Origin of the sequence: Pseudomonas capsici (assembly GCF_017165765.1) — a bacterium.
GTDB lineage: Bacteria > Pseudomonadota > Gammaproteobacteria > Pseudomonadales > Pseudomonadaceae > Aquipseudomonas > Aquipseudomonas capsici.
In genome coordinates this window covers 1-53100 of record NZ_JAFGZD010000029.1, presented here as the reverse complement: position 1 = coordinate 53100, position 53100 = coordinate 1, and the positions used below count along the sequence as shown (strand labels likewise).

Below are 53100 nucleotides of genomic sequence, written 5' to 3'. Positions count from 1 at the left end.
GGAGCCCATGGTTTCCCCCCTTTGCCGAAACAAAGGGGGCCGCCGTAAAGGCGGAACCGGTAGAACAGCACATACCGATAATGGATATGTACGCCGGGAACGGTTTTATCCCAGGAAAATACGTTTCAACTCATGCTCTTGTGTATTTTTTGATGAGAGCGAATTCATTCGCGAAGCAATTTCGCGTATGAATCCGCTCCCACGGTCAGGCCGCTATCAGAACAGCACGCGGCTGCGGATGGTGCCTTTGACCTGTTGCAGCTTCTCTTGCGCCAGGTCCGAGTACTCGGCGTCTACGTCGATAACCACATAGCCGACTTTCTCGTTGGTCTGCAGGAACTGGCCCGAAATGTTGATGCCGTTTTCCGCGAATACCTTGTTGATTTCGCTCAGCACGCCCGGAATGTTTTCGTGGATGTGCAGCAGGCGGTGCTTGCCAGGGTGAGCAGGCAATGCCACTTCCGGGAAGTTGACCGAGGAAACCGAAGTACCGTTGTCGCTGTACTTGACCAGTTTTTCCGCGACTTCCAGACCGATGTTGGCCTGGGCTTCGGCAGTGGAACCACCGATGTGCGGAGTCAGGATCACGTTGTCCAGGCCACGCAGCGGGCTTTCGAAGATATCGTCGTTGGAGCGAGGCTCCACCGGGAACACGTCGATGGCCGCGCCGATCAGGTGCTTGTCCTTGATCGCGTCTGCCAGGGCATCCAGTTCTACCACAGTACCGCGAGCGGCGTTGATCAGGATGCTGCCCTTTTTCATGGCGCGGATTTCTTTCTCGCCGATCATCCACTGGGTTTCAGCGGTTTCCGGAACGTGCAGGGTCACGATGTCGGACAGGCCCAGCAGCTCGGTCAGGCTGGCCACCTGAGTGGCGTTGCCCAGTGGCAGCTTGGTCAGGGTGTCGTAGAAGTAGACCTGCATGCCCAGGCCTTCGGCCAGAACCGACAGCTGAGTACCGATCGAGCCGTAGCCAATGATGCCCAGTTTCTTGCCGCGGATCTCGAAGGAGTTGGCCGCGCTCTTGATCCAGCCGCCACGGTGGCAGGAAGCATTCTTCTCGGGGATACCGCGCAGCAGCAGGATGGCCTCGGCCAGAACCAGCTCGGCTACGGAGCGGGTGTTGGAGTACGGGGCGTTGAACACGGCGATGCCGCGCTCACGGGCTGCATCGAGGTCCACCTGGTTGGTGCCGATGCAGAAGCAGCCGACCGCAACCAGTTTCTTGGCGCTGTCGAACAGTTCTTCGGTCAGTTGGGTGCGCGAGCGGATACCGATGAAATGGGCGTCGGCAATCTTTTCCTTGAGCTCGGCTTCCGGCAGAGACTTGGTGTGATACTCGATGCTGGTGTAGCCGGCGGCCTTCAGGACGTCAACGGCGGATTGGTGGACGCCTTCGAGAAGAAGGAACTTGATCTTGCTCTTGTCGAGGGAAGTCTTGCTCATCTGCGTAAACCTGTGTCCCGGAGAAAAATGGCAGGAGGGGGCCGGATCGGCCATGGGCACGATTCGCGGGGGGCGTATGCTAGCATATGCACCCCGCGAAACCCCATTCCCGAACGTGAACCGTTCTCAGGATGCCCATGAATTGTTCGAGAGTTGCGTCCATGACCAATCCCGCTTTGATTGATGAGCTCAAGACCCTGGTCGAACCAGGCAAGGTACTGACCGATGCCGGTTCTCTCGAGGCTTACGGCAAGGACTGGACCAAGCAATTCACCCCCGCTCCCACCGCTATCGTGTTTCCCAAGAGCATCGAGCAGGTTCAGGCCATCGTGCGCTGGGCCAACGAGCGTCTGGTGGCGCTGGTGCCTTCGGGCGGACGGACGGGGCTTTCCGCCGCTGCCGTGGCTGCCAATGGCGAAGTGGTGGTTTCGTTCGATTACATGAACCGGATTCTGGAACTCAACCTAACCGAGCGCACGGCCGTCTGTCAGCCCGGTGTGATAACCCGCCAGTTGCAGACCGCAGCGCAAGATAACGGGCTGTATTACCCGGTTGATTTCGCTTCCTCGGGTTCCAGCCAGATTGGCGGCAATATCGGCACCAATGCTGGCGGAATCAAGGTCATTCGCTACGGAATGACCCGTAACTGGGTTGCTGGGCTCAAGGTCGTTACCGGCAAGGGCGAGCTGCTGGAACTGAACAAGGACCTGATCAAGAACGCCACCGGTTACGACATGCGTCAGTTGTTCATCGGTGCCGAGGGCACGCTGGGCTTTGTGGTCGAGGCCACCATGCGTCTGGATCGTGCGCCCCGCAACCTCACCGCCATGGTGTTGGGAACCACTGACTTCAATTCGATCATGCCGGTGCTGCATGCCTTTCACGGCAAGCTGGACCTGACGGCCTTCGAGTTCTTCTCCGACAAGTCGTTTGCCCGGGTCATGGCCCGTGGCGACGTGCCTTCGCCATTCGACACGCCTTGCCCGTTTTATGTGCTGCTGGAATTCGAGGCGACCACGGAAGACGTGGCCAACGATGCCCTGGCGCTCTTCGAACATTGTGTCGAGCAGGGCTGGGTGCTCGATGGCGTGATGAGCCAGAGCGAACAGCAATTGCAGAACCTGTGGAAGCTGCGTGAGTACATTTCCGAAACCATCTCCCACTTCACGCCCTACAAGAACGATATTTCGGTCACGGTTTCAAAGGTTCCGGCCTTTCTGGGCGAGATCGATGCCATCGTTGCCGAGCACTACCCAGACTTCGAAGTGCTCTGGTACGGCCATATCGGCGATGGCAACCTGCACTTGAACATCCTCAAGCCCGAGAATATGGACAAGGATGAGTTCTTCCGGACCTGCGCCAAGGTCAACAAGTGGGTGTTCGAGACGGTGGAGAAATACAACGGTTCGATTTCCGCCGAGCATGGGGTGGGGATGACCAAACGCGACTATCTGACGTACAGTCGCTCACCTGTCGAAATCGAATACATGAAAGCGTTGAAAGCGGTCTTCGACCCTAACGGCATCATGAACCCGGGCAAGATATTTGCTGTTTGATCAGCCGACACACCTTATTCAACCAAGCCAGAATTATCAGACCCAGGAGACGTCATGAGCTACCAGCACAAATATGTCGATGGAACGAACATCCACTTCCCGCTGGGCAAGGTGGTCTGTATCGGTCGCAACTATGCCGAACACGCCAAGGAACTGGGCAATCCGGTCCCGACCGAGCCTCTGCTGTTCATGAAACCCGGCAGTTCCGTGGTGGCTCTGGAAGGCGGTTTCAGCATTCCGGCTGACCGTGGCTCCGTGCATTACGAAGCCGAAATCGTCGTGCTGATCGGCAAGCCGCTGAGCAAGAACCCGTCCCGTGAAGAAGTGCTCGATGCCATCAGCGGCTTCGCTCCGGGCCTGGACCTGACCTTGCGTGACGTGCAGTCGCGTCTGCGCGAGAAAGGCCTGCCATGGGAACTGGCCAAGTGCTTCGACGGCGCTGCGGTTGTCGCACCTTTCGTGCCGGCAGAAACCTATCCGGACCTGACCGACATCGGCATTCGCCTGACCATCAACGGCAAGGTCGTGCAGGACGGCAACAGCAGCCTGATGCTCAACCCCATCGTGCCGATGATCCAGCACATGGCTGCCAACTTCTCCCTGCAGGCCGGTGACATCATCATGACGGGCACCCCGGCAGGCGTTGGCCCGTTCGAGGCCGGTGACGAGATCGTGCTGGAACTGACCGGCCAGACCCGCTTCGAAAGCGTTGTGCGTTAAATATCCGGTTGTTGCTATGAAAAACGCCTGAGATGACCTCTCGGGCGTTTTTTTTGGGCTCTGTCTGCGGTGGCACTGTCGCCAGCAAACTGCCTTCCACAATCACCGAACCACCTGGCAATACATATCCGTTCAATTAGCGTTTTTTTCACACTTGATCTGGATAATCCGGCTGCCTCTCACCTGAAGGCTCTACGTCATATCTGCTCAGGAACTCTTGAATGGCCAGACTCCCCGCGTCTCAAAATCCCCGTTTCCGTCTGCTGGGCATGCGCTGGTATGCCTGGTTGCTGCTGGTTCTGGTCATGGGGTATGGCTTGGCGTTTGCGATGCATTGGGATGATCGGGCACGGCTCTGGGTTCAGGAGCGATTCGAGAGCAAGGCTTCCCGCAAGGCCAGTATCTGGCTGCCGGACTATCACGTGGACATCGACGCCAAGCTGCTGCCCGGTATGGAGAAGGATGAAGCGTCCGATCTGTCCTACAACCCGGTCACCAAGACGCTGTTCTCGGTCATGGGCAAGAACCCGTTTCTGGTCGAGTTAACCCTCAAGGGCGATGTGCTGCGCAAGATTCCCCTGCTGGGCTGGAGCAATCCCGAAGGGGTGGCGGTCCTGGAGAACGGTCTGATTGCGATTACCGATGAGCGCAAGCATATGCTGAGTATCGTCAAGGTCACGGCCGACACCACGACGCTGAACTATGCCGATTACCCGACCTACGATCTTGGTCCATCCAAAAATCAGAACAAGGGCTTCGAGGGCATTGCCTGGGACCCGACTCGCCAGCAGTTGCTGCTGGGCGAAGAACGTCCGCCGGCCCTGTTCACCTGGAAGAGTGATGGCAGTGAGGTATTGAAAGGCGATAAACAGCGAGTGCCCGACGTTTCGCTGGATGCGCGCAACCTCTCTTCGTTGAGTGTCGACCCGCGCACCGGACATACCCTGATGCTTTCCGCCGATTCGCACCTGCTGCTGGAACTGGACGAAAATAACCAGCAAGTCAGTTTCATGACCTTGCTGGGCGGCATGAACGGCCTGAAGGACACCATTCCTCGCGCCGAGGGCGTTGCGCTGGATGAGGAGGGAACCTTGTACATGGTCAGTGAGCCGAATCTGTTCTACGTATTTCGTAAACATTGAGCCCGGCAATGTCATTGCGCTATTAAGCAAGAATTCAGATTCCCGTGATATCTATGCGGCCCCGACCACTATTTGAGTTGCCTTGATGCGTCGCCCTGTCCGTTCTGCCCTGTTGTTTTCGTTGATGATCGCTCTGGCTGCCTTGTTGTTTTTTGCGGATCGGGAGTATCGCTTTGTAAAGCGCGCTTCGTTTGCCTGGCAGATGCTCTGGCAATCGGACTCGCAGCAGACCGTCGGGCTTGATCGCTACAAGGTCGATATCGAAGGACAGGTAATCGAAGGCCTCGAGGATGATGTCTCGGCCCTGAGTTACGACCCGGATCGCAAAAGCCTGTTTACGGTGACCAACCAGAAGAACGAAATGGTCGAGCTGAGCCTCGATGGCCGCATCCTGCGACGTATTCCCTTGACCGGTTTCGGCGATTCGGAAGCCATCGAGTACATCAGCCCTGGCGTTTATGTGATCAGCGACGAGCGTCAGCAGCGTTTGCTCAGGGTCCATGTCGACGACAACACCCGCGCCCTGGATGCCGCCGATGCAGTACAACTGACATTGAGTATCGATGTGGGCCGCAACAAGGGGTTCGAAGGCCTGGCCTACGATATCAAGGGCAAGCGGCTGTTCATCGCCAAGGAAAGCGAGCCGGTGCAGATCGTCGAAATACGCGGTTTCCCCCAGAGCGATAACAGTCTGGGTGTGATCTTCGACAGGAAGCGCGATGCAGGTCTGTTCGTGCGCGACATGTCGAGCCTGTACTTCGATGCACCGACGGGCCACTTGCTGCTGATGTCCGATGAGTCGAAAAAGATTCTGGAGCTCAATGACGAAGGCCGCCCGATCGCCAGTGCCTCCTTGAAAAAGGGCAAGTTGGGTTTGAGCAAGGACGTGCCGCAGGCCGAGGGTTTTACCCTGGATGATGAAGGGACGCTCTACGTGGTGAGCGAACCGAATCTGTTCTACAGGTTTCGCAAGCCATAAGGCTGGTCAGGCCAGAGTTCCGCGACGGGAGCTCTGGCCACGCTGACCGCTGCTTAGCGAGTCAGGGTTTTCACGCCTTCGGCAGTACCCAGCAACAGCAGGTCTGCACCACGCTCTGCGAACAGACCGTTGGTGACCACGCCCACGATGGCGTTGATAGCGGTTTCCAGCTCCACCGGGTTGGTGATGCTCATGTTGTGCACGTCGAGAATGATATTGCCGTTGTCGGTCAATACACCTTCACGATAAACCGGATCGCCGCCCAGCTTGACCAGTTGGCGGGCAACATGGCTGCGCGCCATCGGGATCACTTCGACCGGCAGCGGGAATGCGCCCAGTACCGGCACCAGCTTGCTGCCGTCGGCGATGCAGATGAAGGTCTTGGCCACGGCGGCCACGATCTTCTCGCGAGTCAGTGCCGCGCCGCCGCCCTTGATCAGGTTCAGGTGCTCGTCGCTTTCGTCGGCGCCATCGATGTAGAACTCCAGATCGCTGACCGTATTGAGTTCATAGACCGGAATGCCATGGCTCTTGAGGCGGGCTGCGGTGGCTTCGGAGCTGGCAACCGCACCGTCGAAGGCCGTCTTGTGTCTGGCCAGCGCATCGATGAAGCAGTTGGCCGTGGAGCCGGTGCCGACACCGATGATGCTCTTGTCGTCGATCTTGGGAAGAATGAAATCGACAGCGGCTTGAGCCACGGCCTGTTTGAGTTGATCCTGGGTCATGCTGGCTCCACGGTGCCAAAGGTGCAAAAAGGGGCCGCATTATAGCGATGACTGCGCCGCAAAGCCCCGTCATTCGTATGGTCGTTCATCGGAGTGCAGAGTAGACTTCTCGGCCTTGCTCCCTTCGTCAGTGATAACGCCCCGATGCTCGAACAGTACGTCAAGAAAATCCTCACTTCCCGCGTCTATGACGTCGCTGTCGAAACCCCGTTGCAGGGTGCCCGTCAGCTTTCCGAGCGGCTGTCCAACCAGATACTGCTCAAGCGCGAAGACCTGCAACCGGTGTTCTCCTTCAAGATCCGCGGTGCCTACAACAAGCTGGCGCAACTGAGCCCTGAAGAACTGGCTCGCGGCGTGGTGACGGCTTCGGCGGGCAACCATGCCCAGGGCCTGGCGCTGGCGGCCAGAAAAATGGGCATCAAGGCCACCATCGTCATGCCCAAGACCACCCCCGAGATCAAGGTCGAAGGCGTGCGCTCCCGGGGCGCTCAGGTGGTGCTGCATGGCGATTCCTTCCCGGAAGCCCTGGCCTACTCCCTCAAACTGGTGGACGAGCAGGGCTTCGTCTACATCCACCCTTACGATGACCCTGACACCATCGCTGGACAAGGCACAGTGGCCATGGAAATCCTGCGCCAGCAACCGGGGCAACTGGATGCCATTTTCGTCCCGGTGGGCGGTGGCGGGCTGATTGCGGGCATCGCGGCCTATGTCAAATACCTGCGCCCGGACATCAAGGTCATCGGTGTCGAGCCGGACGACTCCAACTGCCTGCAAGTCGCCATGGCCGCGGGTGAGCGAGTGGTGCTGAATCAGGTCGGGCTGTTTGCCGATGGCGTGGCCGTGGCGCAGATCGGCCATCACACCTTCGAGGTCTGCCGCCAGTACGTCGATGAAGTCATCACCGTCAGCACCGACGAGATCTGCGCGGCCATCAAGGACATCTACGACGACACCCGCTCCATCACCGAGCCTGCCGGCGCGCTGGGCGTGGCCGGAATCAAGAAGTATGTGGAGCAACGCGGTATCAGCGGTCAGACCCTGGTGGCCATCGATTCCGGTGCCAACGTCAACTTCGACCGCCTGCGCCATGTGGCCGAGCGTGCCGAGCTGGGCGAAGGTCGCGAAGCCATCATTGCCGTGACCATTCCCGAGCAGCCGGGCAGCTTCAAGGCGTTCTGCCAGGCCATCGGCAAGCGGCAGATCACCGAATTCAACTACCGCTATCACACTGACCGCGAGGCGCATATCTTCGTCGGCGTGCAGACCCACCCGGACAACGATCCGCGCAGCGCCCTGATCGCCAGCCTGACGGACCAGGGTTTCCCGGTGCTGGACCTGACCGACAACGAACTGGCCAAGCTGCATATCCGGCACATGGTCGGTGGCCATGCCGAGCGGGTCAGCGATGAAGTGGTGCTGCGCTTCGAGTTCCCGGAGCGGCCGGGGGCGCTGTTCAACTTCCTGAACAAGCTGGGCGGACGCTGGACCATCTCGATGTTCCACTACCGCAACCACGGTGCCGCCGATGGCCGCGTGGTGGCCGGGCTGGTGGTGCCGGAAGAGGAGCGGCATCTAGTGGGCGCGGCGCTGGACGAGATTGGCTATCCGTACTGGGACGAGAGCCAGAATCCGGCGTACAGGCTGTTTCTGGGCTAACCACCCCGCAGGAGCTACGCTCTATGAAGCTTTGCTTGCGAGGAAGGCTATAAAGTGGAATACATCACTGCGCTGAAAACCCTGCATATAGCTGCAATCACGCTATGGCTGCTAAGCGCTCTGGGGCTGGCTTTGCGGGTCATCAAGACGCGGGCTCATGACAGACTGCTGCAACGCCCGGCTCTGTTCGCCTGGCTACTGATGGCTGTCTGTCTGGCAGTTCTGCCTTTCAGCGGTTGGTGGCTGGTTCATCTGCTCGGCCTGTCACTGGGCCAGACCTGGGTGCTGGCCAGTAGCGTGCTTTATGTCCTGGGGCTTTTCAGCTGGGTCTGGCTGGTGAGCCGGTTGGTCGGCAAGGCGGGCCGTCTGCGGTTCACGCTGGTTCTGGCAATCATCAGTGCCGCATGTTTCATGGCGATTGCCGGTCTGATGGTCTTCAAACCGGCTTGATGGCCCTATCAGCCGCGCAGTGAAATCACCTGCCAGCCGCGCTTTTCGGCTTCTGCACGCAATTTCGGGTCCGGGTCCACGGCCACTGGATGGGCAACCTGCTCCAGCAGCGGCAGGTCGTTCATGGAGTCACTGTAGAAATAGCTGTCTTCCAGACTGAATGCATGCTCTTCAAGCCAATGATTGAGCCGGGTCACCTTGCCTTCACGGAAGCAGGGTATACCTGTCGTGCGTCCGGTATAGCGCCCGTCGACCAGCTCGCATTCGGTGGCCAGCAGGGTGTCGATCCCCAGGCGGGCGACGATCGGAGCGGTAACGAAACGGTTGGTGGCGGTTATGACCACCAGTTTGTCGCCTGCGTCACGGTGTTTGGCGATCAGTTCCAGCGCTTTGGGCAGTACGATGGGTTCGATGCAGTCACGCATGAAATCCCGGTGCCATTCATCGAGCTGAGCCATTTCGGTCCGGCCCAGAATCTCAAGGGTGAAATTCAGGTAGTCGGTCAGGTTGAGCGTGCCGGCCAGATAGTCTTCATAGAATGCGTCGTTGCGCGTCTTGTAGGTGGCTGCATCGAGGATGCCGCGTTCGCACAGGTAATCGCCCCAAGCGTGATCGCTGTCACCGCCCAGAAGTGTGTTGTCGAGGTCGAATAAAGCCAGGCGCATGTGGTTACTCGCTGAAATAACTGAAAAAAGAGCACAAGAATACGAGGTTTTCACAAGACTTCACATAAGGTGCTTAGGCTCGTTGCTGCTTTGAGCGCCTTTGTGGAACAATGCGGCGACATGCGTTTGCGAGGTTGTTGCCGTGATCGACCCCGATGGTTTCCGTCCTAATGTCGGGATTATTCTGACAAACGATGCTGGTCAGGTCCTATGGGCTCGGCGTATTAACCAAGATGCCTGGCAGTTTCCCCAGGGTGGAATAAACCCGCAGGAGACGCCGGAAGACGCGCTGTATCGCGAATTGAATGAAGAAGTCGGGCTGGAACGACAGGATGTGCAGATTCTGGCCTGTACCCGCGGCTGGTTGCGTTATCGTCTGCCGCAACGACTGGTCCGTACCCATAGCCAACCGCTATGCATCGGCCAGAAACAGAAGTGGTTTCTCCTGCGCCTGATCTCCAACGAGCAGCGGGTGCGGATGGATTTGACCGGTAAACCGGAGTTCGATGGCTGGCGTTGGGTCAGCTATTGGTATCCGTTAGGCCAGGTGGTGACATTCAAGCGCGAGGTGTATCGACGCGCACTCAAAGAGCTTGCCCCGCGCCTTTTATCGCGCGACTGACACGGAGTTCGACCCCGAGCCATGCTCAATACGCTGCGCAAGATCGTCCAGGAAGTTAACTCCGCCAAGGATCTCAAGGCGGCGTTGGGCATTATTGTGTTACGCGTCAAGGAGGCCATGGGTAGCCAGGTCTGCTCGGTCTATCTGCTTGACCCCGAAACCAACCGCTTCGTGCTGATGGCTTCCGAGGGTCTGAACAAGCGCTCCATCGGCAAGGTGAGCATGGCGCCGAACGAGGGCCTTGTGGGTCTGGTCGGTACTCGCGAAGAGCCGCTGAACCTCGAAAACGCCGCCGATCACCCCCGTTATCGCTACTTTGCCGAAACCGGTGAAGAGCGTTATGCCTCTTTCCTTGGCACGCCGATCATCCACCACCGTCGTGTGGTGGGCGTGTTGGTGATCCAGCAAAAGGAGCGGCGTCAGTTCGACGAAGGGGAAGAAGCCTTCCTCGTCACCATGAGTGCCCAACTGGCAGGCGTAATCGCCCATGCCGAAGCCACTGGCTCGATCCGCGGTCTGGGTCGTCAGGGCAAGGGTATCCAGGAAGCCAAGTTTGTCGGTGTGGCCGGTTCGCCCGGTGCAGCGGTGGGTGTGGCGGTGGTCATGCTGCCACCCGCCGACCTGGAAGTGGTCCCGGATAAGGTCGTCACCGATATCGATGCCGAACTGGCCCTGTTCCAGAATGCGCTGGAAGGCGTGCGCAATGACATGCGGACCCTGTCGGCCAAGCTTGCGACCCAGTTGCGTCCCGAAGAGCTGGCGCTGTTCGATGTCTACCTGATGATGCTCGATGACGCTTCGCTGGGCAGCGAAGTGACCAACATCATCAAGACCGGCCAATGGGCGCAGGGTGCCTTGCGTTCGGTGGTAAACGAGCACGTGAACCGTTTCGAACTGATGGACGACGCCTACCTGCGCGAGCGTGCATCGGACGTCAAGGATCTGGGCCGCCGCTTGCTGGGTTACTTGCAGGAAGCCCGGCAACAGGCGCTGGTCTACCCCGACAACACCATTCTGGTCAGTGAAGAGCTGTCCCCGGCCATGCTCGGTGAAGTGCCGGAAGGCAAGCTGGTCGGTCTGGTCTCGGTACAGGGTTCGGGTAACTCCCATGTGGCGATTCTGGCGCGGGCCATGGGTATTCCCACGGTCATGGGCCTTGTGGATTTCCCTTATTCCAAGGTGGATGGCATCGATCTGATCGTCGATGGCTATCACGGTGAAGTCTTCACCAACCCCAGTGACATCATGCGCCAGCAATTCACCAAGGTGGTGGAAGAAGAGCGCCAGCTGTCTCAAGGGCTCGATGCCCTGCGCGAACTGCCTTGCGTGACGCTGGATGGCCATCGCATGCCGCTGTGGGTCAACACCGGTCTACTGGCCGACGTCGCCCGCGCCCAGCAGCGTGGCGCCGAAGGTGTCGGTCTGTATCGCACCGAAGTACCGTTCATGATCAACCAGCGTTTCCCGAGCGAAAAGGAACAGCTGGCTATTTATCGTGAGCAACTGGCGGCCTTCCATCCGCTGCCGGTGACCATGCGCAGCCTGGATATTGGTGGCGACAAGGCGCTGTCCTACTTCCCGATCAAGGAAGAGAACCCGTTCCTGGGCTGGCGTGGCATTCGCGTGACCCTCGACCACCCGGAAATCTTCCTGGTGCAGACCCGCGCCATGCTCAAGGCCAGCGAAGGCCTGAACAACCTGCGCATTCTGCTGCCGATGATTTCCAGTACCCATGAAGTGGAAGAGGCCTTGCACCTTATCCACCGGGCCTGGGGCGAGGTCCGCGACGAAGGCACCGATGTGCCGATGCCGCCTGTGGGCGTCATGATCGAAATTCCGGCTGCGGTCTATCAGACCCGCGACCTGGCCCGTCAGGTGGACTTCCTGTCCGTGGGCTCCAACGACCTGACCCAATACCTGCTGGCGGTGGACCGCAACAACCCTCGCGTGGCCGATCTTTACGACTACCTGCACCCGGCGGTGCTGCAGGCGCTGCAAAGCGTGGTGCGTGACGCCCATGCCGAAGGCAAGCCGGTGAGCATCTGCGGCGAGATGGCGGGCGATCCTGCTGCTGCGGTGCTGTTGATGGCGATGGGTTTCGACAGCCTGTCGATGAACGCCACCAACCTGCCGAAAGTGAAGTGGATGCTGCGTCAGATCAACCTGAGCAAGGCCAAGGAACTGCTGGCCCAGTTGATGACCAACGACAACCCGCAAGTGATCAGCAGCTCCCTGCAACTGGCACTGCGCAATCTGGGGCTATCGCGAATGATCAATCCAGGATCCGTCAAAGGCCACTGACGTCCCTGTAGGAGCCAGTTCATTCGCGAAAGCATCATTTCGCGAATGAATTCGTTCCTGCACACAGTTCTACCTCTCCCAATCTTGCGCCATACGGCCCGAAGCTGCGTTCGATCAACTGCCGGCTGCCATCGGCATTGACGATCAGCACAGTGCTGGCCCGCGTGCCGTAGTTGGGGCTGGCAATGAAAATACTGGAAAGCAGTGTTTCGGTTTGCAGTCCGACACCGGTATCGGGCAGATCGGCCTCGGCAGCCGGTTCGGCATCCTCTAACAGGCGCAGCAACGCGGCAGGCTGCGGGTCATCCAGTTGCGCCTGCAACGCGGCCCTGGCCTTGAGCAGCTTGGGCCAGGGCGTGTCCAGGCCGGCATTGGAGAGACCGTAGACACCTTCGCCCAGTTGCAGCGGCTGCGGTTGCAGTGCATTGAGGTAGTAAAGCTGTCCGGCATTACCCACTAGCAGGTTGAAACCGGTGTATTCGCTCGCCCGGCTGGCCGTTTCATCCAGATAATCTTCCAGCGACTGTTCGCCCATGAGAAAGCGTGTAACCAGTTCGCCTCTGGAGCGCAGGCCCAACGGTTGATTCGGGTCACGGATATTGGTCAGGGCCGCAAAGCGTCCATCTGCGCCGATCCCCATCCAGGTTCCACCGGCTTCCAGGTCACGTCCGGCATGCACGTCCGGATGGTCCGGCCATTGCGCCAGCGGCAGGGTGGGGCGAGCGTAGAATTCGTCGCGATTGGCGGCCACTATCAGCGGCTGCGGCGTGGAAGGGCGCCAAGCGAACACGATCAGACACATGCGGTACTCCTTTTTCGGACACTCTACGATTCATCCATCGCCCACCGCTAGAGCAACAAGCCATGCTCCGGTAACATGCCGGACTGATTTTGGGGGCTCCCATGGAATTTGTGCTCTATCTGGCCCTGGGGGCCTGTGCGGGTGTGCTGGCCGGCCTGTTCGGCGTCGGTGGCGGCATCATTATCGTGCCGGTGCTGGTGCTCAGCTTCGGCCTGCAGGGTTTCGATGCGTCGGTGCTGACTCACCTGGCGGTCGGCACCTCTCTGGCGACTATCGTCTTCACGTCGATCAATTCCGTTCGCGCCCATCACAGCCTGGGCGCGGTGCGCTGGCCGATCTTTGCATGGCTGACCGTGGGGATTCTGTTTGGTGCGGGTCTGGGTTCGTTGACGGCCAGTTACATTGCCGGGCCTTACCTGCAAAAGATCATCGGAGTCTTCGCGCTGCTGGTTGCCCTGCAGATGGCGCTGGATCTCCGGCCCAGGGCCAGCCGTGGCGTGCCCGGCAAGTCCGGTTTGACCGCGGCGGGCGTGGTGATCGGCTGGGCCTCGGCGATCTTCGGGATCGGCGGCGGCTCGCTGACTGTGCCGTTCCTGACCTGGCGCAGCCTTTCCATGCAGCAGGCCGTGGCCACTTCGGCGGCCTGTGGTTTTCCGATTGCCCTGGCAAGTGCGATAAGTTTCATGATTCTGGGCTGGCACGATCCCCTGCTGCCCCCGCATAGTCTGGGCTTCGTTTATCTGCCTGCACTGCTCGGAATTGCGGTCACCAGTATGTTTTTTGCGCGCTTCGGTGCCCGGCTGGCGCATAAACTGTCGCCACGCCTGTTGAAACGACTGTTCGCTACGTTGCTGTTGTGCGTGGGTATCAGTTTCCTGATTTAGCTGTCTTTCGGATTCAGTCGCTCGCAAGAGCGTTCCAATTGAGGAGTTGCAATGCTGCCTTACCCGCAGATTGACCCGGTAGCCGTATCCCTCGGCCCGTTGCAGATTCACTGGTACGGACTGATGTATCTGGTCGGCATAGGTGGCGCGTGGCTGCTTGCGTCGCGCCGCTTGAATGCTTTCGACCCGACCTGGACCAAGGAAAAACTGTCCGACCTGATTTTCTGGCTGGCCATGGGGGTCATTGTCGGCGGACGTCTGGGTTATGTGTTGTTCTACGATCTGTCGGCCTACCTCGCCAATCCGTTGCTGATCTTCGAGGTCTGGAAGGGCGGCATGGCCTTCCACGGTGGGTTTGTCGGCGTAATGCTGGCGGCCTGGTGGTTCGGAAGACGCAATGGCAAGACCTTCTTCCAGTTGATGGACTTCGTTGCACCCCTGGTGCCGATCGGCCTGGGTGCCGGGCGTATCGGCAACTTCATCAATGCCGAACTGTGGGGCAAGCCAAGCGATGTGCCATGGGCCATGGTCTTCCCGCCGTTCAGCGACCCTGCGCAACTGGCGCGTCATCCGTCGCAGTTGTATCAGTTCGCCCTTGAAGGCGTGGCGTTGTTCATCATCCTCAATCTCTATGCACGCAAGCCGCGCCCGACCATGGCCATTTCCGGCATGTTTGCCCTGTTTTACGGGATCTTCCGCTTCATCGTCGAGTTCGTCCGGGTGCCGGACGCGCAACTGGGCTATCTGGCGTGGGGTTGGGTCACCATGGGCCAGATCCTGAGTCTGCCGATGATCATCGCCGGTCTGGTCATGATCTGGCTGGCCTACAAGCGCGAGCCTGCCGTCAAGGCAACGGTTTAATACTGAAACGCCGGGTGAGACTGCCCGGCGGATTCAAGGAAGCAGGTAATTTATGAAGCAATATCTCGAACTAGTCGCCCATGTGATCAAGCACGGGACCTTGCAGTCCAACCGCACCGGTGTGAATACCATCAGTTTTCCCGGCGCGATGCTGCGTTATGACCTTCAGGAAGGTTTCCCGGCGATCACGACCCGGCGCATGGCTTTCAAATCGGCCATCGGTGAAATGGTCGGTTTCCTGCGCGGTGCCAACAGCGCGGCCGAGTTCCGTGAGCTGGGCTGCAAGGTCTGGGATCAGAACGCCAACGAGAATACCCAGTGGCTGAACAACCCGTTCCGCAAGGGCGAGGATGACCTGGGCGAGATCTACGGCGTGCAGTGGCGCAAATGGCCGGCCTACAAGCGCATTGCAACCGGCAATGCCGCGGCGATCGAGCTGGCGGTCAGTCAGGGCTACAAGCAGATTGCCGAGTCCGAAGAGGATGGCGAAAGCTTTGTGGTGCTGTACAAGGCCATCGACCAGATTCGCCAGTGCGTCGACACCATCATCAAGGACCCGGGCAGCCGCCGCATCCTGTTCCACGGCTGGAACTGCGCGCAACTCGACGAGATGGCTTTGCCGCCTTGCCACCTGCTTTATCAGTTGCATCCGAACCCGCAGACCCGCGAGATCTCGCTGACGCTGTACATCCGTTCGAACGATCTGGGTCTCGGGACACCGTTCAACCTCACCGAAGGTGCTGCGCTGCTGAGCCTGATCGGTCGCCTGACCGGCTACACGCCGCGCTGGTTCACCTATTTCATCGGTGATGCCCACGTCTACGAAAACCATCTGGACATGCTTAACGAACAGCTCACCCGTGAGCCGTTCCCGATGCCGAAACTGGTGATCTCGGACCGCGTGCCCGAGTTCGCCAAGACCGGTGTCTACCAGCCTGAATGGCTGGAACTGATCGAACCTTCGGACTTCTCGCTGGAAGGTTACGAACACCACCCGGCGATGACGGCACCGATGGCGGTATAGGGGTGAGCTGCAAGCGGCAAGTTTCAAGCTACAAGCTGCTTGAGGCTTTCAGCTTGAAGCTTGCAGCTGCTTCAATGCCCATGACTCTTGCCCACATGTGACGGCTCGCCTTCGGCAGCCGCCACGGCACCGGTCACTTCCAGCCGTTCCAGAATCCCGCAATGGTCCGACTTGCCATCGCCGCAGCGACGACGCAGGTCCAGTAGCTGTTCCTGCAGGGCTTGCAGGCTGGCGATGCGGGCGTTGACGTGTTCGATGTGTTCGTCGATCAATGCATTGACGCTTTCACACTGGTCCTGCGGGCTGTCACGCAGGCTGAGCAGGCTGCGGATTTCTTCCAGCGTCATGTCCAGGCTTCGACAGTTGCGTATGAACGACAGCCGTTCTACATGCGCCTGGGTGTACAAACGGTAATTGCCGTCGCTGCGGGCCGGCGCAGGCAACAGGCCTTCGCGCTCGTAATAACGAATGGTTTCGACTTGAGAATCCGTCAGCTTGGCCAGTTCACCGATTTTCATGTGTTTCATCTCGTTTGAGCGCTTGACCCTATAGTGGCTACAGGGTGTTCACTTGGCAACAGGTAGATCCCCGGAGCCGACCATGGGCCAGATTACAAAGATTTCTCCACCGCACGACGATCACCAGCACGCTCACTCCTGCTGTTCCGGCGCAACTGCGCCTGCCTCTGTCACTTTTGATGAAGCACCTGCAGCCGGTGGCCGTTTGAGCAGTTTTCGCATCGAGCAGATGGACTGCCCGACCGAGCAGACGCTGATCCAGAACAAGCTGGGCAAGTTGCCCGGTGTGCAGAAGCTGGAGTTCAACCTGATCAATCGCATCCTTGGCGTCTGGCATGACCTGCCGACGACCGAGCCGATTCGTGAAGCCATCGGTTCGCTGGGCATGCAGGCCGAGCCCAACGAGGAGGGCGCGAGCCAGGATGCCCCGGCAGTACCTGCACCGAAAAAGCATTGGTGGCCTCTGGCATTGTCCGGTGTGATGGCGCTGGGCGCGGAAATCGTCCATTTCGCCCAGCTTGGCCCAACCTGGGTCGTTGCGTTGCTGGCTCTTGTTTCGATCCTCAGTTGCGGCCTGACCACCTATAAGAAGGGCTGGATCGCGCTCAAGAACTTCAACCTCAATATCAATGCCCTGATGAGTATCGCGGTGACTGGTGCGGTTCTGATCGGTCAGTGGCCTGAAGCGGCGATGGTGATGTTCCTGTTTACCGTAGCCGAACTGATTGAAGCCAAGTCTCTGGATCGTGCCCGTAATGCCATCAGCAGCCTGTTGCAGCTGACGCCAGATGTGGCGACCGTCAGGCAGAGTGATGGAAGCTGGATTGAAAAAGACGTTAAGAGCGTCGAACTGGATGCGATTGTCCGGGTTCGACCGGGTGAGCGGATTGGTCTGGATGGCGAGGTAGTGTCGGGTCAATCGACCATCGATCAGGCACCGATTACCGGTGAAAGCCTGCCTGTGGAAAAAACCGTGGGTGACAAGGTATTTGCGGGCACCATCAACCAGTCCGGATCCTTGGAATACCGGGTGACAGCCGCGGCGAGCCATTCCACGCTGGCGCGGATCATCCATGCGGTGGAAGCGGCTCAGGGCGCACGCGCGCCGACCCAGAGTTTCGTCGACAGCTTTTCGCGGATCTACACCCCGGTGGTTTTCCTGACGGCACTGGCCGTGGCGCTGATTGCGCCGCTGTTCTTCGGTGGAGCCTGGTTCGACTGGATCTACCGGGCGCTGGTACTGCTGGTCGTTGCCTGCCCGTGTGCACTGGTGATTTCCACCCCTGTGACCATCGTCAGCGGTCTGGCCGCTGCGGCGCGCAAGGGGATTCTGATCAAGGGCGGCGTCTATCTGGAAATGGGCCGCAAGCTCGATTACCTGGCTCTGGACAAGACAGGCACCGTCACCCACGGCAAGCCGGTGCAGACCGACTACCTGCCGCTGAATACGACCTTGGCCGACAGCGCGCAGGCTCTCGCTGCCAGTCTGGCCGGTCGCTCCGATCATCCCGTTTCCCAGGCCATCGCCAAGGCGGCTGTGCAAGGGCAGGGCTTGCATGAGGTCAATGCTTTCGAGGCGTTGCCGGGGCGTGGTGTGAAAGGCGAGATCGGTGGCCAGCTTTATCACTTGGGCAACCATCGTCTGGTCGAAGAGCTGGGGTTGTGTTCGCCCGAGCTGGAAGCCCGGCTCGATGCGCTGGAAATACAGGGCAAGACCGTGGTTCTGCTGCTGGATGCCTCAGGCCCGCTGGCGCTGTTCGCGGTGGCCGATACGGTCAAGGACAGCAGCCGTGAGGCCATCGCCCAGTTGCACGAGTTGGGTATCAAGACCCTGATGCTGACCGGCGACAACCCGCACACCGCCAAGGCCATCGCGGCACAGGTGGGGATCGATCAGGCCCGGGGCAATCTGCTGCCTGTGGATAAGTTGCAGGCCATCGAAGACCTGTATGCACGCAAGCATCGCGTCGGCATGGTGGGTGACGGTATCAACGATGCGCCTGCGCTGGCACGTTCGGAAATCGGTTTTGCCATGGCTGCGGCAGGCACCGACACGGCGATTGAAACGGCAGATGTCGCCCTGATGGACGACGATCTTCGCAAGATCCCGGCGTTTATTCGGCTGTCACGCGATACCTCGGCGATACTCAGGCAGAACATCGCCTTGGCGATTGTCACCAAGGTGTTCTTCCTGGGGATTACCTTTGCGGGGATGGCGACCATGTGGATGGCCGTGTTTGCCGACATGGGCGTGAGTCTGTTGGTGGTGTTCAACGGGTTGCGATTGCTCAGAAAGTGAGCAGGGTCGAGGCGCTGGCGTACGGCAGGTAATGATATGGGAGACGGCCTGCTGGCGAGAGGGTGAAAGTCGCCAGCAAGCTGCCTCTAAAAACCATCAATCAAACCTCTCCTGCCCCCACGCAATAAAGGTTTCCAGCAACGCCTTCAATACCTTTTGGGTCGGTGCCGCAAGGTCAGGGCGGTAATGGAACGGCGCAAACTCTTCCATGTAGGTGCTCTGCGCCAGTTCCAGTTGGACGGCGTGGATATGGTTGGCCGGATCGCCGTAATGGCGAGTGATATGCCCGCCTTTGAAACGACCGTTGAGCACATGGCTGTAGTCCCTGGCCGCTGCACATACGCTTTCCAGCCGGCCTGCCAGTTGCGGATCACAACTGGCACCGTTGAAGGTGCCGAGGTTGAAGTCCGGCAGGCGACCGTCGAACAGGTGCGGGACGTGACCACGAATGGAGTGGGCATCGAACAGCAGCGCATAACCGAACTCATCGCGCAGACGTTGCAGTTCCTGCTCCAGCGTCTGGTGGTAAGGCATCCAGATCTGTTGCAGGTAACGCTCCCGCTCTTCGGCGTCAGGCGCCAGGCCTTCCTTGAACAGCGGCACGCCATCGAACAGGATCGAAGGAAACAATCCGGTAGTCGCACCGGCATACAACGGTTTGTCGTCGGACGGGCGATTGAGGTCGATGACGAAGCGCGAGTATTCGGCAGCCAGGGTGCTGGCCCCCAGCTCGGCGGCAAAGTCGTAAAGGCGCGGGATATGCCAGTCGGTATCGGGCAGGCTCAAGGCTTCGTCCACCAGTCCGGCTTCGACTGCCGGCGTCAGCTTCAGGCCCGCATGAGGCATGCTGATCAGCAGCGGGACGCGACCACGCTTGAATGTCAGAACGTTATCCACAGGGCTCTCCTTCAGATCGATGATTCGACGCCGTGGCGCACGATGCGTTTATCCAGGTCGCCGCCCAGCCAGTAGGCCAGATCGGCAGGACGTTCGATGTTCCAGGCGACGAAGTCCGCCACCTTGCCGGTTTCCAGCGAGCCATGGGTCTTGTCCAGACCCAGTGCCTTGGCGGCATTGAGGGTGACGCCCGCCAGTGCTTCTTCGGGTGTCATGCGAAACAGCGTGCAGGCCATGTTCAGCATCAGCCGCAGCGACAGGCCGGGCGAGGTGCCGGGGTTCAGGTCGGTGGAGATGGCAATGGGCACGCCATGCTTGCGCAGGGCATCCATCGGCGGCAGTTGGGTTTCGCGCAGGAAGTAAAAGGCGCCCGGCAGCAGCACGGCGACGGTTCCGGCAGCCGCCATGGCAATGGCGTCGTCTTCGGTCATGAATTCCAGATGGTCCGCCGACAACGCCTGATAACGCGCCGCAAGGCTTGAACCGCCCAACGCCGAAAGCTGCTCGGCATGGAGCTTCACCGGCAGGCCCACTTGCCGGGCGGTGATGAACACCTGTTCGACCTGAGCAGGCGAAAACGCCAGGTATTCGCAGAACGCATCCACGGCATCGACCAAACCTTCCTGCGCCAATGCGGGGAGCATTTCGTCGCAGATATGCCGGATGTAATCGTCGGCGCGGTTGGTGTATTCCGGGGGCAGGGCGTGGGCCGCCAGACAGGTGCTGCGAACGGTGACCGGCAGGCTCTCGCCCAGACGGCGGATCACCTTGAGAATCTTGCGTTCGCTGGGCAGATCCAGACCGTAGCCGGACTTCATCTCCACGGTGGTCACGCCGTCTTGAAGCAAGTGCTTCAAGCGTCGCTCGGCACTGGCGAACAGTTCGTCCTCGCTGGCCGCCCGCGTCGCCCGCACGGTGCTGGCAATACCGCCGCCCGCGGCGGCGATCTCGGCATAGCTGACACCTTGCAGGCGCTGCTCGAACTCACCGCTGCGATTACCGCCGAACACCGTATGGGTGTGGCAATCGATGAGGCCCGGCGTGACCCAGGCGCCGCCCAGGTCTACGGTGTTGCCAAAACCGGATTCCGGCAACTGGCTTTGAGGCCCGATCCACTGGATGAAGGCTCCAGAAGTCACGATGGCGGCATCCTCGATGATCGAGTAGTTGCCTTGCGCCATGGTTGCGATGTGACAGTTCTTCCAGAGTGTTGTCATCCCGGGCCTCCTTGGGTCATTGGGTAGTTTGAGCGTTTCGCGGTCTTATCCACAGGTAGTAGGCGATGACCAGCAGCACAATCCAGATCGCGCCGACGATCAGCGCAGCCCGGTTGTCGGGGAAATAGCCCAGCACACCGAAGATGAACAGCATGAAGACGATGGCGGCCGCCGGGCCATAAGGCCAGAACGGGACCGGGAATTTCAGTTGTGCGGCTTCTTCGCGGCTCATGGAGCGGCGCATTGCGACCTGGGTCAGCAGGATCATCAGCCAGACCCAGACCGTGGCGAAGGTGGCCAGCGAGGCGATCAGCAGGAAGACGTTCTTGGGGATCAGGTAGTTGAGCAGCACGCCGGCGAGCAGCGTCACGCCCATGACTACGACGGTCATCCATGGCACGCCCTGGCGCGACAGCCTGGCGAAACCGGCGGGTGCCTGACCTTCAAGCGCCATGCCATACATCATGCGGCCTGCGCCGAAGATGTCGCTGTTGATCGCCGATACGGCTGCCGAGATCACCACGATATTGAGAATGGTCGCCGCCGAAGCGATGCCCAGATTGTCGAAAATCTGCACGAAGGGGCTGCCCTGGGTGCCGATCTGTGGCCACGGATAGATGGACATCAGCACGAACAGGGTCAGGACGTAGAACAGCAGAATGCGCAGCGGCACGGCATTGATGGCCTGTGGCAGCGTGCGTTGCGGGTTCTTGGCTTCGCCCGCCGTGATACCGATGATTTCGATGCCGCCGAACGCGAACATCACCACCGCCAGCGAGGCGATCAGACCACCGACGCCATTGGGCATGAAGCCGCCGTGGGCCCAGAGGTTGCTGATCCCGATGGTGTTTTCGCCGGTGGAGGTGCCGATGCCGAACAGCATGATGCCGAAACCGGCCACGATCATCGCGACGATGGCACCGACCTTGAGCAACGACAGCCAGAATTCGGTTTCACCGAACACCTTGACGTTGCACAGGTTGAGCGCGCCGATCAGGAACACGATGCCCAGCACCCAGATCCAGCGCGGCACTTCCGGGAACCAGAAGCCCATGTAGATTCCGAACGCGGTCACATCGGCCAGACAGACGATGATCATCTCGAAGGCGTAGGTCCAGCCCAGCACGAAACCCGCCAGAGGACCGAGGTAACGGCTGGCGTAATGGCTGAACGAGCCGGAAGTCGGGTTATGCACAGCCATTTCACCAAGGGCGCGCATCACCATGAAAACTGCTGCGCCACCGATCAGATAGGCCAGCAGAACCGCAGGCCCCGCCTGCTGGATTGCGGCGGCAGAGCCATAGAACAACCCTGTGCCGATGGCAGAGCCCAGAGCCATGAAGCGAATGTGGCGGGCGGATAGCCCGCGTTTCAAACCAACTTTTGACGTCATTTCCGTCCATCTCATTACTGGGTATGGCAAATAGCTGCGAGAACACCTGCTTCCGGCTTCCCGCAGCGAACTACCATTGCGAGCCCTGCCAGGCTCGCGGTACATCACAGACTGGGTAGCAGACGTGCAGGAACCAACGGGTTCAGGCAAGTTGAAGACAACAGCTGGCTGGCAGCTTCAATGTCCGGTGCAAAAAAACGGTCCTTCTCATAGGGTGGTACTTTGCTGCGCAGTACGGCACGGGCCTGCTCCAGTTTCGGGGAGGTTTTGAGGCCGTTGCGCAAGTCCAGTCCCTGGCATGCAGCCAGCCATTCTACGGCAAGAATCCCGCGAACGTTTTCTGCCATTTCCCATAACCGCTTGCCGGCCGCCGGAGCCATGGACACATGGTCCTCCTGATTTGCCGAAGTCGGCAGGCTGTCGACGCTGTGCGGGTGGGCCAAAGCCTTGTTTTCACTGGCCAGGGCGGCAGCGGTAACCTGGGCGATCATGAAGCCGGAGTTGACTCCGCCGTTGGCCACCAGGAATGGCGGCAACTGCGACATGTGCTTGTCCATCATCAGCGAGATGCGGCGTTCGCTCAGCGAACCGATTTCCGCGATGGCCAGCGCCAGGTTGTCGGCGGCCATGGCAACGGGCTCCGCGTGGAAGTTGCCGCCGGAAATCACATCGTTCTCGGCTGCGAACACCAGCGGGTTGTCGGAAACGGCATTGGCTTCGATCTCCAACACCTCGGCGGCCTGACGCAACTGGGTCAGGCAGGCACCCATGACCTGTGGCTGACAACGCAGGGAGTAGGGGTCCTGAACCTTGTCGCAGTTGCGATGGGATTCGGACACTTCGCTGCTTTCTCCCAGCAATTCGCGATAGCAGGCGGCGGTATCGATCTGGCCACGCTGGCCGCGGGCTGCATGGATACGAGCGTCGAAAGGCGAACGCGAACCCAGTACGGCCTCCACGGTAAGAGCGCCACAGGTCATGGCTCCCGCGAACAGGTCCTCGGCCTCGAACAGGCCACGCAGTGCGAATGCGGTGGAAACCTGGGTTCCGTTGAGCAGCGCCAGACCTTCCTTGGCGGCCAGGGTCAGCGGTTTCAGACCGGCGACTTCAAGCGCATCGACGGCATCGAGCCATTCGCCCTTGTAGCGAGCCTTGCCTTCACCCAGCAGCACCAGCGACATGTGCGCCAGCGGTGCCAGGTCGCCGGATGCCCCCACCGAACCCTTGAGCGGGATATGCGGATAGACCTCGGCATTGATCAGGGCGATCAGGGCATCGATCACCACGCGCCGGATGCCGGAGAAACCACGGCTCAGGCTGTTGACCTTGAGCACCATGATCAGGCGGACCAGTTCGTCACTGATCGGCTGCCCGACACCGGCGGCATGGGACAGCACCAGCGAGCGTTGCAGGTTTTCCAGATCCGCGCTGGCGATGCGCGTCGAGGCCAGCAGGCCGAAACCGGTGTTGATGCCATAAGCCGTGCGGTTCTCGGCCAGGATGCGTTCCACGCAGGCCACGCTGTCGTCGATCTGCCGGTCGGCACTGTTATCGAGCTTCAGCGTTACCGGTTGCTGATAGATCTCGCGCAGTTGCGCCAGCGTCAGTTGGCCGGGGATCAGATTCAATGACTTGGCAGAGGGTTTGGTCACGATGCAGCTACTCCTTGATTGATGTCAGGCGGCTGCTCTTTTGCAGCGTGCCGCCTTGCAGCCCTGTTTTTATGGGTTTGTCGTCTGTTCACGACAGTGCCGGAAAATCCTCTCCAGCACTTCTTCGTTCTTGAGTACGGTGACGCTGTCGGCAATATCCGGGGCCAGCCAGCGGTCTTCGTCGTAAGCGGGGATCCGTTCACGCAATGCTCGCCAGGCCATGTCGGTGCCTGTCCCGAAGCGCTGCTGCTTGAGAAACTCGAACGCCTGGGCCGCCAGCAGATATTCGATGGCCAGGATCTGTGTCGCATTGGCCACTGCCTTGTGCAGCTTCAGGGCGGCGCTGGTGCCCAGACTCAAGTGATCTTCCTGCAGGCCTGAGGTGACGTAGTTGTCGACCACTGCCGGTTGGGCCAACTGGCGGTTTTCTGCGCACAGCGATGCGGCCACGTACTGGACGATCATCATCCCCGAGTTGACACCCGGCTGGCTGACCAGAAACGCCGGCAAACCGCTGACGGTCGGGTTGATCAACCGATCCAGACGCCGCTCGGCAATCGAGCCCAGCTCCGCCACCGCCACGCACAGCAGATCCGCCGCCATGGCGACGGACTGGCCGTGAGGGTTGGCTTGCGACACCACCCGGTAATCCTCGGGCGTGCCCAGCAGCAAGGGATTATCGGTAACCGCATTCAGCTCGGTTTCGACCTGCCTGATCGCGTGGGCCAACTGATCCCGCGTGGCGCCATGCACTTGCGGTATCGAACGTATGCTCAGTGCATCCTGGGTCCGAATGCCCTGGCTGCTGGCGAGAACTTCGCTGCCTGCCAGCAGGTTGCGCAGGTTCTTGCCGACTTGCTGCATGCCCGGATGTGGCTTGAGGGCGAGGATGGTTTCGTCGAAGGCATCGAGCTGGCCGCGCAGCGCTTCAAAGGTCATGGCACCGATGACATCGGCCCATTGGGTCAGGCGCGTGGCGTCGGCAATGGCCAGACAGCTCAGGCCGGTCATGCAGGGCGTGCCATTGACCAGACACAGTCCATCCTTGGCCCCCAGTTCGACAGGTGCCAGACCTGCTTCGCTCAATGCCTGATGCGCTGGAACGATTTGCCCGCGATAACTGACCTGGCCCACACCCAGCAGCGCGATGCCGACATGTGCCATGTGGGTCAGATAACCCACCGAGCCTTGTGACGGCACCTGCGGCGTGATGCCGTGGTTGAGCAAGGCCAGCAGCGCCTGCACCACCCGGCGATGGATGCCGGACTTGCCCTGGCTGTAGTTGAGAATCGCGGCACAGATGATGGCCCGTGTCTGCTCGTCGGGCAGCGGTGCTCCTACGCCACAGGCATGGCTGAGCAAGGTGTTGCGCGACAGGCGACTGAGTTGTTCGTCCTCCAGTGAGACATTGCACAACGCACCGAGGCCCGTATTCACGCCGTAGGCTCGTTCGCCGCTGGCAACGATGCGCTGGACGATGGCCTGGGCATTGTCGATGCGAGCCCAGGCACTTTCCGACAGCATCAGGTGCGCGCCATCACGGGCTACGGCCACCACGTCCTGCCAGCCTGTCGGGGCATCACCGAAAACGATCTGTTCTGCTCGTTGCATCGACACAATCCTTAAACGGTGACTGCGCGCCGCTGCACGAAGCGATCAACATAATCGTCGGCGGGCGAATGAAGGATTTCCCTGGGTGTTCCCACCTGAATCAGGCGGCCATCCTTGAGAATCGCGATCCGGTTGCCGATACGCACGGCTTCGTCCAGGTCGTGGGTGATGAACACGATGGTTTTCTTCAGCGTCGCTTGCAGCTCCAGCAACTGGTCCTGCATCTCGGCGCGGATCAGCGGATCGAGAGCGCTGAACGCTTCATCCATCAGGATGATATCGGTGTCGGCCGCCAGCGCACGCGCCAGACCGACGCGCTGACGCATGCCGCCAGAGAGCTGATGCGGGTATTTCTTTTCGTAGCCTTTGAGGCCCACGGTGGTAATCCAGTGTTGCGCACGCTCCTGACAGAGGGCTTTGCTCTCGCCACGCACCTTCAGGCCGTAGGCCACGTTGTCCAGCACACTCTTGTGCGGCAGCAGGCCGAAGCTCTGGAACACCATGCTGATCTTGTGACGACGGAATTGGCGCAGGGCCTCCATGTCGTACTGCAGGATATCTTCGCCATCCACCAGAATCTCGCCACTGGTAGGGTCGATCAGGCGATTGAAGTGGCGCACCAGGGTCGATTTGCCCGAACCCGACAAGCCCATGATGACGAAAATCTCGCCGCTGCCGATCGACAGCGACAGGTCGTTGACGCCCACCACACAGCCGGTCTGGTCCAGTACCTGATCCTTGCTCTTGCTCTGTTTCACCATCGCCAGCGCTTCTTGCGAGCGGCTGCCGAAGATCTTGAACACGTTTTTGACGACGATTTTGTCTGCTGCCAGGCTCATCATTTGCTCGCCTCATGCCGTGGGCGGCCATAGGCCTGGGTGATGCGGTCGATGACGACCGCCAGAATGACAATGGCCAGACCGGCTTCCAGGCCGCGCCCGACATTGAGGGTCTGGATTCCCACCAGAACGTCTTCGCCCAGGCCACGCGCGCCGATCATCGAAGCAATCACGACCATCGACAGCGCCATCATGGTGGTCTGGTTGATCCCGGCCATGATGCTCGGCATCGCCAGTGGCAGTTGTACGCCGAACAGTTGCTGCCAGCGATTGGCACCGAAGGCGTTGATCGCTTCCATCACTTCACCATCGACCTGACGGATGCCCAGGTCGGTCAGGCGAATCAGCGGCGGCGCGGCGTAAATCACGGTGGCGAAGATGGCCGGGACCTTGCCCAGCCCGAACAGCATCAGTACCGGGATCAGGTACACGAAACTGGGCATGGTCTGCATGATGTCCAGCAGCGGCATCAGCACGGAGCGCAGGCGGTTGCTGCGCGCCGACAGAATGCCCAGCGGAATGCCGATCAGCACCGCGATGAAGGTGGCGACCAGCATCAGCGCCAGGGTCTGCATCAGCTTGTCCCACAGCCCGACAGCGCCGACCAGGAACAACAGGCCGACAATCAAAGCGGTGGTGACGACTTTTCGCGTCGCATGCCAGGCAATGCCGCCGACGATCATCAGCACCAGCCACCAGGGCGCCATGCGCAACAGACTTTCCAGATTGACGATGGCCCACAGCAAGGTATCGGAGATGTGCCGGAACACATCGCCGTACTCGGTGACCAGCGAATCGACCCCGTCGTTGACCCAGTTGGCAATGGAGAAGGTAAAACTTTCGGGAAACATAAGGTGCTCTCGATCAAGTTGTCAGGCACAGCCATGTCGCCTGTGCCTGCGCAGATAAATCTGCTCCGGGATTTACAGAGAGGCCTCGACCTTTTTTGCCGCGTCTTCGCTGACCCACTTATGCCAGACTTCCGGGTGCTCCTTGAGGAACATCTTCGCCAGTTTCGGCGATTCGATACGATCCTTGGCCATGCGTCCCAGGTTCTGGTTCAGCAGGTCGATAGGCAGGTTGACCTTCTCCAGTACGGCGACCAGCTCGGGCGCCTGTTCGTGGAACGCCTTGGATACGCCGACCTTGATGTCGATGGTCTTGTTGACGCCTGGCTCTTCCAGGCGAACCAGATCGACCTGGCCCATCAGCGGAGTGGGCGACCAGTAATACGTCAGGATGGGCTCACCGCGCTTGTAGCTGGACAGAATAGCTGCGTCCAGCGCCGGTCCGGTGCCTGGGCGGAAGTTGGTGTACTTGCTTTCCAGGCCGTAGGTCTTGAGCATTTCGCTGTTTTCAAGCTCGCAGGTCCAGCCGGCCGGGCAATTGTAGAAACGGCCTTTGTCGGGCTCTTCCTGATCCTTGAACACCGCAGAGTACTGGGCCAGATCGGCGATGGATTTCAGGTTCGGTGCCTTGGCTTCCAGCTTGCGTTTGGCATCGCCTTCAATCACATAGCGCGGCACGTACCAGCCTTCGACGGCTCCGACCACCGGAGCACCGACCCCGACGACTTTCCCGGCTGCCGCGGCTTTGTTCCAGACTTCGCTGCGGCCTACCCACTCTTCAGCGAAAACCTGAATGTCATTGGTGCTCAGGGCATTTTCCATGGCAATAGAGTTGCCCGGCAGCGCATCCACGCTGCAATCGTAGCCCTTGCTCAGGACGACTTGAAGAATGTCGGTCAGCAACATCGCGCTTTCCCAGTTCAGACCGGCAAACTTGACCGGCTTGCCTGACTCGCACCACCCGGCTGCCTGACTTGCACCGGCGCTGACCAGCAGGCCAGCGGATACCAGAGTGGTTAACAGCGCTTTTTTCATTTTCATTGTCGATGCTCCAAAGCCTGAAAAGGATGACGGCAGCTTCAAGTAGGCATCCGGCCTGCGGGCGTTATCAGTGTCCATCCTGACTGTCTCGGTGTGGCGGCCCTGAGCCGCCACGCCTGAGGCAAATGCCTTTAACGCCCGATCATTGGCAGGTTCAAGCCCTGCTCTCTGGCACAATCGATGGCGATGTCGTAACCGGCATCGGCGTGACGCATCACGCCCGTGGCCGGGTCATTGTGCAGCACGCGAGCAATACGCTCGGCCGCTTCATCGGTGCCGTCGCAGACGATCACCATCCCCGAATGCTGCGAGAAGCCCATGCCGACACCGCCGCCATGATGCAGGGAAACCCAGGTCGCGCCGCTGGCGGTATTGAGCAGGGCGTTGAGCAGTGGCCAGTCGGATACGGCATCGGAGCCATCACGCATGGACTCGGTTTCGCGGTTTGGGCTGGAAACCGAGCCGGAGTCGAGATGGTCGCGACCGATCACCACAGGCGCAGACAACTCGCCACGGCGGACCATTTCGTTAAAGGCCAGACCCAGCTTGGCGCGCTTGCCCAGGCCGACCCAGCAGATACGCGCCGGCAAGCCCTGGAAGCTGATGCGCTCGCGGGCCATGTCCAGCCAGTTGTGCAGGTGGGCGTCATCGGGGATCAGTTCCTTGACCTTGGCGTCGGTCTTGTAAATGTCCTGCGGATCGCCCGACAAGGCTGCCCAGCGGAAAGGACCGATGCCGCGGCAGAACAGCGGACGAATGTAGGCGGGCACGAATCCCGGGAAGTCGAAGGCATTGGCCACGCCTTCTTCCTTGGCCATCTGACGGATGTTGTTGCCATAGTCGAAGGTCGGAATCCCGGCTTTCTGGAAAGCCAGCATGGCTTCGACGTGTTCGGCCATGGATTTTTTGGCTGCCTTGACGACGGCGGCCGGCTCGGTCAGCGCACGGGCGCGGTAGTCTTCCCAGCTCCAGCCTTTGGGCAGGTAGCCATTGAGCGGGTCGTGGGCGCTGGTCTGGTCGGTGACCATGTCCGGGCGTACGCCGCGGCGGACCATTTCCGGCAGGATTTCAGCCGCGTTGCCACACAGGGCGATGGAAATGGCCTTGCCTTCGGCGGTGTAGCGGGCGATACGTGCCAGGGCGTCGTCCAGATCCGTGGCCTGTTCGTCGACGTAGCGGGTCTTGAGACGGAAATCGATACGGCTCTGCTGGCATTCGATGTTCAGCGAGCAGGCTCCGGCCAGAGTCGCGGCCAGCGGCTGCGCGCCACCCATGCCGCCCAGGCCTGCGGTCAGTACCCAGCGGCCCTTGAGGTTGCCGTCGTAATGCTGGCGGCCCGCTTCGACGAAGGTTTCGTAAGTGCCCTGAACGATGCCCTGGCTGCCGATGTAGATCCAGCTGCCCGCCGTCATCTGGCCATACATTGCCAGACCCTTGGCATCCAGCTCGTTGAAATGCTCCCAGCTGGACCAGTGCGGCACCAGGTTCGAGTTGGCGATCAGTACACGCGGCGCATTGCTGTGCGTCTTGAACACGCCGACCGGTTTGCCGGATTGCACCAGCAGGGTTTCATCATCGTTGAGCCGGGTCAGGCTCTCGACGATCTTGTCGTAGCACTCCCAGTTGCGTGCCGCCCGCCCGATCCCGCCGTAGACCACCAGCTCTTTCGGGTTCTCGGCCACTTCTGGATCAAGGTTGTTCATCAGCATGCGCAGCGGCGCTTCGGTCAGCCAGCTCTTTGCCGTCAGTTGAGTGCCACGGGCAGCCCGCACTTCCACATCGCGGTGGCGGGTCCAGTCTTGTTTGCGGTCTTGATTAGTGTCGGTCACAAAAAAATCCTCAGCGATCAATCCAAACCAGCCCGATGACGGGCGAGCGGTGCCTGGCACTCAGGCGAATTCTGTTGAGTGGAGCTTGGCTTTTATAACCTGTCTCTACTTGTACATACAAGCATATGCAATCGAGGGACCAACTTTCTTCACAGGTAGATGAAGAAAGGCATGGAAAGCCTGGAACCCCTGTAAACCGTGTGGTTCGGGAGTTGCTGCGGGTATGTGGACCTGCCGTGCAGTCAACGGAGAATTGTTACTGGAGAGATTTTTTGCACGGTTTTGGGGCGATGGGTAACAGCGGGGTAATGATTTTGCCTTGTGGTGGGGCTTGTTGGTAAAAGGGAGATAATTGATTTTTAAATCTGTAGTATTGTGGATTAAGTTCTTGAATTGGATTTAAGCCACAATATTATGGATTTAGGATTTCGAAGGCCCGATGAGCTGGTCAAACTACTCTGCGAGCGGTTGCGCAAGGAGCGACTGGCGCAGCAGATGACCCAGGCTGATGTGGCTGCGCGTGCAGGCATCGGCGTCAATACTGTGTCCAATATGGAGGCAGGTCGCAACGTGGCCTTCGAAAGTATTGTTCGCGTTGCTATGGTGCTTGGACGCATCGGCGAGCTGGAAGGGCTGTTCCAGCCCAGACTGGAAAGCCTGGACGACATTCTTCGCTACGAAAACAGCGCCAGCCGCCATCGTGCCAAGAGGAAACCCAATAATGCTTAGGCAAGTCGACGTCTACTACGATGGCTGGGGCGAACACTGGCGTTGGGGCACGCTTGTCTCATCAAGCTCCATTACCGGACGCCCTCTGATAGCGTTTGAGTTCAGTGATGAGGCCAAGAGCAGGGGGCTGGAGCTGTCGGCCTACAAGCTTCCCTTGAACGGTCCGGCATTGCGCAAAGACTTTCCGGCTCACCAGTTGGGATTGCCTGGGCCAATCTATGACTCCCTGCCGGACGGCTGGGGCATGCTGTTGATGGATCGCCTGTTCAAGCGCCGAGGTCTGAACCCCGCACGTATTGGTCCTCTGGAGCGACTGACATACATTGGTGCCAATGCCATGGGCGCGATGTCATTCGAGCCCATGGCACCAGAGGCATATGCATCGCAGGAAGATATTCCCCTTGCCCGACTGGCTGCCGAGGTCCAGGACGTACTCAATGGTGAAGGTGGCGAGTTTTTGCAGAAGCTTTTGCAAATGGGCGGCTCCCCGCAAGGTGCCAGGCCAAAAGCCTTGCTCTATCGCGCACCTGCAAGTGAGATATTCACCACTACGGCTGCACCTGACCTAGAGGCCTGGTTGATCAAGTTCCCTGCCAGGCAGGAGCATCCAGAAGTCTGTGCAATCGAAGCGGTTTACTCCGAGTGTTTGCACAAGTGCGCTATCAAGACCCCGCAAACGCAGTACTTCCAGCTTCCCAATGGGCAGGCGGCCTTTGCTACCAGACGCTTTGATCGACAAGCCGGTATGCGGGTCCCCATGCAAAGTCTGGCTGCCTTTACGGGAGCAGACTTTCAGACGCCCGGCACGCTGGATTATGCCAATTTCCTGCGTGCGACCTTGATGTGTACCAACGATGTTCGAGAGCAGGCGATTGCTTACGAGCGAGTCGTTTTCAATGTTGTATTCAACAACCGGGACGATCATCCCAAGAATTTCGCGTACATCATGTCGGCAACCGGCGAGTGGACACTGGCTCCTGCTTATGACGTGACCTTCTGTGACGGACCTGGCGGTTACCATCAGATGGATGTGATGGGCGAAGCTCTGGACATAAGTCGCAAGAGCCTTGTCTTGCTTGGAATACAGGAAGCCGGGCTTTCGGCTCGCGAGACAGATGCCATCATTGAGAAAGTCTGCGACGTTGCCAGCGAGTTCACGGACATGGCCAAAAGCATGTTCCTCGAGCAAATCACAGCGCAAACAATGCGCACCATCCAGAACCAGATCAACGACAACATCCGCAGGCTTCGATAAAGACCATCGCTCTCTCCATACAAACCTAATTTCTCAATACCTCCCCGCAGATTTTCATTTGTAGCCTGTGCGGTTGAGAGGCCTAATCGTGGCTTTAGGGATTGCAGGTCTTGTGATGGAAAACATACGTACTTCAACCAGTCACGCCTTCTGGTTGATGGCCAGTGTCGTGTTGGTTGCATTGAATCTTCGCCCCAGCATGGCGGCTGTCGGGCCGCTGTTGTCGGCTATTCGCGGGGATATTCCTCTCAGTTTCAGTCTTGCCTCGCTGCTGACCATGCTGCCGGTGATGGCGATGGGGCTCGGGATGTTTTTCGGGATGCGACTGGCCCGATCCCTGGGCGAGCATCGGGCCATCGGGTTATCGCTGTTGGTGATCGGTATCGCCAGTGCCTCCCGGCTGTTCATTGATGGCGCAATGGAGCTGATTGTCAGCGCAGTCTTTTCCGGACTGGGGATCGCGATGATTCAGGCGCTGATGCCGGCCCTGATCAAGACCCGTTTCAAGGACAACATGTCTCTGTTCATGGGCTTGTATGTCACTTCGATCATGGGCGGAGCTGCACTGGCGGCGTCGTTTTCGCCCTTCGTGCTCAAGCAGAGCGGTAGCTGGAAGGTCTCGCTGGCGATATGGGGTGGTCTCGCGTTCCTGGCACTGGTCTTGTGGACGTTGCAACGCTCGGCGATTCCGGTCGTCGAAGCAGCGCCCAAGGGCAAGACCGACTCGTTTTCCGCAAAGCCACGCGCCTGGTTACTGGCGGTGTTCTTCGGTCTTGGCACGGCTTCCTACACCTGCGTGCTGGCCTGGCTGGCACCCTATTACGTGGAGAAAGGCTGGAGCGAGCAGGACGCCGGGCTGGTACTGGGGTTCCTGACAGCGATGGAAGTGCTGGCCGGCCTGGCGGTACCCGCGATGGTCAACCAGACCCGGGACAAACGTTGGGCACTGGCTGCCTTGCTGCTGTCGATCGTTGCCGGTTTCTGCGGCCTTATCCTGTCGTTCGATCACATGCCGTTGCTGTGGCCTTGCCTGCTGGGGCTTGGGATTGGCGGCCTGTTTCCCATGAGCCTGATCATTTCGATGGACCACATCGATAATCCGGCCCGCGCTGGCAGCCTGACAGCCTTCGTCCAGGGCATCGGCTATCTGATTGCGGGGCTGTCGCCTCTGCTGGCTGGCGTCATCCGTGACCAGTCGGGGAGTTTCGAGGGAGCGTGGTGGACGTTGACGGCGGTGATGGTGTTGATGATCGGGATTGTGTTGCGGTTCGATCCTTGTCAGTACCAGCAGCGCATTCACTGACGGTGGAGGCGGTGCAGCAGGCTAAATCACCTTCACCGCCCGCCCAATAAACTGAATAGGTCCCGTCGGTTTGCCAACAGGCGAGCCCGTGGACTTCTCCAGTGTCAGCTCGAACAACTGGTTATGTTGCAGCGGGGGCAACTTATCCAGCGGTATATGCAGGGTCTGGCCCGGTTTTACCAGGCCCAGAGATACCGGACCCTGCCAGTCGTCGGCCTTGGTCCAGAACTCCAGTGCCTTGTCCGGCGGGACCTGGGTTTCGCCCAGGGGGATGAGCTGGATTTCCTGTGTGTTGCTGGCCTGAACGACCCAGCCGGGTGCCTTGTCCTGAGGGGCAACGAGTACGACCAGGTAGGACGGAGCCTGTGTCGGCTGGATGGCAAGCATCGTACCCAGTACCAGCGATGCAGCCAGACCTGCGCCAGCCAGACCGCGCCAGATCGACAGGTTGTCCCACCAGCGGATACGTTGTGGTTCTGCCTTGCTCGCCGCGAAGCCTGTGAGGTTGCGTTCGATCCGGTTCCAGAGTCCGGGCGTCGGCGTCACAGGTTCGGCCATATCGGTCAGTGGCAGCAGGCGCTCTTCCCAGGCGTCGACTGCGGCCTGCAAGGCGGGCTCGTGTGGCAGACGGCGCTGTACATCGCTTCTCTGCTGCGCAGACAAGGTGCCGAGTACATATTCCCCAGCCAGCTCATGGATGTTTTCGTCGGTGGGCCGAGTCATCCCATACACTCCCGCAAAGCCGTCAGGCTGCGCTTGATCCAGGCTTTGACCGTACCCAATGGGGCGCCGATTTTCTGCGCGATTTCCTGATGCGAGTAGCCGTCCACGTAAGCGTGGAAAACACAGTTGCGCCGCACCGGTTCCAGTTGTTCCAGGCAGAACTGGATTCGTCCCGGGTTGACGCGCCAGTCGAAGGCATCACCGCTTTCCTGCCAGCCTTCAAGCGTGGCCGGTTGATGATGGTCTTCGCTGCCGTCGTCTTCCAGATGCACTTCCCGGGCATTGTTGCGCAGGCGATTGAGTGCCAGATGCCGGGTCACGCTGAAAATCCAGCCGCGTGCCGAACCTCGTGTCTGATCGAAGCTTGCCGCATGGGTCCATATCTTGAGGAACGCATCATGCACGATGTCTTCCGCCAGTGCGTTGTCACGCACGAGCCGCACGACGACGCCGAGCAGCCGGGCGCTTTCCTGTTGATAGAGACGCTGCAATGCCTGGCGCTCACCGTGAGCGCAGGCATGCAGCGTGGCTTCGTAGTCAAAAAGAGATTCGTGTGAAGACACGTCGATCCGCCATCAATGGATGATTGCTGCCTCGTTGACATCACCAGGCCCCCGCGCAGCAGCATAGACTACTGACTGCGCGACACCCGATAGAGTGGCTTCAATCACTTGCTGGCCCAGAAGATGTAGTCGGCCTGATACTTGACCACTTCCTTCGCGCCCTTGTTGCTGGCTGTGCAGGCAGTGGCAGGCGCAACGCCGCCTTTCAAGGCTACGCGCTGGATGTAGGCCGTGCCGGTCAGAGCACCTTTGCCTTCAGCCGGGTTGGCCTTGACCAGTTGATAAGGCAGGTTGCCCGCGCTGGAGGGCGCTACGGCCACTTGAGTGCCGGTCAGCTTGGAGCCGTCCCTGGATTCCCAGGTGGCGGGTGGGCCGTAATAGGTGCCGACCTGTTTGCCGCTGCGATCATTGAGGACGGCTTTGGGGCCGACAAACACCCATTCGGTTTCGCTGGCGGAGTTGGCCTTGGCGCGGCACTCGTAAGTGATCTCGCCCACACCAGTGGTTTCCAGGGTGATCTTGTGGCCGTCCGGGACCCGGACGCTCTCCGGCAGGTTGGTCTGAGCCATGGCAACAGAAGTCAGGCAAGTGAGAGCCAGGGTACTACCTGCAAGGCAGAGCAAACGTTTTGCGTTCATGCAGAAAATCTCCAGATTGTTTAACCGCGCTCAGCAACTCGAAGTGGCTGCTGTATGTACTACCCACGAGAAAACAATCTGGATGCAGTGATTTGAAAATATTTTTTCAGGACCGACTGAAACGGCTGCGCAACAGCAGCACACCGGCAATCGCAGCCAGGCCAGAACCCATCAGCACGCCGATCTTCACCTCGTCCACCAGATGCGCTGCACCCGGGAAGGCAAGGTTGCCGATGAACAGGCTCATGGTGAAACCGATACCGCAAAGCAGCGCCACGCCATAGAGCTGTACCCAGTTGCTGCCCTGTGGAAGGACTGCGAGCCCGGCCCGGATCGCCAGCAAGGCGGCCAGGAATACGCCAATCTGCTTGCCGACGAACAGACCCAGGGCCACACCGAGGGGCACCGGGTCCAGCAGGTTGTCAGCGGAAATACCGGCCAGCGAAACCCCGGCATTGGCGAATCCGAACACGGGCACGATGGCGAAGGCGACCCAGTAATGCAGCTTCTCTTCGAGAAACAGCAGCGGCGAGCGGGCTTCTTCCTCAGGCTTGCCCAAGGGAATGCACAGTGCCAGCGCCACACCGGCCAGCGTGGCATGCACACCCGATTGCAGCACGAAGAACCACAGCAGTGCACCGGTTATCAGGTAAGGCAACAGGCGTCGGACCTTCAGGCGATTCATCACGACCAGCAGCGCCAGAGTCGCGAAAGATGCCAGCAGCATCGGCAGATTCAGGCCCGAACTGTAGAAGAAGGCGATGATGGTCACGGCCCCCAGATCGTCCAGAATCGCCAGCGCCGCGAGGAAGACTTTCAGGGACGTCGGCACCCGCTTGCCCAGCAACGACAGGACCCCGAGAGCGAAGGCAATGTCGGTGGCCGCCGGAATGGCCCAGCCGCTGATGGTTTGCGCATTGCCCCAGTTGATGGCGAGGTAGATCAGCGCCGGGACCAGCATGCCGCCCGCGGCGGCAAAGCCGGGCAGGGCGCGCTGTTCCCAGGTGGCGAGCCCGCCTGCAAGGACTTCACGTTTGATTTCCAGGCCCACCATCAGGAAGAAGATCGCCATCAACCCGTCGTTGATCCACAGCTCGACGGAAAGCCCCAGCCAGACACTGTGCAGAATGGCGAAATAACCGGAAGCCAGAGGTGAGTTGGCAACGATCAGGGCAGCCAGTGCCGCGCCCATCAGGACAATGCCGCCTGCCGATTCCGATGCCAGGAAGCGGGCGAGAATGGCAACGGCTCTTGGTGTTTCCCGTGTAGGAAGTCGGGTCATGCTCGTCCTTGAAACAGGATCTTGATTCAAGCGCGCAGGGCGCTCAGTTCGATGAGGCAGCAGCGGCTGGCACTGGGGGCTTGCAGCTCTATTTCCAGCAGGCCGCCGGGGTTATCCACTTGCAGGCAGTCGTGTCTGCCAAGGATTTCCCAGGCACCGACATTCACGCTGACGCCGATCTGCTCGGCAACGCTGAACAGCAAAAAGATGCCGGCGGAACTGAACACCCGTTGTGGCTGGCGTACATCGATCCAGTGCAGGCGGGCGCTGTAGCGCTGTGGAGCATAGATCAGGTTGAAGTCGCGAATAGGCCCGTCGAGCAGTGCGCAACTGACCTGGCTGTCGCCGCTGAAGGCCAGCGGGTCGGAAGGCAGCAACGGGCGGCTGGTGACACCGTCGATATCCAGCGTCATGCCTGCGCCCTGAATCACCGAGATGATCCGTTGGTAACCGGCGAATACCGAAAAGTCGCCAGAAGTCTCGATATCGGCAATCGACAGGCGCCAGCCGAAGCCGTCCAGGTCCTGCCCGGCATCACGGGTGATTTCTTCGGTGCTGCCACCGCCGTTTTTCCACGGCATGCGAGGGTAATCGATGGCGCGCAGGATTTTGGTCCGGGTCATTTGGTGAAACGTCCTTCAAGGCGGTGGCGGGAGCCGGGGTGGATCAGGCGAGCGGCAGTAACCGGCTGGCGTCCTGACCATGTACGACGGCGAATCAGCAGACAGGGCTCGCCGGCATCGATCTGCAGCAACCGGCATTCGTCGGCATCGGCCAGAATCGCTTCGACCACGTGTTCGCCTTCGGTCAGCGGCGCGACTTGCGACAGATAGGCGTAAGGCGTCTGCTGCGTGAAATCCTGTTTGAGATAGTCGGGTGCGACCAGTGCATTGACGAAGCGGTCCTCAATCTGCACCGGGATATTGTTCTCGAAGTGCACGATCAGCGAGTGAAACACCTTCTGGCCTTCACGCATGTCCAGCGCCAGTGCCCGTTCCGAACCGGCAGGTTCTTCCTGGAGAACGATGACCTTGCAGGTATGACTGTGACCCCGGGCGGCGATTTCGTCAGCGATGTTATTGACCTCGAACAGCGCCGACTGGCTTTTGGGCTCGGCGACGAAAGTGCCGACACCCTGCATGCGGATCAGCAGGCCCTCGGCGGTCAGCTCGCGCAAGGCACGGTTGATGGTCATGCGGCTGAAGCCCAGTTGGGTCACCAGTTCGCTTTCCGAGGGCACGCGATGATGCGGCGGCCAGGTGCCGTTCTGGATTTGCTGGGCAATCATCTGTTTGACGCGGGCATAGAGCGGTGCCGGACTTTCGCCCATCTGGGCTGCCAAGGGAGAAGAGGCGGGCGGAATCGGCACGTGCGGGTCCTTGTCTGGATGGTTCAGCTACGAAATAGCGCCCAAGCTAACCATTAACCTGCGCTGCGGCAAGCATGCAGAGGTTTACCGGGCATTCGAACGTCTGTATATGTATATACAAATTACAACCTTGAGGTGTGAAGTCAATGCCAGCCTTCTTTGCCGAGCGCGCATTACTCCCGGGCGGTTGGGCCGAGAATGTCCGTCTGGAGGTCAGTGCCGACGGTTTATTGAGTTCGGTGCAAGCCAATGCGGATCGCCAGGGCGCGGAACGGGTAAGTGGTCCGTTACTGCCCGGCATGCCTAATCTGCATTCCCATGCCTTCCAGCGCGCGATGGCGGGGCTGGCGGAAGTGGCAGGCAATCCCAGCGACAGCTTCTGGACCTGGCGCGACCTCATGTATCGGCTGGTCGGGAAGATCAGTGCGCCGCAGGTGGGCGTCATTGCCCGGCAGCTCTATATCGAGATGCTCAAGGGCGGATTCACGTCGGTCGCGGAGTTTCACTACGTCCATCAGGACACCAACGGCAAACCTTATGCCGATCCTGCCGAGCTGGCCTTGCAGATCAGTCAGGCTGCCACATCGGCGGGCATTGGCCTGACTTTGCTGCCGGTGCTCTACAGCCATTCGGGCTTTGGCGGGCAAGCACCAAACGAAGGGCAGCGCCGGTTTATCCACAGCACCGAAAGTTACCTGGATCTGCAGGCTCGCTTGAGGCCGGTCATTGCCGCTCAGGCGGCTCAGAACCTGGGGCTGTGCTTTCACTCGCTGCGTGCTGTCACCCCGCAACAGATCAGTGAAGTGCTGGCCGCCAGTGACCGGCAGTGCCCGGTGCATATCCATATCGCCGAGCAACAGAAGGAGGTCGATGATTGCCTGAGCTGGAGTGGCCGACGTCCGTTGCAGTGGCTGTACGAAAACGTGGCCGTGGACCAGCGCTGGTGCCTGGTGCATGCGACCCATGCCGAGCCGGATGAAGTCGCCCTCATGGCACAGAGTGGCAGTGTGGCCGGTCTGTGCCTGACCACGGAGGCCAACCTGGGTGACGGGATTTTCCCGGCGGTGGATTACATCGCCCAGGGTGGACGTTGGGGGATTGGCTCGGACAGCCATGTGTCGGTCAGTGTGGTCGAAGAACTCCGTTGGCTGGAATACGGCCAGCGCCTGCGGGATCAGCGCCGCAACCGGCTGTATCGCAGCGATCAACCCATGGTGGGCCGGACCCTGTTCGATGCGGCACTGTCGGGCGGTGCCCAGGCACTGGGGCAGAGTATCGGCAGGCTCGAGGTCGGGCAGCGTGCCGACTGGGTGGTGCTGGACGGTTCCGACCCGTATCTGGCCACTGCATCCGGCGACGCGATCCTCAACCGCTGGCTGTTTGCGGGCGGTGATCGTCAGGTTCGCGATGTGTTGGTCAATGGCCGCTGGGTGGTGCGCGAAGGGCGTCATGCGGCAGAAGAGGAAAGTAGCCGGGCGTTTGCGCAGGTGCTTAAAGAGTTGCTGGGGTAGGTCCGAGCAGGAGTGAATTCATTCACGAAAGGGGCTTGTCGCGGCAAACCCCTTCTCACTATCCATAGACGCAAATCACTTCCCGATCTTTGAATCATCCTCACGCCAGATCAGCCGGCTGGTGTCGTAGCCCTGCTGGCGTGCCTTGCTCAGCATCTCCTGTTTGACCCATTCCGGCACGGTCGGTGTGCGGGACAGCAGCCACAGGTATTTGCGATCAGGGTTGCCGACCACGGCGGTCTTGTAGTCATCACTGATGTACAAGACCCAGTAGTCGCCCTTGGCCAGACCCGGCAGCAGGCGCGAGAACCAGTTGTCGAAGACCACCCACAGCTTGTCGGTCTTGCCCGCTACCTGTGGCGAGGCGGTTCCGGTTGCTTCCTGCCACTTGCCTTCGGCTGTCCGGCAGCGGTTGGTCACGCCGATATTGCCGTCAGGCTTGAGTGTGTAATGGGCTTCGGACTGTGCGCAGTTGCGCTGGAAGAACATCGGCAGCCGCGCCAGTTCATACCAGGTGCCCTGATAGCGGTTCAGGTCGACGCTGTCGACCGTCTTGGGTTCGAGGTTGTCCTCCGAGTGGGCGAAACCGATGGCCAGGAAGCTGGCCATGACGAGGATTCCGAAGCGTAGAAGTAGCTTGATCATGTGTTATTTCAGACCTTGGCCCGAGAAAATGAGCACTTTGTCGCCAGCATACTGCACGCTGATAAAGGTTTTCTGGTCGCCCCAGGTGCAACTGGACATTCCCAGTGCGCCGGAACATTCGGTCGGGCTGCCCAGCAGGCTTTCGACCTGCGCCTTGGGCATGCCGGCGGAAAGCTTGGAGTAATTCTCTTGAGTGATCTTGCTGCAGGCAGTCAGCAGCACGCAAAACGACAGTAACGCGAGAGAGCGCAAAGACATGGATGAAGCTCCTGAACGGAAGGAGGCTGCGTCGCAGCAACAGGTCTCTGAACCTGGCTGGCGCAATGCCGAAAGCTTAGAAGATAAAACCGCTATCTGGTTCCCTTGGCTCGTAAATCCCTGATGGCAGTTCATGCAGGGTGGCGGGCCAGAGCGTTTCGCTTCGCGAAGAAGCTAAAAGCTTGAACCGGGTGTCTTCAGGAACTCGATCTCTTCATCGGTCGAGGTACGGCCGAGAATGTCGTTGCGATGGGGGAAGCGACCGAAGCGGGCGATGATTTTCCGGTGACGCTCAGCGTAATCGAGGCTTTGATTGAAATAGTCGCGGTCGGTGGCAGGCAGCAGCGGGAGCAGTTTGCCAAAGCAGGCAATGGCCTGGTTTTGCACGTCGAGGTTTTCGCTGTGCTCCAGCACCAGATAGATGAAGGTGCGTTCAAGCGGTTCCAGATGCTGATCCCTGCCCAGTTTCAGGCCGTGTTGCACCAGTGCCTGAGCACGTTCGTCCCCGGCGAAAGCCTTGGGCGTATCGCGATGGAGCATGCGCGGCAACTGATCGAGCAGCAGGACCAGCGCCAGCCAGCCCTTGGGATTTTCTGCCCATTCTTTCAGGCCGCCGGTCAGCGCCTGTTCGACCAGCGCACCGAAGCGCCCGCGAGCCTCGGTGTCGGTGGTCTTGCTTTTGCCGAACCACAGTTTCTCCTTGGCCTTCACCACTTCGCTGGCGGATTCGGCAGAGCCGAACCACCAGTGCAGCAGAGGCAGCCAGGGAGCGGACATGGTCTTATTCCTTGTGATACGCCGTGGCGCGCTCGACTTCCTCTTTGGAACCCAGGAACACGGCCACACGCTGGTGCAGGCCTTCAGGCTGGATGTCGAGGATGCGCTGGTGGCCATCGGTGGATGCGCCGCCGGCCTGTTCGACCAGGAAGGACATCGGGTTGGCTTCGTACATCAGACGCAGTTTGCCCGGCTTGGAAGGCTCGCGGCTGTCGCGTGGGTACATGAACAGGCCGCCACGGGTCAGGATGCGGTGCACGTCGGCAACCATCGCGGCAACCCAGCGCATGTTGTAGTTCTTTTTCAGCGGGCCTTCTTCGCCGGCCAGCATTTCTTCGACGTAGCGCTTGACCGGAGCTTCCCAGTGGCGCTGGTTGGACATGTTGACCGCGAACTCCTGAGTGGACTCCGGGATCTTGAGGTCTTCGTGGGTCAGCACGAAGCTGCCCATTTCGCGGTCCAGGGTAAAGCCTTTCACGCCATCGCCCAGCGTCAGGACCAGCATGGTCTGCGGGCCGTAGATCGCATAACCGGCGGCTACCTGCTCGGTGCCCGGTTGCAGGAAGGCTTTTTCGTTCAGGGCTTCGTTCTGGCTCAGGTATTCGTTAGGGCAGCGCAGAACGGAGAAGATCGTGCCGACTGGCGCGTTGATATCGATGTTCGAGGAGCCGTCCAGCGGGTCGAATACCAGCAGGTAGGCACCTTTCGGGTATTTGCCGGGGATCTGGTAGGCGTTGTCCATTTCTTCGGACGCCATACCGGCCAGATGACCGCCCCATTCGTTGGCTTCAAGCAGGATTTCGTTGGAGAGCACGTCGAGCTTCTTCTGCACTTCGCCCTGTACGTTCTCGGTCCCCATGCTGCCCAGTACGCCACCCAGTGCGCCCTTGGAGACGGCATGGCTGATTTCCTTGCATGCTCGCGCCACTACTTCGATCAGGAAACGCAGATCGGCAGGAGTATTGTTGCTGCGGGTCTGCTCAATCAAAAAGCGACTCAGTGTAACGCGGGACATGGATAGCTCCGAAAATGGGGGATGAAAAACCCGCGCAGTTTAGCGCGAGTGGCTGCGTAATACTGCTATCAGACTGGCTTATGGTGAATTGAGTTCATACGCTTGCTCAGCGTAGCTGCAAAACCGCAACTCGAAGCCGTGATGGATCAATGTTTTGAGGTGCGCAAAGAGCTCAGAGCGATCCAGCCCAGGCATAGTGTGCCGAGTACCAGCACGGCCCACAGGCCCATGCGCTTGTAATCCATGCTTTCAGCCACTGGCGGAGCAGTTACCGCTACGTTGGCAGCAGACGCAGTGGCTGGTCTGGCCTTGCCCAGGGTTGTCAGTTTCTGCGGGGTAAAGTCAGGCATCAGCGTCGTCAGAGGCAGTTGCGCAGCCGGTGCCGAAACATGACCGATGGCGAGGACGAACGGCCCGTTGCCGCTGGCCCGGAACACCACCTGAGTCGCAGGCACGGCAACGCTCAGCCCGGGAGCCTGTGCGCCCAGTCCGCCGCCACGATCATCGACGACCAGTTTCAACTGCCGCACGTTCTGTCCCGAGAGCTGCAATTGATCCTGCACGATCTCGCCATTGTTCTGGGTCAGGCGATACAGCAGGCCGCTGCTGAGGACCTGCCATTCCTGGCCGGCATCGAGTCGCCCATAGAGCGTACCGGGTGCCAGGCTGTTGTCCTGGCTGATGTCGATTTTCACCCGTTCCACCGGCAGTTCTGTCGGCAACTGCCAGACATATTCGTTGGGATGCTCGACGACCCCCGTTATCGATGGCGACCAGCTCAGAGTGGTCGGCGGACTGTCGGGGCTGGCACTCAGTACGTGAGCAGAAACCAGGGTTGGTGCGTTCTGCGGTGAGCGCCACAGCAGGCGCAGGTAGCGGGCGTTGTGGCCGGGCAGACCGACTTCCCGTTGCTCGACCACTTCATCGGAGAGCGTCAGCCGCGCCACTTGTCCTTCGCCCCAGGCCTGCCAGTGCTGGAGGTCATCGCTGGCCTCGATGCTGAAATGCTGGAAGCCTTCGCGTTCGGAACTCCAGTCGATCAGCAGTTGTTCGAGGGGGGCCTTGATCGCGCTGGCGTCCAGCAACCAGCCGCGCAGTATTTCTTCACCGGCTTCGATGTCGCTTTGTGGCTGGACATCGATGAGGGCCCCGTCGTTCGAGCGCTTGCTGCGGATGACCGGCGCTGCATCACCTGCTTCGGCAGTGGTGTACAGCGGGAACCACTTCACCGCCGTTGGTGCCGGGTTCTCTTCGTGGGATTCCTGTTTGCGCACCAGCGCAAAGGCTTGAGCCTGGCCGTTGGCATCGAATACACGAAGATCATTCAGATTGGCCTGGCGGGCATTGAGTTGCAGTGCCAGAGGCAGTTCGATGCGATATAGCGGGCCTTGGCCGATGAGGGTCAAGGGCGTCTGGCTGGTGAAGTCCGCCGGTTTTTCCAGGGCATTGACAGTCATCGCTGCGCACAGGGCTGCGCCGAGCACAGCGATTTTGATGACGAGCGGACGACTCACGAACGGGTTCCTCAGGGTTGGGCAGGCAGCCGATGCCTGCTTGCGCACCGATGTATTGCGAAAGAGTTTGGCAGTGATGTGTGAAATATCCCACCACAGATAGCGATATGCCAATACCTGTGAGCAAAAGGGATGGGGGGCGAGAGGGAAAAAACCGCTGGGAACGAATTCATTCACGAAGGCCATACATCCGAAGACATCTATCGTCTTCAAAAAACGGCTTCGCGACTGAATTCGCTCCCACGGGCGTTACAGGGTTACTCCAGCGCTTTCCAGATGTCTGCGGCGTATTCGCGGATGGTGCGGTCCGACGAGAACCAGCCCATGCGCGCCGTATTGAGAACTGCCGAGCGCCACCATTGCTTGGAGTCGTGCCAGCGTTCTTCGACCTTGGCCTGGGCAGCCCAGTACGAGTCGAAGTCGGCGCAGACCAGGAAGCGGTCGTAGGCCAGCAACTGATCGATCAGGCCCGCATAGCGGTTCGGATCGTCCGGCGAGAACACACCGCCGCGAATGGCCTGCAGCACATCGTTGAGACGGCCCGATGCCGCCACATCGGCGTATGCACTGAAGTCGCCAGCCTGCTTGCGGGCTTCTACCTCCTGTGAGGTCATACCGAAGATGAACATATGTTCAAGACCGATCTGCTCGCTCATTTCCACGTTGGCGCCGTCCAGCGTGCCGATGGTCAGCGCGCCGTTGAGGCCGAATTTCATGTTGCTGGTGCCGGAGGCTTCCAGGCCAGCAGTGGAAATCTGCTCGGAGAGGTCGGCGGCCGGAATGATGCTTTCGGCCAGACTGACGTTGTAGTTGGGCATGAACACCACTTTGAGCAGGCCGCGCACGGTCGGATCGTTGTTGACGGTGCGGGCGATATCATTGGTGAGCTTGATGATCAGTTTGGCCGAGTGATAGCTGGCCGCTGCCTTGCCCGCAAAGATCTTCACCCTTGGCACCCAGTCCGTACCGGGTTCGGCGCGGATTGCCTGATACAGCGCGACGGTGTGGAACAGGTTGAGCAACTGGCGTTTGTATTCGTGGATACGCTTGACCTGGACGTCGAACATCGCGGCAGGATTGACCACGACTCCCAGACGTTCATGGATGATGGCTGCCAATGCGCGCTTGCTGTGCAGGCGCTGGTCTGCCATCTGTTTGCGGAAGGAGCTTTTTTCCGCGAACGGTTCCAGTTCGATCAGACGTTTCTCGGCATTGTCCAGAACGTCTTCGCCCAGGGCTTCCACCAGCATTTCGGTCAGCTTCGGGTTGGCCTGGTACAGCCAGCGGCGGAAGGTGATGCCGTTGGTCTTGTTATTGATCCGTTCCGGATAAATCTTGTGCAGCTCGGCGAATACGGTCTTGCGCATCAACTGAGTGTGCAGCGCGGAAACGCCGTTGATGCTGTGAGAGCCCAGGAATGCCAGGTTGCCCATGCGTACCCGGCGGCCATTGTCTTCTTCGATCAGCGACACGGCCCGCAGAATGTCGAAGTCATGCACGCCTTTGGCGCGCAGGGTATCGATGTGCTGGGCGTTGATCAGGTAGATGATCTGCATGTGCCGCGGCAGCATGCGTTCCATCAGGCCTACGGACCAGGTTTCCAGTGCTTCGGGCAGCAGGGTGTGGTTGGTGTAGCTCAGCGTGCCCACGGTGATTTTCCATGCTGCATCCCAGGCGATTCCGTGGGTGTCGATCAGCTGTCGCATCAGCTCGGCCACGGCAATCGAGGGGTGGGTGTCGTTCATCTGGATGGACGCGTGCTCGGGCAGATCCATCAGGGTCGCGTGCATGTTCAGATGGCGACGCAGCAGGTCCTGCAGGGACGCCGAAACAAAGAAGTACTCCTGACGCAGGCGCAGTTCCTGGCCTGCCTCCGTTGCATCGTTGGGGTAAAGCACGCGGGAAATACTTTCGGCCCGCACGACTTCGGCAACCGCACCGAAGTGGTCGCCGGCGTTGAAACGCTCCAGATGCAGGTCATCCAGTGCGCGTGCACGCCACAGGCGCAGAGTATTCACGCTTTTACCGCGCCAGCCGACCACGGGGGTGTCGTAGGCAATGGCGCGTACGGTTTCCGCCGGACGCCAGACCTGACGCGGCTCGCCTGCTTCATTAAGCACCGTATCGACGCTACCGCTGAAACCGATGGAGTAGACCACCTCGGGGCGCTCGAACTCCCACGGGTTGCCGAAGTCCAGCCAGTGCTCTGTCTGCTCCTGCTGCCAGCCGTCGACTATCGCCTGACGGAACAGGCCGTGTTCGTAACGAATACCGTAGCCATGACCGGCAATGCCCAGGGTCGACATGCTTTCCATGAAGCAGGCTGCCAGGCGGCCCAGGCCACCATTGCCCAGTGCCGCATCCGGCTCCAGCAGACGGATACGCTCGATGTCCACGCCCAGTTCGGTCATGGCTTCGCGGGCGATTTCCAGCAGGCCGAGGTTGCTCAGGCTGTCGTAGAGAAGCCGCCCGATCAGAAATTCGAGGGACAGGTAGTAGACGCGTTTCTGGACCTTGCGATAAATCTGTCGCGTATGGTCCATCCAGTGCTCGACCATGTGGTCACGGGCAGCCAGGGCTACAGCTTCAAACCAGTCATGCTCAAACGCATGGTCAGGGTCCTTGCCCACTGCATAGGTGAGTTTGGCAAGAACGGCGGCGCGAAAAGCGGCCACATCAGCGTCACGAACAAGTGGTTCCTGAGACATCGGTACGACCTCAAGTAGTCAGACGAGTGAAAAGTGGGTTCTTTGACTGTAGGCGTGTCGTCAGTTATTTCCTGAAAAAATTTAAATAACCGAGCAAGTCGCTAGCGTTTCGACTCGCTTGCAATGCTCTGGTTCGCGAATCCGAGCAATTGGCAAATCGCTTGCATCGATCGTTCCACCCGGATGAGCAATGAGCAGCATGCTCATTCCTCGTTTCGGGTTTATGATGCCCAACGGCAGAATAATAGACGCCTCTGAACTGGACTTATGGAGCATGTATGCAGACTTTGTACCCGCAGATCAAACCCTACGCCCGGCACGATCTGGCTGTGGAACAGCCGCATGTGCTCTATGTCGATGAAAGCGGGTCGCCCGAAGGGTTGCCTGTGGTGTTCATTCACGGCGGGCCGGGTGCAGGATGCGATGCGCAAAGTCGCCGTTATTTCGATCCGAACCTGTACCGCATCGTCACGTTCGATCAGCGCGGCTGCGGCCGTTCGACCCCGCATGCCAGCCTTGAAAGCAACACCACCTGGCATCTGGTGGCAGATCTGGAGCGCATTCGCGAACATCTGGGGATTGAAAAGTGGGTGCTGTTTGGCGGCTCCTGGGGCTCGACCCTGGCTCTGGCCTACGCCCAGACTCATCCCGATCGCGTGCATGCCCTGATCCTGCGCGGCATTTTTCTGTGTCGTGCCCAGGAAATCGAATGGTTCTACCAGTCCGGTGCCAGCCGCCTGTTCCCCGATTACTGGCAGGATTACGTGGCACCGATCCCGCTGGATGAGCGCGATAACCTGCTGGCAGCCTTCCATAAGCGCCTGACCGGTTCCGATCAGATCGCCCAGATGCATGCCGCCAAGGCGTGGTCCACCTGGGAAGGCCGCACAGCGACCCTGCGGCCCAACCCGCAGGTCGTCGACCGCTTTGCCGAACCCCAGCGCGCCCTGTCCATTGCGCGTATCGAATCGCATTACTTCATCAACAATGCCTTCCTGGAAGAAAACCAGCTGATTCGCGACATGCCTAAAATCGCTCATCTGCCTGGCGTCATCGTGCATGGCCGCTACGATGTGATCTGTCCGCTGGATAACGCTTGGGAGCTGCATCAGGCATGGCCCAACAGTGAGTTGCAGGTGATTCGCGAGGCCGGGCATGCCGCTGCCGAACTTGGCATTACCGATGCGCTGGTGCGTGCCGCTTCGCAGATCGCCCGGCGTCTGCTCGATCTGCCACCCGAAGAAGCGTAACCCTGTGGGAGCGGATTTATCCGCGAAGCTGTTTCGCGAATGAGTGGAGCGCCGCCCGATTTGCTCCCACACAGCCTGTACGATGGGATTTCTTATATATGAAAGGCTTGTTGCAGCGCGTGCAAAGTGCGCGTGTGGAAGTTGCTGGAGAAGTTGTAGGTGCTGTGGATCAGGGGCTTCTGGTTCTTGTGGGGATAGAGCCTCAAGACACTCAGGCCAGTGCCGATAAGTTGCTGCATAAGCTGCTTAACTATCGGGTATTCAGCGATGACGAGGGCAAGATGAATCTGTCATTGCGTGATGTGGAAGGTGGTCTGCTGCTGGTTTCGCAGTTCACTCTGGCGGCCGATACCAGAAGCGGCATGCGTGCCGGCTTTTCAAAAGCAGCTCCTCCGGCATTGGGCGCGCAGTTGTTCGACTATTTATTGTCACAGGCCAGGATCGCGCATCCGGTGGTTGCAGCGGGCCAATTTGGTGCGGACATGCAGGTGCATCTGGTGAATGATGGCCCTGTGACATTTTTGTTTGATACCTGACAAGAGGAAATCTCTGCCCGCCCCGGATTTATTAGTCCTGCGTGCAAGAAAATCTTTGTCATACATGATGCGTTGTGACGCGCGCTACTGGATAATCGCGCGCTACGAGGACCGGCGATAGTTGGTCCTCTGCGTATTCAGAAGCGGGTTCTGACATTGATTGGGGAATCATTAAGCCCATTCGGAGTCGGAACAATGCTCGCCAACCCGGCATCTGATAGCTGGCCGTTGGTTTTTTCATCTGTTTTCGGCGAGGGTTGCTCGTGATTGTTAGTCCCTGTGATGCTCCAAAGACACCTGTCAAACGGTTGCGTAGTGCGCTTTTGGCAAGCTCGGCTCTTGTCTGCCTGCTGGGTTCAGGCCAGTTGTGGGCATTCAACCTTGATGATGTAGCGGCAAAGGCCAAAGAAATGGCCGGGCAGAAGTTCGAAGCTCCGAAGAGCAATCTGCCTACCGAGTTGCGCGAAATGAAATTCGCGGACTACCAGAAGATCCGCTTCCGTGAAGACAAGGCTGAGTGGGCGACTGACAAGACGCCGTTCAAGCTGTCGTTCTATCACCAGGGCATGCACTTCGACACGCCAGTCAAGATCAACGAAGTCACGGCCACGACCGTCGAAGAGATCAAGTACGACGCCAACCGTTTCGACTTCGGCGATATCAAGATCGACCCTAAAGCCACTGAAAAGCTTGGCTATGCGGGCTTCCGCGTCCTGTATCCGATCAACAAGGACGACAAGCAGGACGAGATCATGACCATGCTGGGCGCGAGCTACTTCCGCGTGATCGGCAAGGGTCAGGTCTATGGCCTGTCCGCGCGTGGCATGGCGATCGATACCGCCTTGCCGTCCGGCGAAGAGTTTCCTCGCTTCAAGGAATTCTGGATCGAGAAGCCGGGCCCGGACGACAACCATCTGGTGATCTTCGCACTGCTCGATTCGCCTCGTGCCACCGGTGCCTACCAGTTGACCCTGCGTCCTGGTACCAACACCCTGGTAGACGTCAAGTCGCGCATGTACCTGCGTGAAAACGTCACCAAGCTGGGCGTGGCTCCACTGACCAGTATGTTCCTGTTCGGTGCCAACCAGCCTTCGCGTGTGCCCAACTACCGTCGTGAACTGCACGATTCCAGCGGTCTGTCGATCCAGGCAGCCAATGGCGAGTGGGTATGGCGTCCTCTGAACAACCCGAAACACCTGGCCGTCAGCAGCTTCTCGGTCGAGAACCCGCGTGGCTTCGGTCTGCTGCAGCGTGGCCGTGACTTCAGCCAGTACGAAGACCTCGACGACCGCTACGACAAGCGCCCAAGCGCCTGGATCGAGCCTAAGGGCGACTGGGGCAAAGGTACTGTCGATCTGGTAGAGATCCCGACTGCCGACGAAACCAACGACAACATCGTTGCGTTCTGGAAGCCTGACACCCTGGCGGCTCCAGGCGAGCCGATGGAGTTCAACTACCGTCTGCACTGGACCATGCAGGAAAACGCCATTCACTCGCCCGATCTGGGTTGGGTCAAGCAGACCCAGCGCTCCATCGGTGACGTAAGGCAGTCCAACCTGGTTCGTCAGCCGGACGGCAGCCTGGCCTTCCTGGTCGACTTCGTAGGTCCGGTTCTGGCCGCCCTGCCTGAAGACAAGACCATCCGCAGTCAGGTCACCACCGACGACAACGTCGAGCTGGTCGAGAACAACCTGCGCTACAACCCGGTGACCAAGGGCTATCGCCTGACCCTGCGGGTCAAGGTCAAGGACCGCAGCAAGCCGACCGAAATGCGTGCCTACCTGCTGCGTGAAATTCCTGCCGAGCCTGGCAAGGAACCTGCGCTGCTTGTCGCTGACAAAGATGACAAGAAGTCAGCATCCAAGGAAGCTGCCAAACCTGCAGCCGCCAAGGAAGTTGCCAAGGCTGACGCCGCTGTAGCCAAGGCCGATGCGTCGAAAGCCGATGCCGCCAAGGCTGGCGATGCCAAGCCTGAAGCCGCCAAGGCCGACGTAGCCAAGGCCGATCCGGCCAAGAAAGCCGAAGCACCGAAGGCCGATGCAGCAAAAGCTGACAAGCCTGAAGTCGCGAAGGCCGAAGTGGCCAAGGATGCTGAAGGTAAAGAGATCAAGCAGCCTGAAGCCGAGGCCGCACCCACCCATCCGGAGCCGGCCAAGACCCTGCAAGTCATGACCGAGACCTGGAGCTACCAGTTGCCAAGCGATGAGTAATTCTCTCTCCGTGCCAGAGTCTCTGAACGAGTACCTGGCACACCTGCCGATGAGTGACGAGCAGCGGGCAGAACTTGCCAGCTGCAAGTCTTTCGCTGAACTGCACGAGCGTCTTTCCGCACAGCCGGTAAGCGACAAGGCCGAGGTCGCCCAGGCGTCCGTCGGCCGTCGCCTGACGCTGTCCACGGCTGACGAGCTGCAGGATGCCGAGCTGCTCGAAGTCGATGCCAGTGGTCGCATCCGTCTGAAGGCCACGCCACCGATCCGCCGTACCAAGGTGGTTCCGGAGCCATGGCGCACCAATATTCTGGTGCGTGGCTGGCGTCGCCTGACCGGCAAGACCAACCCGCCAAAGCCCGATCACAGCGATCTGCCCCGTGATCTGCCCAAGGCGCGCTGGCGTACGGTCGGCTCGATTCGTCGTTACATTCTGCTGTTGCTGATGCTTGGCCAGACCATCGTGGCTGGCTGGTACATGAAAGGCATTCTGCCGTATCAGGGCTGGTCGCTGGTTTCGCTGGACGAAATCACCCGCCAGACCTTCGTGCAGACCGCCTGGCAGGTTCTGCCTTACGCCTTGCAGACCAGCATTCTGTTGCTGTTCGGCATCCTGTTCTGCTGGGTTTCGGCCGGTTTCTGGACGGCACTGATGGGCTTTCTCGAATTGCTCACCGGTCGCGATAAATACCGTATTTCCGGTGCCAGCGCCGGTAACGAGCCGATCGAAGCCGGTGCGCGTACCGCTCTGGTCATGCCGATCTGCAACGAAGACGTTCCACGGGTGTTTGCCGGTCTGCGTGCGACCTTCGAGTCGGTTGCTGCAACGGGCGATCTGGACCGCTTCGATTTCTTCGTGCTCAGCGATACCAACGACACCGACATCGCTGTAGCCGAGCAGCAAGCCTGGCTGGACGTGTGCCGCGAAACCGGTGGTTTCGGCAAGATCTTCTATCGTCGTCGTCGCCGTCGCGTCAAACGCAAGAGCGGCAACCTCGATGACTTCTGCCGTCGCTGGGGTGGCGATTACCGCTACATGGTCGTGCTCGACGCCGACAGCGTGATGAGCGGCGAATGTCTGACCAGTCTGGTGCGCCTGATGGAGGCCACTCCGGACGCCGGTATCATCCAGACTGCGCCACGTGCCTCGGGCATGGACACCCTGTATGCACGCATGCAGCAGTTCGCGACCCGCGTCTACGGTCCGCTGTTCACGGCCGGTCTGCACTTCTGGCAACTGGGTGAATCCCATTACTGGGGCCACAACGCGATCATCCGCATGAAACCCTTCATCGAGCACTGCGCACTGGCGCCGTTGCCGGGCAAGGGCGCGTTTGCCGGTGCGATTCTTTCCCACGACTTCGTCGAAGCCGCGCTGATGCGCCGTGCCGGCTGGGGCGTGTGGATTGCTTACGACCTGCCGGGCAGCTACGAAGAGTTGCCGCCCAACCTGCTGGATGAACTCAAGCGTGACCGTCGCTGGTGCCACGGCAACCTGATGAACTTCAGGCTGTTCCTGGTCAAGGGCATGCACCCGGTTCACCGTGCGGTGTTCCTGACGGGTGTGATGTCCTATCTGTCGGCACCGTTATGGTTCTTCTTCCTGGTGTTGTCCACCGCCTTGCTGGCAGTGAACACATTGATGGAGCCGACCTACTTCCTTGAACCGCGTCAGTTGTATCCGCTGTGGCCACAATGGCACCCGGAAAAAGCCGTCGCACTGTTCTCGACCACCATTGTCCTGTTGTTCCTGCCCAAGCTGCTCAGCGTCATTCTGATCTGGGCCAAGGGCGCCAAGGCATTTGGCGGCAAGTTCAAGGTCACGGTTTCGATGCTGCTGGAAATGCTGTTCTCGGTGCTACTGGCCCCGGTTCGCATGCTGTTCCACACCCGTTTCGTTCTGGCTGCTTTCCTGGGCTGGGCGGCGACCTGGAACTCTCCGCAACGCGACGACGATTCCACGCCGTGGATCGAGGCGATCAAACGCCACGGTCCGCAGACCCTGCTGGGCGCCTGCTGGGCCTTGCTGGTGGCCTGGCTGAACCCGAGCTTCCTGTGGTGGCTTGCGCCGATCGTGGTTTCCCTGATGCTGTCGATTCCGGTATCGGTGATTTCCAGCCGTACCAAGCTGGGTCTCAAGGCGCGTGACGAAAGCTTCTTCCTGATCCCGGAAGAGTACGACACGCCTCAGGAACTGATCTCCACCGATCAGTACACCCATGAGAACCGCTGGCATGCTCTGAAGGAAGGCTTCATCCGTGCGGTGGTCGATCCTCAGCAGAACGCCCTGGCGTGCGCGCTGGCGACTTCCCGTCACCGTCTGGCTCAGCCTGTCGAGACGGTTCGCCATGAGCGCGTCGAGCATGCACTCAAGGTCGGACCTGAAAAGCTCAGTAACCATGAGCGTCTGATGCTGCTCAGCGACCCGGTTGCTCTGGGCCGATTGCACCAGCAGGTCTGGAGCGCCGGTCATCCCGAGTGGCTGGCCGCATGGCGTGCTTCGATTGAAGCCGATCCTCATGCACCTCTGCTGCCGCTTCAGCCGGTCAAGCCAGAGGCGGAGCCGGTGCTGGCGTAAGTCGCACCGTCCTTTCGCGAATGAATTCGCTCCTACACCGTAGGTAGCGAATTCATTGGTTCTGCTCTCGTTAAGTGTTGTGGTGTCTCTGGTACAGCGAGCGCTGTTAATGCTGTGAGAGTTCGCCCGCCGCCCCGGTGCCGCGCTGTCGCGCAGCAAACAGGTGCCGTGTGGTTGTCAAGAGTTCGGCTTGAGGCCGCCTTGCGCCTTTACGGCGCGTCACTTTGGTTTCGGCCAAAGTAACCAAAGCCATTGCTCC

47 protein-coding genes are annotated in these 53100 nt (G+C 59.7%); 21 read left to right on the top strand and 26 right to left on the bottom strand.

Annotated features, from left to right (window positions below):
- Positions 1-191 (top strand): hypothetical protein (locus tag JSY17_RS24405; RefSeq protein WP_206403183.1); only part of this gene is annotated, 191 nt, incomplete at its 5' end.
- 25 nt (positions 192-216) lie between these two features.
- On the opposite strand, the gene serA is transcribed toward JSY17_RS24405, so the two are convergent.
- A complete protein-coding gene (gene serA, locus JSY17_RS24400) occupies positions 217-1446 on the bottom strand; it encodes a phosphoglycerate dehydrogenase (RefSeq protein WP_117184538.1) in 1230 nt (409 codons plus the stop codon).
- A gap of 161 nt (positions 1447-1607) precedes the next feature.
- Here serA and JSY17_RS24395 point away from each other — a divergent pair, with 161 nt between their 5' ends.
- The 4 genes from JSY17_RS24395 to JSY17_RS24380 all read left to right on the top strand — a co-directional run bounded on the left by JSY17_RS24395 (position 1608) and on the right by JSY17_RS24380 (position 5843).
- Positions 1608-3002 carry an FAD-binding oxidoreductase gene (locus JSY17_RS24395; protein WP_206403184.1) on the top strand — a complete coding sequence of 465 codons (1395 nt, stop codon included), beginning with the start codon at positions 1608-1610 and terminating at the stop codon, positions 3000-3002.
- Positions 3003-3056: 54 nt separating this feature from the next.
- Complete coding sequence (locus JSY17_RS24390) at positions 3057-3722, top strand: fumarylacetoacetate hydrolase family protein (protein WP_117165711.1); 666 nt, start codon at positions 3057-3059, stop codon at positions 3720-3722.
- Positions 3723-3943: 221 nt separating this feature from the next.
- Positions 3944-4864: an SdiA-regulated domain-containing protein gene (locus tag JSY17_RS24385; RefSeq protein WP_206403185.1), complete on the top strand. Its 921-nt coding sequence runs from the start codon at positions 3944-3946 to the stop codon at positions 4862-4864.
- An 85-nt stretch (positions 4865-4949) separates the two neighbouring features.
- A complete protein-coding gene (locus tag JSY17_RS24380; protein ID WP_117184541.1) occupies positions 4950-5843 on the top strand; it encodes an SdiA-regulated domain-containing protein in 894 nt (297 codons plus the stop codon).
- Positions 5844-5896: 53 nt separating this feature from the next.
- Here the strand turns inward: JSY17_RS24380 and rpiA are convergent, their stop codons facing one another.
- Positions 5897-6568, bottom strand: a complete 672-nt coding sequence (rpiA, locus tag JSY17_RS24375; protein WP_117165708.1) for a ribose-5-phosphate isomerase RpiA — start codon at positions 6566-6568, stop codon at positions 5897-5899.
- A gap of 93 nt (positions 6569-6661) precedes the next feature.
- On the opposite strand from rpiA, the gene ilvA reads away from it, so the two are divergent.
- A complete protein-coding gene (gene ilvA / locus JSY17_RS24370) occupies positions 6662-8227 on the top strand; it encodes a threonine ammonia-lyase, biosynthetic (RefSeq protein WP_263962026.1) in 1566 nt (521 codons plus the stop codon).
- A 54-nt stretch (positions 8228-8281) separates the two neighbouring features.
- Entirely contained in the window at positions 8282-8677 is a 396-nt protein-coding gene (locus JSY17_RS24365; protein WP_206403187.1) for a DUF2269 family protein, read from the top strand.
- 8 nt (positions 8678-8685) lie between these two features.
- On the opposite strand, the gene JSY17_RS24360 is transcribed toward JSY17_RS24365, so the two are convergent.
- Positions 8686-9342: a histidinol-phosphatase gene (locus tag JSY17_RS24360; RefSeq protein WP_117166527.1), complete on the bottom strand. Its 657-nt coding sequence runs from the start codon at positions 9340-9342 to the stop codon at positions 8686-8688.
- Positions 9343-9484: 142 nt separating this feature from the next.
- Between JSY17_RS24360 and JSY17_RS24355 the strand changes: the two genes are divergently transcribed.
- On the top strand, positions 9485-9964 hold the full coding sequence (locus JSY17_RS24355; protein ID WP_025262356.1) for an RNA pyrophosphohydrolase: 480 nt from the start codon (positions 9485-9487) through the stop codon (positions 9962-9964).
- A 21-nt stretch (positions 9965-9985) separates the two neighbouring features.
- A complete protein-coding gene (gene ptsP, locus JSY17_RS24350) occupies positions 9986-12265 on the top strand; it encodes a phosphoenolpyruvate--protein phosphotransferase (RefSeq protein ID WP_025262355.1) in 2280 nt (759 codons plus the stop codon).
- A gap of 34 nt (positions 12266-12299) precedes the next feature.
- Here the strand turns inward: ptsP and JSY17_RS24345 are convergent, their stop codons facing one another.
- Positions 12300-13067 carry an NRDE family protein gene (locus JSY17_RS24345; RefSeq protein ID WP_206403189.1) on the bottom strand — a complete coding sequence of 256 codons (768 nt, stop codon included), beginning with the start codon at positions 13065-13067 and terminating at the stop codon, positions 12300-12302.
- A 101-nt stretch (positions 13068-13168) separates the two neighbouring features.
- Between JSY17_RS24345 and JSY17_RS24340 the strand changes: the two genes are divergently transcribed.
- The 3 genes from JSY17_RS24340 to JSY17_RS24330 are packed head-to-tail and all read left to right on the top strand — an operon-like array spanning position 13169 to position 15836.
- Positions 13169-13951 carry a sulfite exporter TauE/SafE family protein gene (locus JSY17_RS24340; protein WP_206403191.1) on the top strand — a complete coding sequence of 261 codons (783 nt, stop codon included), beginning with the start codon at positions 13169-13171 and terminating at the stop codon, positions 13949-13951.
- Positions 13952-14002: 51 nt separating this feature from the next.
- Entirely contained in the window at positions 14003-14812 is an 810-nt protein-coding gene (gene lgt / locus JSY17_RS24335; RefSeq protein WP_117166524.1) for a prolipoprotein diacylglyceryl transferase, read from the top strand.
- A 52-nt stretch (positions 14813-14864) separates the two neighbouring features.
- Complete coding sequence (locus JSY17_RS24330) at positions 14865-15836, top strand: thymidylate synthase (protein ID WP_117166523.1); 972 nt, start codon at positions 14865-14867, stop codon at positions 15834-15836.
- Between the two features lie 71 nt (positions 15837-15907).
- Here JSY17_RS24330 and cadR read toward each other — a convergent pair whose 3' ends face one another.
- Positions 15908-16354 (bottom strand): Cd(II)/Pb(II)-responsive transcriptional regulator, encoded by a 447-nt coding sequence (cadR, locus tag JSY17_RS24325; protein WP_200999081.1) that lies wholly within the window; start codon positions 16352-16354, stop codon positions 15908-15910.
- An 82-nt stretch (positions 16355-16436) separates the two neighbouring features.
- On the opposite strand from cadR, the gene JSY17_RS24320 reads away from it, so the two are divergent.
- Positions 16437-18653: a heavy metal translocating P-type ATPase gene (locus JSY17_RS24320; RefSeq protein WP_206403193.1), complete on the top strand. Its 2217-nt coding sequence runs from the start codon at positions 16437-16439 to the stop codon at positions 18651-18653.
- Positions 18654-18749: 96 nt separating this feature from the next.
- Here JSY17_RS24320 and hutG read toward each other — a convergent pair whose 3' ends face one another.
- The 9 genes from hutG to hutU form a co-directional block, all read right to left on the bottom strand.
- Complete coding sequence (gene hutG, locus JSY17_RS24315) at positions 18750-19550, bottom strand: N-formylglutamate deformylase (RefSeq protein ID WP_206403194.1); 801 nt, start codon at positions 19548-19550, stop codon at positions 18750-18752.
- Positions 19551-19561: 11 nt separating this feature from the next.
- Positions 19562-20767 carry an imidazolonepropionase gene (hutI, locus tag JSY17_RS24310; protein ID WP_206403196.1) on the bottom strand — a complete coding sequence of 402 codons (1206 nt, stop codon included), beginning with the start codon at positions 20765-20767 and terminating at the stop codon, positions 19562-19564.
- Positions 20768-20783: 16 nt separating this feature from the next.
- Positions 20784-22160 (bottom strand): amino acid permease, encoded by a 1377-nt coding sequence (locus JSY17_RS24305; protein WP_206403197.1) that lies wholly within the window; start codon positions 22158-22160, stop codon positions 20784-20786.
- 104 nt (positions 22161-22264) lie between these two features.
- Entirely contained in the window at positions 22265-23812 is a 1548-nt protein-coding gene (hutH, locus tag JSY17_RS24300) for a histidine ammonia-lyase (protein ID WP_206403198.1), read from the bottom strand.
- Between the two features lie 69 nt (positions 23813-23881).
- Positions 23882-25423, bottom strand: coding sequence for a histidine ammonia-lyase (gene hutH, locus JSY17_RS24295; protein WP_206403199.1), 1542 nt, complete (start codon positions 25421-25423; stop codon positions 23882-23884).
- Positions 25424-25434: 11 nt separating this feature from the next.
- Positions 25435-26265, bottom strand: coding sequence for a quaternary amine ABC transporter ATP-binding protein (locus JSY17_RS24290; protein WP_117182788.1), 831 nt, complete (start codon positions 26263-26265; stop codon positions 25435-25437).
- Complete coding sequence (locus tag JSY17_RS24285) at positions 26262-27113, bottom strand: ABC transporter permease (protein ID WP_117182789.1); 852 nt, start codon at positions 27111-27113, stop codon at positions 26262-26264. Before JSY17_RS24285 ends, JSY17_RS24290 begins: the two co-directional genes overlap by 4 nt.
- Before the next feature lie 72 nt (positions 27114-27185).
- A complete protein-coding gene (locus JSY17_RS24280; RefSeq protein WP_206403200.1) occupies positions 27186-28151 on the bottom strand; it encodes an ABC transporter substrate-binding protein in 966 nt (321 codons plus the stop codon).
- Positions 28152-28282: 131 nt separating this feature from the next.
- Positions 28283-29980 (bottom strand): urocanate hydratase, encoded by a 1698-nt coding sequence (gene hutU / locus JSY17_RS24275; RefSeq protein ID WP_122370782.1) that lies wholly within the window; start codon positions 29978-29980, stop codon positions 28283-28285.
- Between the two features lie 411 nt (positions 29981-30391).
- Between hutU and JSY17_RS24270 the strand changes: the two genes are divergently transcribed.
- The 3 genes from JSY17_RS24270 (at position 30392) to JSY17_RS24260 (ending at position 33267) form a co-directional block, all read left to right on the top strand.
- Complete coding sequence (locus JSY17_RS24270) at positions 30392-30709, top strand: helix-turn-helix domain-containing protein (protein ID WP_236249743.1); 318 nt, start codon at positions 30392-30394, stop codon at positions 30707-30709.
- Positions 30702-31964: a type II toxin-antitoxin system HipA family toxin gene (locus tag JSY17_RS24265; protein ID WP_117186035.1), complete on the top strand. Its 1263-nt coding sequence runs from the start codon at positions 30702-30704 to the stop codon at positions 31962-31964. Before JSY17_RS24270 ends, JSY17_RS24265 begins: the two co-directional genes overlap by 8 nt.
- A gap of 115 nt (positions 31965-32079) precedes the next feature.
- The gene (locus JSY17_RS24260; RefSeq protein ID WP_122370773.1) at positions 32080-33267 is read left to right on the top strand and encodes a cyanate transporter; all 1188 of its coding nucleotides are present in this window, start codon (positions 32080-32082) and stop codon (positions 33265-33267) included.
- A gap of 21 nt (positions 33268-33288) precedes the next feature.
- Here the strand turns inward: JSY17_RS24260 and JSY17_RS24255 are convergent, their stop codons facing one another.
- The 6 genes from JSY17_RS24255 to hutC all read right to left on the bottom strand — a co-directional run bounded on the left by JSY17_RS24255 (position 33289) and on the right by hutC (position 37803).
- Positions 33289-33990: an anti-sigma factor gene (locus tag JSY17_RS24255; RefSeq protein ID WP_206403201.1), complete on the bottom strand. Its 702-nt coding sequence runs from the start codon at positions 33988-33990 to the stop codon at positions 33289-33291.
- Entirely contained in the window at positions 33987-34553 is a 567-nt protein-coding gene (locus JSY17_RS24250; RefSeq protein ID WP_206403202.1) for a sigma-70 family RNA polymerase sigma factor, read from the bottom strand. Before JSY17_RS24250 ends, JSY17_RS24255 begins: the two co-directional genes overlap by 4 nt.
- Positions 34554-34657: 104 nt before the next feature.
- Positions 34658-35191 carry a DUF3455 domain-containing protein gene (locus JSY17_RS24245; RefSeq protein ID WP_117182803.1) on the bottom strand — a complete coding sequence of 178 codons (534 nt, stop codon included), beginning with the start codon at positions 35189-35191 and terminating at the stop codon, positions 34658-34660.
- Between the two features lie 106 nt (positions 35192-35297).
- Positions 35298-36473 (bottom strand): Na+/H+ antiporter NhaA, encoded by a 1176-nt coding sequence (gene nhaA / locus JSY17_RS24240; RefSeq protein ID WP_117182804.1) that lies wholly within the window; start codon positions 36471-36473, stop codon positions 35298-35300.
- Between the two features lie 26 nt (positions 36474-36499).
- The gene (locus JSY17_RS24235) at positions 36500-37096 is read right to left on the bottom strand and encodes a HutD/Ves family protein (protein WP_206403203.1); all 597 of its coding nucleotides are present in this window, start codon (positions 37094-37096) and stop codon (positions 36500-36502) included.
- Entirely contained in the window at positions 37093-37803 is a 711-nt protein-coding gene (gene hutC / locus JSY17_RS24230) for a histidine utilization repressor (RefSeq protein ID WP_183133934.1), read from the bottom strand. The genes JSY17_RS24235 and hutC overlap by 4 nt, the downstream gene beginning before the upstream one ends.
- Before the next feature lie 185 nt (positions 37804-37988).
- Here hutC and JSY17_RS24225 point away from each other — a divergent pair, with 185 nt between their 5' ends.
- Positions 37989-39353, top strand: a complete 1365-nt coding sequence (locus JSY17_RS24225; protein WP_206403204.1) for a formimidoylglutamate deiminase — start codon at positions 37989-37991, stop codon at positions 39351-39353.
- A 75-nt stretch (positions 39354-39428) separates the two neighbouring features.
- On the opposite strand, the gene JSY17_RS24220 is transcribed toward JSY17_RS24225, so the two are convergent.
- The 6 genes from JSY17_RS24220 to JSY17_RS24195 form a co-directional block, all read right to left on the bottom strand.
- Positions 39429-39998: a lipocalin family protein gene (locus JSY17_RS24220; protein ID WP_117182807.1), complete on the bottom strand. Its 570-nt coding sequence runs from the start codon at positions 39996-39998 to the stop codon at positions 39429-39431.
- A gap of 3 nt (positions 39999-40001) precedes the next feature.
- Complete coding sequence (bamE, locus tag JSY17_RS24215) at positions 40002-40256, bottom strand: outer membrane protein assembly factor BamE domain-containing protein (protein ID WP_025262329.1); 255 nt, start codon at positions 40254-40256, stop codon at positions 40002-40004.
- Positions 40257-40430: 174 nt separating this feature from the next.
- Positions 40431-41033: a DUF924 family protein gene (locus tag JSY17_RS24210; protein WP_206403205.1), complete on the bottom strand. Its 603-nt coding sequence runs from the start codon at positions 41031-41033 to the stop codon at positions 40431-40433.
- 4 nt (positions 41034-41037) lie between these two features.
- The gene (locus tag JSY17_RS24205) at positions 41038-42048 is read right to left on the bottom strand and encodes a class 1 fructose-bisphosphatase (protein WP_117166491.1); all 1011 of its coding nucleotides are present in this window, start codon (positions 42046-42048) and stop codon (positions 41038-41040) included.
- Between the two features lie 146 nt (positions 42049-42194).
- Complete coding sequence (locus JSY17_RS24200) at positions 42195-43544, bottom strand: DUF3999 domain-containing protein (protein ID WP_263943501.1); 1350 nt, start codon at positions 43542-43544, stop codon at positions 42195-42197.
- 275 nt (positions 43545-43819) lie between these two features.
- Positions 43820-46270, bottom strand: coding sequence for a glycogen/starch/alpha-glucan phosphorylase (locus JSY17_RS24195; protein WP_122370765.1), 2451 nt, complete (start codon positions 46268-46270; stop codon positions 43820-43822).
- A 278-nt stretch (positions 46271-46548) separates the two neighbouring features.
- Between JSY17_RS24195 and pip the strand changes: the two genes are divergently transcribed.
- The 4 genes from pip to mdoH all read left to right on the top strand — a co-directional run bounded on the left by pip (position 46549) and on the right by mdoH (position 52841).
- Complete coding sequence (gene pip, locus JSY17_RS24190; RefSeq protein WP_206403207.1) at positions 46549-47520, top strand: prolyl aminopeptidase; 972 nt, start codon at positions 46549-46551, stop codon at positions 47518-47520.
- Between the two features lie 98 nt (positions 47521-47618).
- Entirely contained in the window at positions 47619-48056 is a 438-nt protein-coding gene (gene dtd / locus JSY17_RS24185; protein ID WP_122370764.1) for a D-aminoacyl-tRNA deacylase, read from the top strand.
- Between the two features lie 263 nt (positions 48057-48319).
- Complete coding sequence (locus JSY17_RS24180; RefSeq protein ID WP_200980681.1) at positions 48320-50266, top strand: glucan biosynthesis protein G; 1947 nt, start codon at positions 48320-48322, stop codon at positions 50264-50266.
- Positions 50259-52841 (top strand): glucans biosynthesis glucosyltransferase MdoH, encoded by a 2583-nt coding sequence (gene mdoH / locus JSY17_RS24175; protein WP_117182812.1) that lies wholly within the window; start codon positions 50259-50261, stop codon positions 52839-52841. The genes JSY17_RS24180 and mdoH overlap by 8 nt, the downstream gene beginning before the upstream one ends.
- Positions 52842-53100: the final 259 nt, after the last annotated feature.

Bases quoted from the DNA above. Each gene is read 5' to 3' on its own strand.
- mdoH (WP_117182812.1), top strand. From the start codon at position 50,259: ATGAGTAATTCTCTCTCCGTGCCAGAGTCTCTGAACGAGTACCTGGCA.
- serA (WP_117184538.1), bottom strand. From the start codon at position 1,446: ATGAGCAAGACTTCCCTCGACAAGAGCAAGATCAAGTTCCTTCTTCTC.
- hutC (WP_183133934.1), bottom strand. From the start codon at position 37,803: ATGGGCGAAAGTCCGGCACCGCTCTATGCCCGCGTCAAACAGATGATT.
- JSY17_RS24265 (WP_117186035.1), top strand. From the start codon at position 30,702: ATGCTTAGGCAAGTCGACGTCTACTACGATGGCTGGGGCGAACACTGG.
- JSY17_RS24340 (WP_206403191.1), top strand. From the start codon at position 13,169: ATGGAATTTGTGCTCTATCTGGCCCTGGGGGCCTGTGCGGGTGTGCTG.
- JSY17_RS24195 (WP_122370765.1), bottom strand. From the start codon at position 46,270: ATGTCTCAGGAACCACTTGTTCGTGACGCTGATGTGGCCGCTTTTCGC.
- JSY17_RS24380 (WP_117184541.1), top strand. From the start codon at position 4,950: ATGCGTCGCCCTGTCCGTTCTGCCCTGTTGTTTTCGTTGATGATCGCT.
- JSY17_RS24305 (WP_206403197.1), bottom strand. From the start codon at position 22,160: ATGACGTCAAAAGTTGGTTTGAAACGCGGGCTATCCGCCCGCCACATT.
- dtd (WP_122370764.1), top strand. From the start codon at position 47,619: ATGAAAGGCTTGTTGCAGCGCGTGCAAAGTGCGCGTGTGGAAGTTGCT.
- JSY17_RS24255 (WP_206403201.1), bottom strand. From the start codon at position 33,990: ATGACTCGGCCCACCGACGAAAACATCCATGAGCTGGCTGGGGAATAT.
- rpiA (WP_117165708.1), bottom strand. From the start codon at position 6,568: ATGACCCAGGATCAACTCAAACAGGCCGTGGCTCAAGCCGCTGTCGAT.
- JSY17_RS24390 (WP_117165711.1), top strand. From the start codon at position 3,057: ATGAGCTACCAGCACAAATATGTCGATGGAACGAACATCCACTTCCCG.
- hutH (WP_206403199.1), bottom strand. From the start codon at position 25,423: ATGCAACGAGCAGAACAGATCGTTTTCGGTGATGCCCCGACAGGCTGG.
- JSY17_RS24220 (WP_117182807.1), bottom strand. From the start codon at position 39,998: ATGATCAAGCTACTTCTACGCTTCGGAATCCTCGTCATGGCCAGCTTC.
- JSY17_RS24225 (WP_206403204.1), top strand. From the start codon at position 37,989: ATGCCAGCCTTCTTTGCCGAGCGCGCATTACTCCCGGGCGGTTGGGCC.
- bamE (WP_025262329.1), bottom strand. From the start codon at position 40,256: ATGTCTTTGCGCTCTCTCGCGTTACTGTCGTTTTGCGTGCTGCTGACT.
- JSY17_RS24210 (WP_206403205.1), bottom strand. From the start codon at position 41,033: ATGTCCGCTCCCTGGCTGCCTCTGCTGCACTGGTGGTTCGGCTCTGCC.
- JSY17_RS24395 (WP_206403184.1), top strand. From the start codon at position 1,608: ATGACCAATCCCGCTTTGATTGATGAGCTCAAGACCCTGGTCGAACCA.
- JSY17_RS24290 (WP_117182788.1), bottom strand. From the start codon at position 26,265: ATGATGAGCCTGGCAGCAGACAAAATCGTCGTCAAAAACGTGTTCAAG.
- JSY17_RS24280 (WP_206403200.1), bottom strand. From the start codon at position 28,151: ATGAAAATGAAAAAAGCGCTGTTAACCACTCTGGTATCCGCTGGCCTG.
- JSY17_RS24260 (WP_122370773.1), top strand. From the start codon at position 32,080: ATGGAAAACATACGTACTTCAACCAGTCACGCCTTCTGGTTGATGGCC.
- JSY17_RS24205 (WP_117166491.1), bottom strand. From the start codon at position 42,048: ATGTCCCGCGTTACACTGAGTCGCTTTTTGATTGAGCAGACCCGCAGC.
- JSY17_RS24360 (WP_117166527.1), bottom strand. From the start codon at position 9,342: ATGCGCCTGGCTTTATTCGACCTCGACAACACACTTCTGGGCGGTGAC.
- nhaA (WP_117182804.1), bottom strand. From the start codon at position 36,473: ATGACCCGACTTCCTACACGGGAAACACCAAGAGCCGTTGCCATTCTC.
- JSY17_RS24245 (WP_117182803.1), bottom strand. From the start codon at position 35,191: ATGAACGCAAAACGTTTGCTCTGCCTTGCAGGTAGTACCCTGGCTCTC.
- cadR (WP_200999081.1), bottom strand. From the start codon at position 16,354: ATGAAAATCGGTGAACTGGCCAAGCTGACGGATTCTCAAGTCGAAACC.
- JSY17_RS24345 (WP_206403189.1), bottom strand. From the start codon at position 13,067: ATGTGTCTGATCGTGTTCGCTTGGCGCCCTTCCACGCCGCAGCCGCTG.
- JSY17_RS24385 (WP_206403185.1), top strand. From the start codon at position 3,944: ATGGCCAGACTCCCCGCGTCTCAAAATCCCCGTTTCCGTCTGCTGGGC.
- JSY17_RS24330 (WP_117166523.1), top strand. From the start codon at position 14,865: ATGAAGCAATATCTCGAACTAGTCGCCCATGTGATCAAGCACGGGACC.
- JSY17_RS24285 (WP_117182789.1), bottom strand. From the start codon at position 27,113: ATGTTTCCCGAAAGTTTTACCTTCTCCATTGCCAACTGGGTCAACGAC.
- JSY17_RS24235 (WP_206403203.1), bottom strand. From the start codon at position 37,096: ATGACCCGGACCAAAATCCTGCGCGCCATCGATTACCCTCGCATGCCG.
- lgt (WP_117166524.1), top strand. From the start codon at position 14,003: ATGCTGCCTTACCCGCAGATTGACCCGGTAGCCGTATCCCTCGGCCCG.
- hutI (WP_206403196.1), bottom strand. From the start codon at position 20,767: ATGACAACACTCTGGAAGAACTGTCACATCGCAACCATGGCGCAAGGC.
- JSY17_RS24320 (WP_206403193.1), top strand. From the start codon at position 16,437: ATGGGCCAGATTACAAAGATTTCTCCACCGCACGACGATCACCAGCAC.
- pip (WP_206403207.1), top strand. From the start codon at position 46,549: ATGCAGACTTTGTACCCGCAGATCAAACCCTACGCCCGGCACGATCTG.
- ptsP (WP_025262355.1), top strand. From the start codon at position 9,986: ATGCTCAATACGCTGCGCAAGATCGTCCAGGAAGTTAACTCCGCCAAG.